The following is a 56,874-nucleotide window of genomic DNA, read 5'->3' as shown; positions in this document are numbered from 1 at the left end:
AAAATTATCAAATTAACTTTCACTTGGATGATTTATCACTCGGTCGATTAGACCATAATTTTTTGCTTCTTCTGCGCTCAAAAAGTAATCACGATCAGTATCTTTTTCTATCTTTTCATATGTTTGACCCGTCATTTCTGCCATGGATTTATTGAGCATTTCTTTTATTCTAAGAATTTCACGTGCTTCTATTTCTATATCACTAGCTTGTCTTTGAGCAGTGCCTCCCAGAGGCTGGTGAATCATTATTCTGCTGTGAGGTAATGCAAGTCTTTTCCCTTTCGTTCCTGCCGATAATAAAAAAGCACCCATTGAGGCCGCTAACCCCACACAAATTGTTACTAGGTCACTTTTTACATATTTCATCGTGTCATATATGGCTAAACCCGCGGTGACTGAGCCCCCAGGACTATTGATGTACAAATAGATTGGTTTACTGCTGTCCTCAGAATCAAGATAAAGCATTTGCGCTACGAGGCTATTTGCGATGCCGTCGTTTACCTCTTGGCCCAGAAATAGAATTCTCTCCGCACCAAGTCTTGTATAAATATCGACCCATCTTTCAAATTGACTTCCTGGAAGACGGTATGGAACGCTTGGAGTACCTATTGGCATGGCTAGTTAAAGTTTGGTAGTTGAGGTAATGATTTTTAAAATATTTTGGGAAAAATTATTTAGTTATGTGGGCAAGACCTTCTCTCCTGGTAAATCTTTTCTACTAGAAAGAACGCGATCTATGATCCCATAATCAACTGCTTCATGAGGGTTGAGGTAACTCATTCGATCTGAATCTTTGGACAATTGATCTACTGATCTTCCAGTGTTATGGCTAAGAATTTCTAGCATAGCTCTCTTGTTGTGAATAACTTCCTTAGCTCTGATTTGAATATCAGTTGCTTGGCCTTGTGCGCCACTTCTAGGCTGATGAAGAACAATTGATGCATGGGGTAATGCGGCTCGTTGACCTTTTGTACCTGCCGATAGGATTACTGCTGCAGTTCCCATTGCTTGACCTATACAAATTGTGTGTACGGGGGGCTTCACATATCTAAGCGTGTCGCAAATAGCAAAGGCTTCAGTTTCAAATCCAATTGCATCTCCTGTATACCAACTTGTTCCAGTTGAGTTAATGTAAAAATAAATAGGTTTTTCTGAATTATCAAATTCTAGATAAAGAAGTTGGGCAATAATTAGTTCTGTTACGTCCATTCCTAGTTGCCTTTTTGCATCATCATCGGAAAAAAGCGGCAGGCCTAAATAAACTATCCTCTCTTTTAAAAGAAGGGATGGTAAATCAGGGGGTGGAGTTCTCATTACGGCAGAATCGCCATAATACGGTTGTGATGCAGTCATATGAAGTTTAAGTATCCTTGGACTCGAGCCTAGCTAGATCTAGCCTTGAGATGCTTTTGTTTTTTAAAATTTGTTCGTGGGCTGATCATTGGAAGCTTTACTAAAAACCATTCGCCCTGTCGGTGTTTGTAATGCTCCAGTCACAACTACTTCTATTCTTTTACCTATCCATTGAAAGCCCTCTTCTATAACAACCATTGTGCCATCTTCAAGGTAGGCAATACCTTGTGAATTTTCCTTCCCTTCTCTGACTACTTTTAAATTTAATTTTTCACCAGGTTGAACTTCTGGCCTAACTGCTAGCACTAGATCGCTCAGATTTAGAGCTTTTATTTCTTGTACTTGTGCTACCTGAGATAAGTTGTAATCAACAGTTATTAACATTCCTGAAATGTCTGATGTTAATTTTAAAAGAATTTCATCAGTTCCTTCTCCTTCATATTTTGTACTGTTAATAACTAATCTTCTCCCATAACTTTCTCTCAATTGGTTTAGCAATTTAAGACCTCTCCTTCCTTTACCACGTTTCTCATTGTTACTTGAGTCCGCGAGTTTTTGTAACTCGTCCATAACTGATTGAGCGACAATTATTTGCCCTTCTATGAGCCCAAATTTAAGTAGAGACTGAATTCGACCATCAATTATTACACTTGTATCTAAAACTTTTGCACTCGCTGGGGTTAGAATTCCATCTGCCATCAATAAAGATTCAGTGCTGTTCGGATTGAAAAGACGTAAAACTGTTCGACCATGAACATCAGCAAGGTTATATCCAAGTACTCCAAAAAATATGTTACTTAGAACAGCAAAAATTGGCTTTACAAAAAATAATTCAGCGGGTAAAGGTAAAAGTAATACAGGTACCAACAAAAGTGTTGCTATGAGAAGTCCAAGAACAATGCCAACAGATCTACTGACAAGTAGATCTGTTGGCATTGTTCTAATTCTTTTTGTTAATTTATTTCTAAATTGCTGAAAAAGAAACGCAATTAAAAGACCTACAAAAGCCGTTAATCCTGATAGAGCAATTTTAAAATTCTTTAGATTAGTAATATGATCTAAAGTCTCTTCAGGTAACCAATTCACCCCAATCCATCCGGTGATTGCACCTGATATAAGAAATAAAACCAGAATAACTATGTCTGCCATATATTCAGGTTATGCTTGCTTCTCATTTTTTACTAAAGCTTTATTTATTTTCAAAGATTTGGGCTGCAAAAGTGACCATTTATTTGGGTTTGTATATCTAGAGCTCAAATGGTAGCCCCACCAAGAAGTGCATATTTGCATATACCCTTTTGCCATAAAAGATGTTTTTACTGTGATTTTTCCATTATCCCTTTAGGTGATAGCGCCCAAGTTACTGGTAGTCCAGGGATAACTTCTATTACCGCATATTTGGATTTACTTCATAGAGAAATTTCAATTAACCCTCCAGGTCCTGCTTTATCAACAATCTATATAGGTGGTGGAACCCCTTCTTTATTGAAAAAAGATGAGTTAGGTGATTTGTTGAAAAATCTTCAAAGAAAATTTGGATTTCAAGATGGTGCAGAGATAACTATGGAGATTGATCCAGCAACATTTGTTGAAAATGATCTGAACGGATACATAGAAATTGGAATCAATAGATTTAGCTTGGGAGGTCAGTCATTTGATGACAGTACTTTGGCTTCAATTGGAAGAAAACATAATGGTTCTCAATTAATAGAGGCTTGTAATTGGGTAAATGATTTATTTAAAAAAGGGCTGTTAAGAAGCTGGAGTCTTGATTTGATTCAAAATCTTCCAGGATTAAATTTGTCTAAGTGGATAAAAGAGCTTGAACAAGCAGTAAAAATTGAAGCCCCTCATTTGTCAATTTATGATTTAACTATTGAACCAGATACTGTTTTTGGAAGAAGACATAAAAAAGGTGAGTTGAAAATCCCAATTGAAACTGAAGCTCAAAAAATAGATTTCGTAACTAATAAATTCCTGAAAAGTAAGGGTTTTTCTAGATACGAAATTTCAAGTTACGCATTGCCTGGGCATGCATCTAGACATAATCGTATGTATTGGAGTGGTTCTGGTTGGTGGGGTTTTGGCATGGGAGCAACAAGTGCACCTTGGGGGGAGAGATTTTCTAGACCCAGAACAATTGCCAGTTATAAAAAATGGCTTGATCAGCAAGGGAGTCAATTATTAGAGCAAACTTTGTCTAGAGATAAGTCAAAACCAATGCCATTGGATGAACTACTGATGATTGGTCTCAGAAGGCGTGAGGGTGTTCATTTGGAGGAGCTTGCTAAAAATGTGGGATGGACTCAGAAAGAATGCGATAAGAATTTGAAATTATTGCAAAAATTCTGGCTAAATTCTTTAAATGAAGGATCTCTAGTAAGAAAACATGGAAGGTATTTTTTAAGTGATCCTGAAGGAATGCAAATTAGCAATCAGGTTTTAATTCAAATGTTTTTGTGGTGGGATTCACTTGATTTAGATTAGTAGAATTAATCCATTTTTTTAAGGCATCGATGCAAAGTTCGCGTCCTGCAATTAAAGGCTTCGCAAACGGGGGCTGTGCAATCGAAAGGCCAAGAATATCAGCAGTAACTCTTACCTGACCATCACAATCACTCCCCGCACCGATGCCAATTATTGGAATGTCTAAATGTTTTTTTAATCGGCTGGCAATTTCTCCTGGTATGTGTTCTAGAACTATTGCAAAACAACCTGATTCTTGAAGCATTTCTGAATCGTTGAAAATTTTTTCTTGACTATGTTTATCTTTAGCTTGTGTTTTATATCCAAGTTGATGAACTGATTGTGGAGTTAGGCCAAGATGCCCCATTACTGGGATTCCCATTCTAATAAGTCTTTTAATAACTAATAAAGTCTCAGGTTCCGCTCCTTCAAGTTTCACTGCTGAAGCAGTGGAGTTTTTCAGGAGAGTTCCGGCAGCTTCAACAGCCTTGTCTTCTCCACATTGATAACTTAAAAAAGGCAGATCACATACTACTAAAGGTTGCTGGGAAAGGGGTTTAGAAAAACCTCTGCAAACTGCTTGTGTATGGTGAAGCATTTGATCAAGTGTTACCGGAAGTGTCGTTGCATGACCCAAGACAACCATTCCAAGTGAATCCCCAACCAGAACAACATGAGCTCCTGCTGCCTCCACTATTGAAGATGAGATAGCATCCCAAGCTGTTAATACAGTTATCTGTTTGCCCACCTTTTTAAAGTTAACTAATTCTGTGGTTTGCATGTAATTCTTAATAACGAGTTTAGCTGTTGCTAGGATATTATTGACTCGGCCCCATGCGGCTGTGACGCCTAAACCTGGTCAGGACCGGAAGGTAGCAGCCATAATGGATGCTCAAAGCAGGCGTGGACTCCGGGTCACCTTAATTAAAGCAAGTTGATAATTCTCAACGATTTTGTCTCAGACGTAAAAATTCCGGTATTGAGGCTCCTGATTCTCTAACTTCTGGCTGTTCGTAAAGTGATTGAGGCGATAATCTTGCTCTATTTCTCTCGTTTGAGTAAATCTGATTACTGTCGAATCCAGTTGCAATAACGGTTACTTGGATTTCTCCTTCAAGTTTTTCATCAACAACTGTACCTACAATGATGTTGGCTTCTGGGTCTACCACATCAGATATAACTTCAGAAGCTGAAGTCATGTCCTCTAGAGTCATATCTTTCCCACCAGTGATGTTTATTACACATCCTTTTGCTCCATCTATTCGAGCTGCTTCCAAAAGTGGGCTATTAATTGCCGCTTGAGCTGCTTCTAGTGCTCTAGATCTTCCAGAGCCTAAACCAATTCCTAAAAGTGCACTACCAGCTTCTGTCATCACAGAACGCACATCAGCAAAATCTACGTTAACCAACCCAGGGCAAGTGATTATGTCGCTTATTCCTTGAACTCCTTTCATCAGAACATCATCAGCACTTCTAAAGGCCTCTTGCAAAGGTGCTCCGGAAATTACGTCTTTTAATCTGTCGTTTGGAATAACAATTAATGTATCAACATTCTCTGCAAGCCTCGCGATACCCTCATCTGCTTGTCTTAAACGACGTTTCCCTTCAAAGCTAAATGGTTTAGTAACTATCCCTACTGTTAAAGCACCACTTTCTTTGGCAACCTGAGCGACAACAGGGGCAGCACCTGTTCCAGTTCCTCCGCCCATACCAGCAGCTATAAATACCAGGTCTACACCTTCTAAGGCTTGTTGGAGGTCAGCTCTAGATTCTTCTGCAGCCTTTTGACCAATGCTAGGATTACCGCCTGCACCAAGTCCTCTAGTTAAGCTTTGACCAAGCTGAACTCTATGAGTCGCAGATGATTGGATAAGAGCTTGAGCGTCTGTATTGAGAACACGATATGTGACTCCATCAAGATCACTATTAATCATCCTGTTGACGGCATTACTTCCGCCACCTCCAACGCCAATAACCTCAATACGTGCAGATTGACTGGGTAGGATTCCTTCATCCATGTTGAAACTAGATTTGTTTCCCATTCCCATCACCATATTCAGGATTAGAACTCGTTTTGGGCATTATGAACATCATCCATGAATTCTGTTGGCTTATAAGTTCAAATTGATTAACAAATTAATTTCCCTGATTGCCCCTGAATTATTACAAATATGCTAAGGATTTTTGAAAAGTCGTGTCGTAGTAAGGCTTTTACCTTCTGTTCTCTGGTTTTTTTTCTATTTTTAATTCTGGTTTGAGTGGATCTTTAAGATTCACGATTTTTACTTTTGTGTTGATTAAAAGATTTGGTAATGATTTTTGTAGTTGGTTAAGCTTATTAATTTGCTCGATTAAGCGATCAGTTCCCGACCCTATAAGGACTGAATCGAAGTGCTCGGTTCTTAGGCTTATTTCTTCAAGGGAATTTATTTTGATTTTTTGAAGAGGGCTTTGGAAGTTAAATCTGTTTTTTATTATCAGGAGAATTTCTTTTTTTTTATTTGGATTCCAATTTTCGATAGATAATTTGATTTTATTTTTTTTTGACTGATTTACAAACTGAAGTGGTATCCAAGATCCCTCCATATCAATCATTCCTTTTTCTGTGGTATTTGATAAAACTCGACTCGCTAAAGCAACTGGTTCTCTTTCTAAAAAATTTAAATGAATTTCGGGAGGGAAAATTTTTCGGCTTACGGAAACTGCTTTAATAGGTAGATTTCTTATTAAATAAGATTCAATTTCTTTTGGATTTAATTCCAACAAATTTTTTGGATAAAAAATACTGGTGGTTTTTTTAATTTCGTTTTTTGTTATTCCAGATAGACCTGTGATTCTAGTTTGATCAAAACCAATTGGTTTCCAAGCCTGGTTTAAAAATGTAATGATCAGACAAATTGAAGTGCTTGAGAAAAAAAGTAATTGCCAAAGTTCAATAAGAAAATTCTTATTTTGAAAAATAAGCGAAACTTTTCTAGTTGATTTTCGATTATTTTTACATGAGGTTCTGCTTTTTCTTTTGTAAGATTTCAAAGGTCGCATCTTGCTCTGGACATGAGTTTGTCCATCCATTGACGAGCACGCTCAGCATCTGAAAAAGGCACATCTATTTCTTTACCTGAACCAATAAGCCTAAGTCGGCAGCGTCCTTCAGATTCTTTTGTTAGAGGAGCTTCCCCTGAACTCAGAGCCATTAGCTCAACCATTTCTAATTTCTTAACTTCAAAAGTTGCTTCCTCCTTGAAGCTACCAGCCTCAAAGCTGCTCCAGCATAAAATCCCAGCTTTTAATCGAGCAGCTCCTGTTCCATCAAGTTTTGCCAGCTCTGAACCTTTAGCCCAAATCAAGTAGAGATTCTGTCGTCTTCTCTCGATCCAACCAAGAGAAGCAATTAGAATAAAAGCCATAAGCAATGGCAACCAAAGAAGACCGTGAATCATTTTTTGAAATAGAGGTCTAAAAATGTCATGGTTAATTCATTCTCTAGCTGTTTCTATGAGATTAGCAACAAGTTTTTCTAGTTTTATTCCTGAAGCTTCCCACAACATGGGATACATGCTTGTTCTAGTAAAGCCCGGCAAGGTATTGACTTCATTTATGTAAATCTGTTGCGAACTCTCTTGATAAAAGAAATCGACTCTAGCTAAGCCACAAGCATTGATAGCTTTACATGCCTCGATAGCTAACTTTTGTATTTTATTAGATATGTCTACGTTCAAGTCAGCTGGGATGATTGCATTGCTTAAGTAATCATTATATTTTGATTCATATGTATACCAATCAGTTTCAAATTTAACTTCGCCAATAACTGAGGATTTCATTTTGGACTTTCCTAATACGCCACATTCAAGTTCTCTACCTTCGATATTTTTTTCTACTATTATCCTGTCATCGTATTTTGCTGCAATTTCTATCCCATGAATGAGTTCTTGCTTTGACTTTGCTTTGGTTATGCCAATAGAGGAACCCAAATTAGCTGGCTTTACAAAACATGGATAATGTATTGTTGTTTCTATTTCATAAAAAATATTTTTCATTAATAATTTATTTAATAAATCCTCTTTATGTAAAAAAACATACGGAGTTTGAGGAAGGTTGAATGATTTAAAAATTGATTTCATTGCTATTTTATCCATCCCTAATGATGAACCGAGCGTTCCTGATCCAACAAAAGATTTTCCTGTTAATTTAAATAGTCCCTGAATAACGCCATCTTCCCCATTTGGTCCATGCAGTGCAGGGAACCATACATCAATGTTGTTGCTTAATATTGAAAAGTTACTGAGATTATTAATGGAAACTTTATTGGTTTTTGTTGTGATAATTGTTTTTTTTTCTTCCAATAAAATTGACTTTGAGTATTCTGTATTCTCCCAAACCCCATTCTTGTTTATATAAATTGGATTTACAATAAAGTTTTTACTATTGTAAGGATGAGATAGAGCATTATAAATTGTCTTAGCTGATTCTATGGAAACTTCGTGTTCGCTTGATTCACCACCGAAAACCAGTCCGATAATTAGCTTTGAATTTGACATATTTATTTAGCTCTCAATATTCTTTAAGCGTGGGTTATTGAATTAATTAACATTTATAACAAACTTCCAGTTAATGAGAATGGACGTATCTCATTGATTTTTATATTCACTATTTCTCCAGGTTGAGGTGATTCTCTATCAATTGAAGACTTTGGGAAAAATGTTAATCGATTTGTTCTAGTCCTTCCTAGTAATTGGGAACTATCTTTAGAATTTATGCTCTCAACGAGTATTTCCTGTAAGGAGTTTTTATACCTTAAGTTTCTATTCTTTGCAGTCCTTTCTACTAAGTTATTAATTTCTCTTAGTCGATCGATTTTTATTGTTTCAGATAATTGATTAGGCCATAAGGCAGCTGGGGTATTTGGTCTGGGAGAATAGGCTGCAGTATTTACCAAGTCAAATTGAACATCCTCAATAAGTGATAGGGTCTCTTCGAATTCTTCTCTCGTTTCTCCAGGAAAAGCTACGATTGCATCAGAAGTAATTGAGGACTCAGGCATTATTTGTTTTATATAATTTACAATTTCTTTATAGGTTTGAACAGTATATCCTCGACCCATATTTTTGAGTATTTTATTACTTCCACTTTGGACTGGTATATGAAAGTGTTCACAAACCTTAGGAAGTTTTGCACATATGTCTATTAATTCTTTCGTGAAATACCTAGGGTGACTTGTGGCAAACCTTATGCGCTCTATTCCCTCAATATCATGAATATATTCTAGTAAATATGAAAGTGTTAATTGCCCAGAATTATTGAATTCATAAGCTTTAAAGTCTCTGCCATAAGCATCTATATTTTGCCCTAAGAGGGTTATTTCTTTATACCCAATTCTCGCTAACTCTTCTATTTCATGTTTAATAGCTTGCGGTGTTCGTGATTGTTCTTTACCTCTGACCGATGGAACTACGCAATACGTGCATCTCTCATTGCACCCGTAAATAATGTTAACCCAGCCACATATGGCGCTCTCTCTTCTCGCTGTCGCAATGTCTTCGTAAATGTGCTGCTCATCAGTCGCTAATACTTGATGTCCGTTATCAACTTGATTAAGAAGAGTCTCCAGTCGATTTGCATGCTGAGGTCCCATCACAAGATCTACTTCAGGAACTCTTCTTAAAAGTGTTTCTCCTTCTTGTTGAGCTAAACATCCTGCAATAATAATTTTTAAATTAGGATCTAATTTTTTCCTTCTAGCTTGCCTTCCTAAATAGCTGTAAACTTTCTGCTCAGCATTATCACGAATAGTGCATGTGTTGTAGAGAACTAAATCTGCCTTAAGTTCCTCCTCTGCAAGCTCATATCCCATTGTTTGCAAAATGCCTGACATTCTCTCTGAATCAGCTTTATTCATTTGACAACCGAAAGTGGTAATCCAGTAGCTTCCTCTATGGCTTCTAAAAGACTTGCTTTGTTTGGTAGGAGCTATGGATGTAGTCATCGCAGATTAATTTTTTCCTAGGGAAAAAAGATTTTTGAGATTGTCCTAAAAATTTTTAAGGGCGAGCGAGGGGATTCGAACCCCCGTATAGCGGCGCCACAAGCCGCTGCCTTAACCACTTGGCGACGCCCGCCTTGTGCTTTTAATCTACCAATGATTTGTCATTTTGAAATTCCAAAATGATTTTGGTAAAATATTTAGCTTGTTAGTATTGTAGATAGTACGAATTAAAAATATCACTTTTTATATCTTGATCAAAACGCAATTGACAGGTATAGAAGTTACTGTGTAAGTAAAACCCACAATAATAAAAGCTCGGGATTGAAATCTGTTAACAAGTGAATTTCGCAAATGATGTTGAATTTATTGCAAGTCCTCCAAAGTCTGGGCGAGTTGATGTTCTTGTTCCAAGATGTTTAATTGGTAATGGACATGATGTGTTGGGAACCTCAGTTGATAAAGAAGGATTGTTGTCTGTTCGGCTTGAGTGGCGAGATGGAACAATTACATCAATTAGGGGCTTAGAAAAAACTTCAAAAGTCTCTGAGGAAATCCTTTTGCCAAGATTTGCAGAGCCGCATGCACATATAGATAAAGCATTTTCATGGTCACGTTCACCTAACTTGAGGGGTAGTTATCAAGAAGCATTAGCAGCAAATCTCCGTGAATATGAATTGAGGTCCGAAGAAGAATTAATTTTCAGAGTTGAAAAGTGTCTCAACCTAGCTCTTTTTAATGGGATTAGGGCAATTAGATCTCATATAGATAGTTTTGGAAAAACAGCAATGAGAGATTGGGATCAGATAGAAAGTATTAGAACAAAATGGCAAGAGAAATTTTTTTTACAGTTTGTGGCTTTGGTCCCATTAGATTTTTGGCAAAGTGATGAAGGCGAGCTTTTAGCTCAAAGAGTTGCTCTAAATGGAGATCTCTTGGGTGGGGTGATAGCGCCACCTTTCAATAAAAGGAACACTTTTAAGTCCTTACTTCACCTAGTGAAACTAGCAAATAGACTTAATTGTGATATCGATCTTCATATTGATGAGTCTCAATTTTGCCCGGCCGGGGGCTTGAAATTACTTCTAGAAGTATTAGGCCAAGTTAAAAATGAGATATCAATAACTTGTAGTCATCTAAGCAGTATGGGATTGTTAAGAGAAAAGGAGATTTCATTTTTAGCGAACAAAATTGCTAAGAACAGATTAAAAGTAGTTTCTTTACCATTAACAAATTCTTGGCTTTTAGGAAGAAAAGATCGATCCACCTTAACGAAAAGACCATTAGCACCGATTTTTCAACTTCAAAAAGCGGGAGTCGATGTATCTGTAGGAGGTGACAATATAAATGATTCATGGTTCCCTTTGTCTAATTTTGATCCTATAAATTTAATGTCATTCTCCATGACAATTGCTCATTTATCTCCCTGGGACAGATTGGGCCTTTCTCCATTTACTTGGTCTCCAGCAGATTTACTTAACCTTAAATGGGATGGCATTTTTCAAAAGGGAAGTCCTGCGGATTTTATTTTGTTAGATTCAACTAGTTGGGTGAAAGCATTGTCTGAGAGACCTAAAAGAAGAGTAGTAGTTAATGGTGAATTCTTGAATGAATTGCCTAAAAACAAAAAAACAACATTCACAAATCATGAGTCATGACTAGTAAAGAGAAAATAGAGTTGCTATTAAGTGAACTAAAGCAAGTATCTCATCTAGAGATCTATCAAAAAACTAGTGATTTAAAAAGGTTCTCTAAAGATTTCTTTGATTATTCACCAATATTGATTAATGAATTGAAAGATTGCTTGGCTGACATAGTTGTAAGACCACTTTCGGTAGATGCCATTATTGATGTTGCTCGAATTTGTAATAAGTACTCAACTCCGCTAACACTTAGAGGGTCAGGGACAGGGAACTATGGGCAAAGTGTTCCCCTCGATGGTGGAGTAGTCATGGTTATGTCTGGTCTAAGGAAAATTAGAAATTTCGATTCAAAATCAGGTGAAATTACAGTTGAATCTGGTTGTTTGCTTAGAGATATCAATGATGAGTTGATTAAACATGGCCGACAATTACGGTTGCTTCCAAGCACATGGAGAAGCGCCTCTATTGGCGGCTTCATCGCTGGTGGTTCAGGTGGAATCGGATCCGTTCGTTGGGGCTTCCTGCGAGATCCTGGCCATTTGCAATCCTTAGAAATAATAACGACTGAGGATTCCCCAAGAAAAATAGAATTGAATGCAAACAAGTCTGAGGCATTGAACCATGCTTATGGAACCAACGGAATTATTACTGCGCTGACATTAACGACTGCTCCATCTGTTGAATGGCAACAAATAGTTGTCGACTGTTTTGATTGGGATCAGGCTGTTGACTTGTTAGGCAAATTTAATTGTGCTGCACTTGAGCTTTATTTGGGAACCTTATTAGAGAAAGAAATTCTTAACTGTCTTCCGCATTGGTCTGGCAAACCTTCAAGTAAACATAGGATTTTATTGCTGGTCGCGCCTGATGGTGTTAGTACAGTTGAGCGACTTGCAAAGTCGGCTGGTGCGGATTTTGATGACTTGGGCCCGGAGAATCTGAAGGCTGGGACAGGCCTTCGAGAGCTTTCTTGGAACCACACAACTTTACATATGCGTGGCATTGACCCTGATTGGACTTATTTGCAAATGCTTCTTCCTCAGCCTGAATCTGAAATGATGAGAAAATTGAAATCTGAGTGGGGATCCAATCTTCTATGGCATTTGGAATGTGTTCGTCAAAATGGAGTTCAAAGAATAGCTTCACTCCCACTTGTTAAATGGCAAGGTGAAGAGGCTATGAATCAATTAATCAGTCAATGCAGAGACCTTGGCGCCGTGATTTTTAATCCGCATACAATCACTGTTGAAGATGGAGGTCTAGGTGTAATTGATTCTGATCAAGTGCAAGCTAAGAGTGACTTTGATCCAAAAGGGATTCTCAATCCAGGTAAACTCAAAGGATGGACTCTAAAAGGCAATTGATTTATCAATCTATTAAATAATTTAAATTGTCAATATTTTCCTTTGAAAAAGATCTCCTATTAAATAGAGTGATCCTGTAATTACAGGTGGTGGAGATGGCCATCTATGTTGCTTCTTATGTGCTGATAAAACATCTTCCACACTGAGCGCTTCTTTGATATGGTCTTTAAATTCAGGGCAAAAACTTAAAATTTGATCTTTGGACCAGCTTTGTTGACCAGGAACAGGAACTAGCCATACTAAATCATTTTCTCTGATTAGCTTCTGTAAAATGCCTATCATGTCTTTTCTTTCTTGAATTCCTAGTATCCAAATAATTCCATTTTCTTGATTAGTCCATGTGTCTCGTTCAATGGATAATTGGTTTGCCGCATGAGGATTATGTGCACCATCAACAACTATTGGCAATCCTTTCCATTTTGTTGATTGAAGTCTTCCAGGCCATTTGGCAAGAGAGAAACCCTCTCGAATTTGTTCTTTAGAAATAGACCATCCAATATTTTTTAAGGATTCAATAACTCCTTTAGCTACAGCTGCATTTTCTTTTTGTATCGCACCTGATAGACCGAGTTCCCAGTCTGATGGAAGTGGGTCTACCCAATGAATGACTGCTTGTTGCTTTAGGGCAGTTTCTTCGAAAACTTTTTTTACAATATTGTGTTGAGCAGCTGAAATGACAACACTCTTTGAAGTTATTACAGCTGCTTTTTCAGTAGCTATTTTTTCTAGATTATCACCCAGGTATTCACAATGATCAAGACCAATAGCTCCAAATGCAATAATAGGTCTATACTTATGTGCGGTTGTTGCATCAAGTCTACCTCCGAGCCCTACTTCAAGGATAAGAAGTTCAACTTCTTTTAAAGTAAAATATTTAAGTGCTATTGCAATAACAAATTCAAAAGGAGTTAATCTGTATTTTTCTGCAATTGGAGTAAGAGCGAGACTTAATGATTGAAATTCTTCTTTAGGTATATGAGTTTTGTTGATACATATTCTTTCCACCCAATCAACTAAATGGGGCGAAGTGGTAACTCCAGTTTTGATATTGACTAAGCTTAGAACACTATTAATGAAAGCTGAAATAGAGCCTTTCCCATTCGTTCCGGCAATATGAATGGCAGGTGTTTTTTTGCAGGGCTCTCCCATGGCTTTAATAGCCGATAACATACGATCTAATCCCAGATTCATTTCTTTATATTCTGCGATCTTGGTTTTAAAAATGAAGTTCGATTTTGTTATGAAAGTTTCATCAGACATATGTCTAGTCTCGCTATGAGCTCTTTGACTTCTTTTTTTGTAATAGTTAAAGGTGGAACTATCCTTACTACCTTTGTGCCAGCTGATACTAGAAGAAGTTTTTCTTCTAAGGCGGATTTGACAATATCAAGAGATGTTATTTTGATATCGTCTTTTATTACGAGACCTTGAATAAGACCAACGCCTCTTGTGGAGATAAATATATCTGAATATTTTTCTGATAGTCTAATTAATCCCTCTTTTAACTGATCACCTCTGTCGTTGACTTTATTTAGGAGGTCTCTTTTTTGAATTTCTTTCCCAACGGTCAGAGCTGCTCTACAAGCGAAAGGATTCCCTCCAAAAGTGCTTGCATGATCACCTGGCTGAAAGACATCAGCCAGCTTATTAACTAATAAGGCTCCTATTGCATGACCTCCTCCAAGGCCTTTGGCTAATGTGAAAACATCAGGTTCAATTCCTAGTTGTTCATATCCCCAAAGAGTACCTGTCCTTCCCATTCCAGTTTGGACTTCGTCAAATATCAATAAAACATTGTTGTTCGTACATTTTTTCCTTAAAAGCTCAAAGAATGATTTTTTCCCAATATTTATTCCTCCCTCACCTTGTATGGGTTCAATTAAAACAGCTGCAATTGTTGGGCCTGTTTTTTCTAAATCATCAAATAAATTTTCAAAAGATTTACTATCGTTATAAACAAAGTACTTAAATCCCTGAACAATTGGCTCGAAGCCTTTGTGATATTTCGGTTGCCCAGTAGCACTCACTGCTGCAAGAGTTCTTCCGTGAAAGCTTTCCTTTGAGCAAAGAATAACTGGATTGTCGATGTTGCGTTCAATATGCCCATATTTTCTTGCCAATTTAATTGCAGCTTCGTTTGCTTCTGCACCGCTATTACAGAAAAATACACTCTTAGCAAAACTATTAGAAGTTAACCAATGAGCTAATTCTTCTTGCTCTGGGATACCGTAAAGATTAGATACATGTTGAAGTTTTCTTAATTGCTTTGATAAGGATTTATTTAGAGCTTTATCACTGTGGCCTAACGAACAAGTGGCAATGCCAGCTACCGCATCAAGATATTTTCCACCTTCTTTGTCCCATACCCACGCGCCTTTACCTTTAACGAGGTCTAAAGGAAAACGATTGTAAGTGTTCATTATTGAAGTGGGAGCGGTCGGACTTGAACCGACAAACCCGAAGGTGCCGCATTTTGAGTGCGGTGCGTCTACCAATTCCACCACGCTCCCATAGATCTATTTTATGTCAAAAATAGCAAAAATATGAAACTAAGCCGCATTTTTTTGAGTATTAATATTATCTTCACTAACTGAGTTGCTGGTTAGGGGATTTTGAGGTGTTATTTTTTCAAACTTTCTAGAAATAATAGAACCTGCATTAGTTAATTTTTCTTCAAATTTTTCATAACCTCTATCTAAGTGCTCGAGGCCCGTGAAAATACTAGTCCCTTTAGCAGAGAGACATGCAAGGATAATGGCAGCTGAAGACCGTAAATCTCCTCCCATCACATTTGAACCTAAAAGTTCTTTTACTCCTTTTATATGAGCAGTATTATTTTCAAGATAAATACACGCGCCCATTTTATTTAGCTCCAAAACATGTTGCATTCTCTTCTCGAAAACGCTTTCTTTGATTTTGCTTGAACCTTTAGCTGTGGCCATCAATGACATAAATGGAGCCTGAAGATCAGTTGGGAAACCAGGGAAAGGACTTGTGGTTATTTCAACTCCTGAAATGTCTCTTGGAATGATTTTTAAATAATGATTCCCATGAGGAGATATTGAACAGCCACATTCTTGTAGTTTTGAAATAACAGCACCCAAATGATTTGGGATTACCGGACCAATTGTTAGTGGTGATCGTGTTATTGCTGCCGCAATAAGAAAAGTTCCTGCCTCTATTCTGTCGGGGATAACACAATGAGAAGTTCCTCTTAAAGATTCCACTCCGATGATGGTGATTTTTTTCGTTCCGGCACCAAAAACCTTTGCTCCCATTGAATTAAGCATTTTTGCTAAATCCTGTATCTCTGGTTCTCTAGCGGCGTTCGATATTGTTGTTTTGCCCAAAGCTAAGCAAGAAGCCATTACAATGGTTTCTGTTGCTCCAACGCTTGGATATTTAAGAGTAATATTTGCACCATGTAACCTTTTGTTTTTGGATGAAACTTGAGCTTTTACAACATCATCCTTAACTTCAACTTCCGCTCCTAAAGCTTTAAGACCATTAATGTGTTCATCAACAGGTCTTGCTCCAATATTGCAACCACCTGGTAAAGGAATTTTTGCTTTTCCAAGTCTTGTCAGTAATGGCCCAACACAGAAAAAACTTGCTCTTAAGCTATGAACCAGTTGATAAGGTAATTCTGCGTTATGAATGAATTCTGAATGAATCTCAATTGAATTATTCGTTTTAGTTAACTTTGCACCCAAATTAATGAGAATCTCTGACATTACTTCAATGTCCGTAAGTTGTGGGAGATTCTCAATAAGGAGCTTTTCTTTGGTAAGAAGAGCCGCAGCCATAAGAACTAGCGAAGAATTCTTCGCCCCACTAACCTTTAAAACCCCACTAAGTGGACGCCCCCCTCTTATCGCTAGATGTGGCGGAATAACATTCCTTTTAATTGTCGCCACACTAGTCATATTGGAGCGAACTGCTTACTCAGCTATAATGCCAAGTGGATTTAAAATAGTCCAGTCAACCTTATTGAAAATTGATGGGTTCAAATTAAATATTGATAATGTTGAAAGATTGAATAAAATTTTTAATATATTTTTATCTTCTTTTAAATTTAAGAAAAAAATCAGCGGTTATTTCAATGCAAGAAACTTTTCTGCTTTTTAAAAATTAAATAATTTGAGGTTGGAAAATTAATAATTCATATTCTCCATTGATTACAAGTAAAAGGAACCCTTTGGTTAGAAAATTAAGGGGCCTTTTGAAAAAAAATGGACGTGAAGAGCACGCTTCTCTTTTGCTTGAGGGGTCGCATTTGCTAGAAGAGGCTTTGAAAACAAATTTTTTGCCCACAGAAGTTATTGCAACTCCTGAATGGTGTGATGAACATCAGGAAGTCTTAAGAAAAATAGCGTCAAGATCTGTATTAACCCTAGTAACTAAAAACGTTTTAGAAGCATCTTTATCAACAGTGACACCTGATGGCGTCGCTGCGGTATTCCCAATACCAGGGTTACCAAAAGTGGAACAAGACCCAAAACACATATTAGCTTTAGATAGGATTCAAGACCCTGGCAATTTGGGAAATTTATTCCGATCAGCTCTTGCTGGTGAGTATGAAGTTATTTGGTTAGCTTCCGGAGCAGATCCTCTAAATCAAAAGGTTTTAAGATCGTCAGCTGGCTCAGTTCTACATTTGCCTTTTGAACGGATAGGAGATTCATCTTCCTCGAGTATTGAAATGCTTGTTTCAAAACTCAATAAAGCAATTACTTGTAATTTCCAGGTAGTGGGAACAATTTCACCTAATAAAATTACTGATAAGAAAGTGAAACCTTATTGGGAATTAGACTGGGATCTCCCTACTGTATTGGTTCTTGGTAATGAAGGATCGGGTGTTCACGCTTCAATTGAAGCCTGTTGTACAGACTTTGTAACGTTGCCTCATAGCCCACTAGTTGATTCATTAAATGTGGCATCTGCTGCAGTTCCTCTCTTGTTGGAGCGAAAAAGAGTAAAAATGGTTAAGGGTATCCAATAAAAACCGTGAGTGAAATTTCTTTTGACTTTGATTTAATTGTTGTCGGAGCTGGATATGGAGGTTTTGATGCGGCCAAGCATGCAGCCGAGGCTGGTTTGAAAGTGGCGATTGTCGAGTCAAGAGATATGGGGGGGACCTGTGTCAACAGAGGATGTGTCCCCTCTAAAGCATTATTAGCAGCTAGTGGTAAGGTTCGTGAACTTGCAAATGTTCCTCACCTTGCTGAATTTGGAATACATTCCGCTCCGGTTAGATTTGAACGTAAAAAGATTGCAGAACATGCAAAAAACTTAGTTGAGACAATTCGGAAAAATCTAACTAAAACATTGGAAAGATCTGGAGTTGAGATACTTAGAGGAGAAGGACGTTTAGAAGGCAATCAAAAGGTCGGTTTAAGAGAAACTAATGGAGTTGATAGAATCTTTTCCGCTAAAGATATTATCTTGGCTACAGGATCAGACCCTTTTGTACCGCCCGGAATTGAAATTGATGGACGAACTGTTTTTACAAGTGATGAGGCTATTAATTTAGAATGGTTGCCAAAATGGATTGCAATAATTGGTAGTGGTTATATAGGTTTGGAATTTGCCGATATTTATACAGCTTTAGGTTGTGAAGTCACCATGATTGAAGCTCTTGAGAAAGTAATGCCTACTTTTGATCCTGATATCACGAAAATTGCTTCAAGAAATCTTATTGATAAAAGAGATATTGAAACTCGAGCTGGAGTGTTCGCTACTAAAATAAAGCCAGGTTGTCCAGTTGAGGTCGAACTTACAGATGCAAAGAGCCGAGAAGTGATTGAGGAGTTACAAGTTGACGCAGTTCTCGTTGCAACAGGCCGAGTACCGTCTACTAAAAATTTAAATCTACAATCTGTTGGCGTTGAAACAACTAGAGGTTTTATCCCAATTGATGATCAGATGAGAGTATTAGTAGATGAAAAACCAGTTTCTAATCTATGGGCAGTGGGAGATGTTACCGGTAAGTTGATGTTAGCTCATACTGCTGCAGCTCAAGGGAGCATAGCCGTAGAAAATATCTTAGGAAAAGCAATAGAAATTGACTACAGAAGTATTCCTGCAGCGACCTTTACGCATCCTGAGATAAGTTCTGTTGGACTTTCGGAAGAAGAAGCAAAAGTTTTAGCAAAAAATGAAAACTTTGATCTTGGAATAGTTAGAAGTTACTTTAAAGCTAACTCTAAGGCTTTGGCTGAACTGGAAAGTGATGGAATTATGAAGTTGATTTTTAATAAAGAGACGGGGGAGGTCCTTGGTGCTCATATTTATGGCTTACATGCGGCTGATCTTATACAAGAGGTTTCTAATGCAATTTCTAGAAGACAACGAGTTAATGATTTAGCAAAAGAAGTTCATACTCATCCAACTTTAAGCGAAGTTGTAGAGGTTGCCTATAAACAGGCGTCTTTACAAATAAAGAAGTAGTTAAATCAAATTTTATTTTTACAGATCATTACTCATTTAAATTATGGAAATCAGAAGAAGGCCTCCTAATCCAAGTATAAAAGTAGCTAATTTAGAGTATGCAATCCCTCACCCTGATTCAAAACCTAAAAATATTTTGGAGGAAATTGTTTGGGAAAAGCATCTAGAAGTTGAGATTGCAAGAAAAAAAGTTTCACTTGAAGATTTAAAAAAAAAGATCAAGGTTTTACCAAAAACAAAAAATTTTATAGAAGCATTAAAGAATAGTGAATCGAAACCAGCACTAATCTCAGAAATAAAAAAAGCCAGTCCAAGTAGAGGGGTAATTAAAGCGGACTTTGACGCGAGAATGATAGGTAAAATGTATGAAGAGGGAGGTGCTAACTGCATATCAGTCTTAACAGATAAGAAATTCTTTCAAGGTGGTTTTGATGTCTTGGTTGAAGTTAGAAAAGAAACCACAATCCCAATCCTATGCAAGGATTTTATTCTTTACCCCTATCAGCTTTACCAAGCCAGAGCTGCTGGTGCTGATGCTGCACTTTTGATAGCTGCAATCTTGACTGATGCAGATTTAAAGTACTTGTCTAAGGTCGCTGAACATTTGGGACTGACAATATTAGTAGAGGTTCATGACTCAGAAGAACTTGAAAGAGTACTAGGCATAAATTCATTTGATTTAATAGGTATCAATAATAGAAATTTGAAGAGTTTTAAAACTAATCTTGAAGTTACAAAGGAATTGGCTAAGAATTATGCTAACCAAATCAAGAAAAATTCTATTACTTTAGTAAGCGAGTCAGGTTTGTTTACTAGCGAGGATTTGGCCCTAGTAAAGAGTTATGGGGCTGATGCTGTTTTAGTTGGTGAATCTCTTATGTCACAGGAAGATATATTAGTTGGAGTGAAAAAGTTAATTGGTAAATTATAAATTTAGGAAAAGATATATACCAATAACTTAAATCTATTTAGAGAAAATTCTGTCTACTTTCCCAATGATTAAATCTAATTCAATTAAACCCAACTCTCTACTATCAGTGCTTGCTAGGGAGTTGTCTCCCCTTAAATCAAATTTGTTTTGATAAATCCTATGAATTCTTTTAATAATTAATTTGTTTTTTAATTTTGGATGAGCGGCAACAACGATATCGCCAATCTTTAAGTCAATATTTTTTTGGTTTAACTTTTTATAAGTTACTAAATCTCCTTCTTTCAAAGTTCTTTCCATAGAGATACCGACAACACGTAAATGTTGTCGGTATCCGATTATTAAAGTCAATAAAGTAAATAAGTCTGGCTTGTGGAAAAGACTTTTATCAGCTTGCAGTAACCCAGCTATCACTTCTCCCTTTTGAAGACCAAAACATGGAGTGAATCTTTTGCACGGCCGCTAATAATTCTTCTGCTTTGTTTTGATCAATATTTACCTTGCATGCACTACAAAGCTTTGCTGCTTTCCAAAAAGTGTCATGAAGATCAGGATATGTAGCTAAGTGCTCAGGCTTGAAGTAATCAGTCCAGAGAATTAGAAGTTCTTTTTTGGCCTTTTGTGACTCTTCTTCTTTAATCGCAACGAAGCGAGAAAAAGTATTGTTATATGCTGAAATCGAAGCTTGATCGTTACCAGCTGGAGCTAGAGCAATAAGTTTTTTTGTCATAGACAAGACTGCCTCTGCGGCAACTCTTGCAGAAGCTGGGTCGTATACTCCGCAAGGTCCGTCACAGTGAGCGTGAACAGATTTTGCTGGAAGCTTGTTAAAGATTGATGTAAGTGTTTCGCTCAACATCTGAGAAATGATTTGTGAACATTTTTTTTTACATTAATGGCGTTTGTCAACAAACGCCATAATTTTTTATGGGCTTTCTGAATATTTCTGAATAATTTAAGAAATTTATTTTACACCCAATAATTCCACTTCAAAAGTTAAAACTGAATTAGGGGGGATTGGACCTATTCCTCTGCTGCCATAACCCAATTCTGGTGGAATGACTAATCTTCTTTTGCCTCCAACTTTCATCCCTGCGACTCCCTCATCCCAACCCTTTATCACCATCCCGGCACCCAAAGAAAATTCAAAAGGACCTCTCCCGTAACTGCTGTCAAATTCTTTCCCATCAACAAGAGTACCCTTGTAATTTACAGAGACACTTGTTCCTGGGGTGGCTTCTTGACCATCACCTAAAACTAATTCTGTAATTTCAAGCCCACTTGAAGTTACTTGAGATGATCCTATTTCAGCTCCTCCTAGAGGGGTTTTGCTTGAACTGGTGTTATCTGAAGCCATAGTAAAAAGTGATGGATTTGAGTCTTCTGGGTCTAATTCAAATGGATTAGTTACAGACTCGCTTGTAGTTGTGGATTGCCTCACATTTGCTTGGATTGGTTGGTCAATTTGTGTGGCATTCGTTGGAGTTGGTGAGATGATTTGGCTGATCACTGCAATCATCAAGCAGCTAAGGCAAACAGAAAAGCTAATTAAAATTTCTCTCACAGTAATATTAAGTGGTGGAAAATATTCTTACAGATTAATACCCAAATTACATCTATTTAAAAGATAACTAACCAGAGGGTATGAATTTTGTCGGTACATATTTTATTAAATTAGATTTATGAATGATATCTACCTTCTTTTTGTTAAAGCTTTTGCTGGTGGAGCTCTAGCAGGAATCTCTCTTAGTGAAGGCAATTATGTATGCATGCTTTTGGGAATATCTTTACTTTGGCCTGCTAGCAAGAATCCATGGGGGGGTTTTTGTTGGGGTGGGGTGGCTATTTTATGGAGTCATAAGTGGTTGTTATCTTTGCATCCACTCAATTGGTTAGGGATAAACTCAAGTTTTAGCTTGCTCATTACCATTGCTATATGGCTTTTGTGTGGAGCCTATGGAGGGACTCTGGTTTTTTGTTGGTCAGCTTTAAGTGGTTTTTTGGCTCCTGGAAGACAGCAGTTTTCTAAATTAGAAAATGAGTTTATTTATGCTGTCTTATTGTCAACAATATGGGGCCTAACTGAAGAAATCCTATCTAGAGGCCCTTTGTTTTGGATGGGCGTAGGGCCAAGTTCATTACCACAAGATAGATACTTGGCAGGATTAGCAAGATGGATAGGTTCGGGAGGCTTAGCCACCATCCATCTTTTGGCTGGATGGTGGCTTTGGCAACTTTCAATGGCTTTTCAATACAGGAAAAAACTCAAGAAATTGATTTTTGTTGGATTTGCTTATTTTCCCTTGGCTCATTTAATTGGATTTATCTTGTTGTTGGACTCTCCAACTGGTACGGCAGAACATGTTGCGATGTGGCAAACAAATATTCCAATAAGACAAAAATTTAGTCAGGAAGAAATAAATGCCTTGCCCTCAAAAGTAGATAGAGCATTAACTGATGCTGTTGAAATGAATGCATCTTTTTTAATTGCTCCAGAGGGAACGTTGCCACTTGATAGATCAAAGATTCCAGATTTTCCTGTTAAATTTCTCTCTGGAGGTTTTAGGAAAATCAATGGTTCTCTACGAAGTTCAATATTAGTTTTTAATCCAGGAGAAGATTCTTTTTCGAGTGTATTGGATAAATCTAGATTAGTTCCTCTGGGAGAATGGATACCTGCATTGCCCAATTTCTTGAAAAATGGTCTTTCTGCCGTAGGTGGAATTGAAGGTGGTAATCCATCAAGACTTCTTTCTTGGGATGGGCCATCTTTTGCAGGAGCTATTTGTTATGAATTGAGTAATGGAAAAGCCATAGCTAAAGCAGTCAATCAAGGGGCTAAATGGATTTTAGTGATTGCCAATTTAGATCCCTATCCGATTTCTTTGCAGAGACAATTTTTATCTATTGCTCAATTAAGGAGTATTGAAACAGCAAAAAATTTAATCTCTGTTTCCAATACGGGACCAACATCTTTGATTAAAAGTAATGGAAAAATTGATACTCTTCTTGACCCAAGTAAAGAACTTGTAAGTGTCGTTGACCTGGAATTAAATGGAAAGAAAACGTTGTATACATTAATATCTGACTTACCGCTATTTACAGTTATTTTGATCAGCTTAATAGTTATATTGCGTTTACGTAAGTATAATTTATATTAACTCTCTTTCGAAATAATTCCTCCTCCTAATACATAATCACCTTTGTAAAATACTGCTGCTTGTCCAGGAGTAATTGAAAATTGATTATCTTCGAAATGAATATGGCATTTATCACAATAGTTTTCTTTCTTACTTTCAATAATTGGTAATAATTTCGCTTTTACTGCTCTGCTTCTGTATCTGATTTGCACCTCAACTTCTATTGGTTCCTGGGGTGCTTCAATTGATACCCAATTTATATTTTTGACAATACACTCTGACTTGCCAGAATCTTCTCTTGGGGCAACAATTACTCTGTTGAAAGAGGCATCAATTTCAACAACATGTAGAGGAACTTCCCATGCAATACCTAATCCCTTTCGTTGTCCTATGGTGAAATGTTGAATTCCATTATGGGAACCTATAACTTTCCCGTTTTTAAGGACAATCTCTCCTTCCTTTTTTGGGAGATACTTGTCAATAAAAGCATTCATTGATCCGTAATGTTCAGCTAGACATAGGTCTTGACTTTCTGGTTTTTCTGCAGTTTTTAATGAATGTTTAAAAGCTTCGATTCGCGTTATCTCTTTGGTTAATTCTCCAAGAGGAAAAATTGTTTTTCCTAGGATTTCTTGTGGGAGATCATATAGAAAATAGCTTTGATCTTTGTTGAGATCTTTACCTCTTAAAAGCTTATGCCTTTTGATCCCAGCACTCGGAAGGTCATTTCCGTCGAAAGATTCGTTTGAATATCTAATCCTTGCATAATGCCCTGTGGCGAGCTTTTCGACATTTTTATTTTCTTTAACCCATTTCAGCATTTCTGAGAATTTGACTGATTTATTGCAGCGAGAGCAGGGTAAAGGAGTAATTCCCTCTTCATATCCTTTTACGACATTATTGATGATTTCTTTTTGGAAAATTTCTTTTGAATCGACTATGTGATGCTTAATTCCAAGTTGTTCGCATATCCCTGCTGCATCAATTAATCCATCTGAGCAACAAGACCCTTTCCCTTTCATTAGCCACAAAGTTAAGCCCACAACATCCCAACCAGCTTGACAGAGGAGAGCAGCCGTTAATGAGCTATCAACGCCTCCTGAAAGCCCCACTACAACCGAATGATTCCCAGAAAATGCTTGCAGTCTTTTTAATGTTTTCGAGACTGTTTCTTCTGAAGTCAAATGATTTAAAATTTTTTTTGTTTCTCTTGTTTCCACATTCATTGGCATTGATAGTAGCTTCTATTAATAATGGTTTGGTTGTTTTTGATTTTGAATTGGCCTCAATCTGATTCGGAACATGTGTTGGTTACTTCAGAGCAGATGCAAACCATAGAAAAAGAAATGTTTTCTATGGGTATGCCTGTTGAAGCTCTGATGGAAAAAGTAGGGATTGGTATCTCTTCATGGATATTAGACAGACAAGGATTGATTGAAAATGGTGCAATCGTTTTAGTAGGCCCAGGGCACAATGGAGGAGATGGACTTGTTGTAGCAAGAGAACTTTATATGGCAGGCGTTGATATCTCTATTTGGTGTCCATTCCCATTGAAAAAAGAATTAACACAAAAACATTTCGACTATGCACTTCGAATAGGTATTAAAAACTTGGATCATAAACCTGATTCGAATTCTGATTCATTATGGATTGAGGCATTATTTGGATTAGGTCAATCAAGAATTATTTCTGATGAAATAGTTCACTTATTGAATAGGAAGAAGAAATCTAGTCCTGATAAACTTATTAGTATTGATGTTCCCGCTGGATTAGACTCAGATAACGGGAATCTAGTATCAAATACATCATTTAAAGCATCTTCTACAATATCTTTAGGCCTCTTTAAGACTGGGTTGATTCAAGATTCAGCTATTGATTTTGTCGGCGATTTAGAGAGAGTAGATATAGGGATCCCAGGTAAGATTTTGGCTGATCTTCCTGAAACACAGCCTCTACGGATTTCGTTTTCAGATTTATCTGATTTTGTTTGGCCTAAGCCAAGTAAAAGTAAAAGTAAATATCAAAGAGGAAGAGTTCTAGTAATTGCAGGAAGCGAAAAATATAGAGGAGCAGCTTACCTTGCTTTGAAGGGGGCTTTAGCAAGTGGAACTGGTAGTGTGAGCGCTTTATTGCCTCATTCAGTTTCATCTGCTCTTTGGAGTACTCATCCTGAAGTTTTATTGCTTGGAGATCTAAATACTTTTCAGGATGGTTCTTCAGATTTTTCCAAAGTTTTAAATGAAGTTGATTTGAATAGGTTTGACTCGATTTTGCTTGGACCAGGATTGGGGTTTGCAAAAGAAAAAGATTGTTTTGGCTATGACTTACAGGATTTCAAAGGCTTACTTGTTCTTGATGCTGATGCAATAAATAGGCTGTCGATAACTTCGAAAGGTTGGGAATGGCTAAATGATAGAAAAGGTCCTACTTGGCTTACCCCTCATCTTGAAGAATTTAAAAGGCTATTTCCTTTAGTTGATTGCTCGAATACCTTGAAGGCTGCGATAGCAGCTGCAAAAATTTGCAATTCTTCTGTCCTATTGAAATCTGCTCATAGTGTTATTTCTGATCCAGAGGGGAAAACCTGGCAAATAGGTCAAGTGAATTCAAGTGTTGCAAGAACTGGCTTTGGCGATGTTTTGGCTGGGTTTGTCTCAGGGATGGGTGCTTCTGGGCTCGCAAGTGCTGAAAAATTAGATACGAGTTTGCTTGCTGCGTCAGCTTTGATGCATGCATATGCTGGTGCTTTTTGCGTAAAAGGGAGCACAGCTAGCACTGTTTGCACTTTTCTTAGTGAATTAATAAAAAAAGAAAGCACCTGAAATGTTTTGAAACAACCATTTACAAGGCAATAAATGGTGGATTTGGTGCCATTTGTTAACTAATCATCAACAGAATCTGAAGCCTTCATGAAACCCAGGCATCTTTTGCGATTTCTATAGGAAAGTCTTATCACTTTGAAAAACGGGTCTAGAAACAATGGTTTCAACTGCACCCAAGCCTGCTGAATCTCAAAAACGACGCAGCAGTGATCCAATTAGTTGGTACCTTTCTTCTATAGGAAGAGTTCCTCTTTTAACACCAGCCGAAGAAATTGAACTTGGTAATCAGGTTCAAACAATGATGAGCCTTACCGAGGATGGTCAGATTAAGGAGGAAAGCAAAGAATTTAATTCACATCAAAGAAGACTGATTCGAATTGGAAGGAGGGCAAAGGAAAGAATGATGAAAGCCAATCTTCGGCTTGTTGTAAGCGTTGCAAAGAAATATCAAGGGAAGGGTCTTGAACTATTAGATTTAGTCCAAGAAGGTTCTCTTGGATTAGAAAGAGCAGTAGAAAAATTTGATCCAACTCGTGGTTATAAGTTCTCTACTTATGCTTTTTGGTGGATAAGGCAAAGCATGACAAGAGCGATTGCTTGTCAGTCAAGAACAATTCGATTACCTGTTCATTTAAGCGAGAGATTAGCGACCATTAGAAAAGTCAGCTTAGACTTGGCTCATAAGCTCGGAGCAATGCCTAGTCGTATTGAAATAGCTGAGGCGATGGAAATTGAGTTAGAAGAACTTGATTCGATTTTGAGACAAGCTCTTACTACTAGCAGTCTTGATGCACCCGTTAATGGTGATGAAGGCCGTAGTTTTTTAGGTGATCTAATAGCTGATGGCTCTGGTGAAGAACCGCTAGATAAAGTTGAACAAAAAATTCATCAAGAGCAACTTGGAAGATGGCTAAGTCATCTAAGCGAACAAGAACAGCACGTTATTAGGCTTAGATTTGGATTAGAGGGTAATGAAAGACATACTCTTGCAGAGATAGGAAGATTGTTACAGGTTTCTCGTGAGAGGGTTAGGCAAGTTGAGTTGAAAGCTTTAAGAAAATTGAGAAATCTTACGAGAAAGCTTCCAAGTGGAATTTGATTTTTATCTACTTTAGTTTTAGTTCTCTGCCCAGATATATTTTGTTAACTCGCTTGGATCAGGTTCTGGAGCGTTTAGAGCAAATTCAACAGCCTCATTAACTTCCAGATCAATTTCTTTCTCAATATTTTTTAACTCTTCATCAGAGACGAATCCAGAACTAGTTAAGTCATTTTTTAGCTTTTTAATTGGATCTTTTTCAGCCCAGAATTCCTTCTCTTTTTCAGACCTAAGTTCGTCTGGATCAGCAAGCGAATGGCCTCTAAATCTGTAAGTAAGACACTCTATTAAAGTAGGCCCTTCCCCGGCTCTTGCTCGTTCAATGGCTCTTTGAGCGGCCCCTCTTACAGCTAGCACGTCCATTCCATCAACCTCTTCTCCTGACATTCCAAATGCAGAAGCTTTTCTCCATATCTCTGTTTCACTAGTTGCTCTGTCATGGGCCATTCCAATTGCCCATTTATTATTTTCGACAACAAATATGATCGGTAATTTCCATAATTGGGCCATGTTTAAACATTCATAAAACTGACCAATATTGCATGTTCCATCCCCGAAAAAAGCTGCAGTTACAGAATCACTCTTCTCTTTAAGAGCCTCCCTTCTGTATTTGCTGGTGAAAGCAGCACCAAGTGCGACTGGAATACCTTCACCAATAAAAGCATAACCCCCAAGAAGATGATGTTCTTTTGAAAATAGGTGCATAGACCCCCCTCTCCCCTTGCTGCAGCCAGTCTCCTTGCCAAACAGCTCGCTCATTACCTCTTTTGCAGGAACTCCAGCACTCAAAGCATGAACATGATCTCTATATGTGCTGCAAAACCAGTCGTGTTTGCGTTTCATTGCACCAATTACACCTGTACTTATTGCTTCCTGCCCGTTGTAAAGATGAACAAAACCAAACATCTTTCCTCTGTAATACATTTCTGCACATTTATCTTCAAATCGTCTTCCCAAAGTCATATCTTTGAAAAGATTTAAACCAATTTCTCTGTTGATTTTGGCGGGTTTGGTGTTAGCTAAATGGCTTAGTCTATCTGCGTGTTCCCTGTTCTGAATAGGGTCTTGGCTGCTTTTGTCCTTGTTGTGAGTCATGACTTTGTTCATATTCACGTATCAATCCTTTTTAGACTTTAAGCGTCAATGGATGCAAAATGGATAAAACCCCTTACGATGCCTAGAGGTTTTTTACTAATTACCAAGCAGCGATTGGAATTACCTATTGATCATTTTCGCTTATTGGGGGTTAGCCCTTCCGCAAATGCTGAAGAAGTCCTCAGGGCTTTTCAGCTAAGGCTAGATCGTCCTCCCAAGCAAGGCTTTACTTATGAAGTTTTAGCTCAAAGAGCTGAGCTTCTAAGGCTTTCTGCTGATCTTTTGTCCAATCCTGCTGAACGACAATCTTACGAACTTGCCTTGATTCAGGGCTCGTCAGGACTTGAATTGTCTTCAAGTCGTGAAGTAGCAGGCTTGCTTCTTTTGTGGGAATCAAATTCCTCTTTGCAAGCTTTTAAACTTGCAAAGAAAGCACTCCAGCCACCACAAGCCCCTGCCTTGGGTAGTGGCAGAGAGTCTGATTTAACATTAATAGCAGCTTTGTCTTGTAGAGACGCCTCTATTGATGAGCAGGCATGCAGAAGATATGCCTCAGGGGCTGATTTACTCCAAGAGGGGATTCAGTTGCTTCAAAGGATGGGGAAGCTTGTTGAGGAAAGAAAAACCCTTGAGTCTGATCTGGAGACATTGCTTCCGTACAGAATACTTGATTTGTTAAGTAGAGAGAGTGAAGGAGAAAAATCTCATCAGGAAGGCCTGACTTTGTTGGAAGAATTTGTTAACAAAAGGGGCGGACTTGAAGGGAAAAGAAATTCGGAAAAAATAGCAGGATTAAATCAAAATGATTTTGAGCTATTTTTCCTCCAAATTAGAAGATTTTTAACTGCAAAAGAGCAATCAAAACTTTACTTGAATTGGTACCGAAGGGGATCAGAAGATGCTGGTTTTCTTGCTGCTTTTGCATTAATTGCTTCCGGCTTTTCTTATCGAAAACCAGAACTTTTGCAAGAGGCACGTAAATACCTTCGAAATATAAACATTAATGGTTTTGACCCTATGCCATTAATTGGATGTATCGATCTTTTATTGGGAGATGTGAAGCAAGCAGAGTCTCGTTTTAGAAGTAGTTCAGATGAGAAATTAAAAGATTGGCTGGATAATTATCCAGGTGAAACATTGGCTGCCCTTTGTGACTATTGCAGAAATTGGTTAAATAAAGATGTGTTGGTAGGTTTTAGTGATATTCAAATACAGGTAGTGAATCTTGATGATTGGTTCTCTAATCAAGAAGTACAGCTTTATGTGGAACAGTTAGAAACAAAAGGTGCATTAGCAATAGCAAAAGCAGGCTTTTCTTTCCTATCTTCTTTGTCCCCTGAACAAGAAATTGAGAATAAGTCATTATTAAACTTTGATGAAGAAGAAGCCGATTTGCCAATGCCAGGTGGGTCTTTGGATGACGTTTTGAAAGAAAAGTCTTTTAAATCACGATTGCAAAGCAAAGAAGCTTTATTGGGGACCGATATTTTTAAAAATATAGTTTCAAAATATTATTTAACTATTGAATTGATCAAAAGATTAGATTTCAAATCCTTCTTATCAAAACGACCAATTTTTACGAGTGCTTTTGCATTTATCGGTTTATTTATTATAGGGATAAGCTTTGGAACACTCACACAGAGAAGACTATCAGGAACTACTAATCTCAAAAACATTTCGACCTCTGAAGTTTTTAAAACAGAGGATATTAAAAACAATGATAGTGTCTCAAATAAAATAGGAAACGAAAAAGAAAAGTTTGATTTTGAAAAATCTGTTCCACTTACTTCGCCCTCTCCTACAGATCAAGAAATTAAATTTCTTATTGAATCATGGTTAAAGGGAAAAGCAGACATTTTGAGTGGTTTGGAAAGTCAACTTTTATCTTCTGTCGCATCTCCTAACCTATACAATATAGAAATTGAAAGAAGGAATAAATATAATAATCTAGGCCAAAAAATTATTATTGATGCGAGAATAACTTCAATTGATATTGTTAAAAAAACAAATAAAAGAGTAGAAGCAGATGTTGAAATGAAATATGAAGATAAAAAGATCAACTCTTCTGGGGATATTATTGAGTCAAGTGTTTATCCATCTCTAAAAGTAAAGTATATAATAGGTAAGAATAAAAATAACTGGCAATTAGTTGATTATATTAGTGGTAATTAAAAAATAAATTTTCAAATTAATTCTGAAACTCTAAGAAAATGTTTGAGGAACTATCCAACCAGTTTGAAGATGCAGTAAAAGCATTTAAGGGTGAAGCTAAGATTTCGGAGGAAAACGTTGATGAAGCCCTCAAGCAAGTAAGGCGAGCGCTCTTAGAAGCAGACGTCAGTTTATCTGTTGTAAAAGAATTTATCGAAGAAGTTAGAGTAAAGGCAGTTGGTACGGAAGTCGTAAGAGGTATAAATCCTGGCCAGAAATTTATTCAAGTTGTTCATGAGCAACTTGTAAATGTCATGGGGGGAGAGAATGATCCTTTGGCTAATTCAGATGAAAAACCAACTGTAATTTTAATGGCTGGGCTTCAGGGAGCTGGAAAAACTACAGCCACAGCGAAACTTGGATTGCTGCTGAAAGAAAAAAATCTAAAGCCATTGCTAGTGGCTGCTGATACATATAGACCAGCAGCTATTGATCAATTAGTAACTCTGGGAAATCAAATTGATGTAGAGGTTTTTAATTTAAGTTCCAATCTAAAGCCAGAAGAGATTGCAAGAAAAGGCTTGGAGAAAGCCAAAGAAGAAGGTTTTGATACTTTGCTTGTTGATACTGCCGGTCGGCTTCAAATTGACACAGAAATGATGGGTGAGATGGTTCGAATTAAAGAGGCTGTTCAACCAGATGAAGTTTTGTTGGTGGTTGATTCAATGATCGGCCAAGAGGCCGCGGACATTACCAGAAGCTTTCATGAGAAAGTTGGAATAACAGGAGCTGTTCTCACAAAACTTGATGGGGATTCGAGAGGTGGTGCTGCTCTTTCTATTAGGAAAATCAGTGGGAAACCGATCAAATTTATAGGTACTGGAGAAAAGGTTGAGGCATTGCAACCTTTTTATCCCGAGAGGATGGCTAGCAGAATCTTAGGGATGGGTGATGTTTTAACTCTTGTTGAAAAAGCACAGAAAGAAGTTGAAATTGCAGATGCAGAAATTATGCAAAAGAAGCTTCAAGAAGCAACTTTTGATTTCTCAGATTTCGTAAAGCAGATGAGGATGATAAAGCGAATGGGCTCATTAGGTGGCTTGCTGAAAATGATTCCTGGAATGAATAAAATTGATGATGGAATGATTAAAAGTGGAGAAGATCAATTAAAAAAAATTGAGGCAATGATTGGTTCAATGTCAGAAGAGGAAAGAAATAAACCTGAATTGTTAGCAGCACAACCTTCTAGACGTCGAAGAGTTGCTAGTGGTAGTGGTCATCAACCTGCAGACGTAGACAAGGTCCTCTCAGATTTTCAGAGGATGAGAGGCTTGATGAAGCAGATGTCTTCAGGAGGTGGACTCCCTGGAATGGAAGGAGGCCTCCCCGGGATGGGAGGACTTTCTGGTATGACCTCCTCAGGTGGTAATCAATATCAATCGAGGAAAGGAAGAGGAGGCCCTGGTTCGGCGCCCCGAAGACAGAGACCATTAAAGAAAAAGAAAGGCTTTGGTGATCTTTAGAGAAAACAAAAGGCTAAATTAATCATCTGTGGAGTATTATTAAGTTGAAGAACCTTTGAGTTCAATCCACTTACAAATAAATAAAAGATGATCAAGCTCCGCCTTAAGCGGTTTGGAAAAAAGCGTGAATCCAGTTTTCGTCTAGTTGCATGTAATAGCACATCAAGGCGAGATGGTCGCCCACTGCAAGAACTAGGCTTTTACAATCCAAGAACCAAAGAAACCCGATTAGATACTGAGGCTTTGAGAACTCGACTAGGACAAGGTGCACAGCCTACTGATGCTGTGAGAACTCTATTAGAAAAAGGAGGCCTTCTTGAGAAGAAAGTCCGACCAGCCGAGGTTATAGGTAAGCAAAAACAAGAAAAAGAGAGACTAGAAAAGAAAAAAGATGCAGCTGCATCGGAAACTTCTGAATAAGAAGTTTGGATGAGTATAAATAACTTCAAGAAAATTTATGTCTGAAGCAACCACTGAAGGTCGCTTTTGTATAGATCTTCCTGATTCCGAAGCTGCTACCGCTTTATCAGGGATTGGTCAGTCAACACTTCACAGACTGGAAACTCTAACTGGGGCAACTTTTTCTTTAAGGGGATTACAACTTGAAATAAAAGGAAATTCTTATCAATTAGAGAGAGCAGCAGCAATTGTTGAATTGGTGAGACCAATATGGCAAGAAGGACAAATTGTTTCGACCGTTGATTTACATGCTGCAGCTGGGGCCTTGGATATTGGAAAAAGCAATGATCACGCCAAATCAACAAATAAAGTTTTAGCAAGAAGTCAAAGAGGAAATCTTTTAAGGCCAAGAACAATTAGACAGAAAATTTATGTAGAAGCTATGGAAAAAAATGATCTTACTTTTGCTTTAGGTCCAGCAGGAACAGGAAAGACATTCTTAGCAACTTTACTTGCTGTGCGAATGCTTACAGAGAGAAAAATCGAGAAAATTATTTTGACAAGACCTGCAGTTGAAGCTGGAGAAAGATTGGGTTTTTTGCCAGGTGACCTACAGCAAAAAGTAGATCCTTATCTAAGACCTTTATATGATTCACTTCACTCGTTACTCGGACAAGAAAAAACTAATTTGCTTTTAGAAAAAAACGTTATTGAAGTTGCCCCACTGGCCTATATGCGAGGCAGGACTTTAGAACAATCTTTTGTAATACTTGATGAAGCCCAGAATACTACTCCAGCACAAATGAGAATGGTGCTTACAAGGCTTGGTGAAAGATCAAGAATGGTCGTAACAGGAGATATAACCCAAGTGGACTTACCATTCGGACAGATGAGTGGACTAACTGAAGCAGCAGATTTGCTAAAAAATGTTGATGGGATTTCAGTTTGCAGGCTTACCTCAGCAGATGTAGTAAGACATCCTCTTGTTCAAAGTGTTGTTGATGCTTATGCAGAACTTGATAAAAAAAAGACAATAGGGTGATCCGCATTCACATTTGTGAAGACTAATTTTTTTTGTGCCAGAATAGGTATAAATAAATATCTGGTGCGTTATGCCAGCAAACAGCAATTTTCAACAAGCTATTCGTGAAGCACAAACAAGTGCACTTATTGGCCCGAATGTAGTTAATAAAGCCTTGCCTTATGTAGGAGGAGGAATGGCTTTAACTGGATTAGGTGTTCTAGGAGGATTATCTTTGCAAGCCACTAACAATCCGCTATTTGGGCCTTTATTTATAGTCGCATTTATCGCAGAAATAGTTCTGTTTTTTATGGCCAGCAGCGCTGCCAACAACGCAAATAACTCTAAAGCACTTCCACTATTGACCGGATTCAGTTTATTAACTGGTTTTACTTTAAGCGGAATAGTTGGCTTGGCAATTCAAGTAGCAGGAATGGGCGCAATAGGAACAGCTGTATTTGCAACTGGAATTACTTTCGTTATTGCATCTTCTGTAGGTAGAAAAATGAGTGATAACGTCGGTCAAGCTTTGCAAGGCGCTGTTGGTCTTGGATTGCTAGGTTTAATTATCGCAATGGTTTTCCAGTTTATTGGTGGTTTGTTTGCTCCAGGGATGTTTGGAGGAAGTGGATTTGAATTAATGATTGCTGGCTTTGGAACTGTACTTTTTGTTGCGATGTCTTTTGTGGATTTCTACACAATGCCAAGAAGATACAACGATGAACAGTACTTAGCAGGAGCATTAGGGATGTATCTAACTTATATAAATTTGTTTGTTTTTGTTCTTCGTTTGATTATTGCTCTACAGGGTGGTGGAAGGAGAGATTGAGTCTGAGAAATTAAACATAAAAAAAGAGCCGAAAGGCTCTTTTTTTATGTTGCAACTTGATAAATACTTTCTGATATTGCCTTGATTTGTGCATCGTTGTAACACCATTTATTTAGGAACTTCAAGTCCGATCCATTCCCTTTTGTTGCTTCAAGTAATACATCTAAACGTTTTTTTACCTGAGAAGAATCTAAGAGTCTAAGCAATTCAATACACCGAATTTTTATTCTTTTTGATTGAATTTCCTGTGGATCTTTATTATTTTGATGTGTAATTATCATCGCTGAACTCATAGCAAGATTCTTCACGGTTAAGTCAACAACAATTTCTCCAGAACTTCTTAATTGAAAAATTAACGCATCAGGACATCTATCCATTAATGGGCAATCTATTGAGAGACTTACAACAAAAAAACCTCTTGCGCCCTCAACTGTTTTAATAAGCTCGCCAATTCGATCAGAAATCACTTCGTCACTTATTTCATCATTTTCCCAGCTTTTGCACCAAAGCATTGATGCTTGCATTGCCTCTTTAAAAGTTGGTTTCTTTTCATTCATGGTTTTATTGCTCTTTTAGAGTAAGGCTATAGATAATCGTAGAGAGAAAAAATGTCTTTAGGAGATTTAAATCAAGAGGATTTTAAGTCAGGATTTGTTGCATTAATAGGTCGACCCAATGTTGGGAAATCAACTTTTATAAACAAATTTATTGGTGAAAAAATAGCAATTACATCACCTATTGCTCAAACCACCAGAAATCGATTAAAAGCAATACTTACCAATGAAAAGTCGCAGATTATTTTTGTAGATACTCCTGGTATTCACAAACCCCATCATTTGTTAGGTGAAAGACTTGTTCAGAGTGCCAAAAGGTCTATAGGTGAGGTGGATGCAGTTTTACTTATTTTTGAAGCCAATCATTCTCCAGGTAAGGGGGATGCATTTATTTTAAATTTGATAAGAAATTTACAAATCCCAGTGATTGTTGCCTTGAATAAATGGGATCTAGTTCAGTTGAGTCAATTTAAAGAACGAAAGAAAGAATATTTAGACTTTTTTGAGGGGACAAATTGGCCAGTTTATTGTTGTAGCGCTCTTAAAGGAAGGGGATGTAATGATTTAATTTGTGAAATAGAAGAAAAACTGCCTCTTGGACCTCAGCTATATCCAAGTGATATGACTTGCGACCATCCTGAGAAGTTTTTGATGGCTGAATTTATTAGAGAACAAGTTTTAATCAATACACGCGAAGAAGTACCACATAGTGTTGCAGTCTCTATTGATAAAATTGTAGATATACCATCGAAAAAAAAATCTGAACAGAAATCAAGAACGGGAATTCTTGCAACTATTTGTGTTGAGAAAAAAAGCCAAAAAAGCATCTTAATTGGCAAAGGGGGGGGCATGTTGAAGAAAATTGGTAGGGAATCAAGAATGCAAATTCAAAATTTAATTAACGGAAATGTCTACTTAGAATTGTTTGTTAAAGTTGTTCCTGAATGGAGAAGTAAATCTTCTCGGCTTGATGAGTTTGGTTATGAAGGGAGCTAATTCATATGAGTAAATTGAGGTTTGATGTAGTAAGCCTTTTCCCAGAAGCATTTAAAAATTTTTTTAATCATGGGCTTATAAAAAAGGCTTTTGAGGAGAAGATCGCATCAATTTATCTACACAATCCTCGTGATCATGCAATAGATAATTATCGAAAAGTTGATGATGAACCCTACGGCGGAGGCGCTGGAATGGTCTTGAAGCCCGAACCTTATTTTTCGATATTGGATCAGATCCCAAAGCTTAATAAAAAAAGGATACTTTTGATGACTCCACAAGGTAGAAAAATATCTCAATCTGATTTTTCTAGATGGTCAAAAGAAGATCAACTCATATTGATATGTGGTAGCTACGAGGGGTTTGATGAAAGGATTCGGTCTATTGCTGATGAAGAAATTTCAATTGGAGACTTTGTTCTTACCGGTGGAGAAATTCCTGCAATAACTGTTATTAATGGAGTAGTACGTCTTTTGCCTGGAACTTTAGGCAGTGCCGAATCATTAAAAGAAGAAAGTCATAATGATTTTCTTTTAGAACACCCGCAATACACACGACCTTCAGAATTCAAAGGTATCAAAGTTCCTGAGGTCCTTCTAAGTGGTAACCATAAATTAATTAAAGAATGGAGGCAGAAGCAAAGAGAACTTAGGACACAGTCCCGTAGACCCGATTTGTTCGAACTTTGGAAGCACGACCAATTATCATTCAATAAGAGAAGTTCATTATTGAGAACTGAAGTGAGCTTACGAATAGGCAACGGTTATGACATGCACCGATTGGTTCCTGGTCGACCTTTAATACTTGGAGGTGTCAAGTTAAACCATCCTGAGGGCTTAGGCCTTGATGGGCATAGTGATGCAGATGTTCTTACTCATGCAATTATGGATGCCATACTAGGGGCGTTATCATTGGGTGATATTGGAAAGTATTTCCCTCCAGATGACCCTAAATGGAAAAATGCAGATAGTTTGATTCTTCTTGAACAAGTAATGGATTTAATTGAGAAGAAAGGTTGGCAAATTCAAAATATTGATTCAGTTATTGTTGCTGAAAGGCCAAAATTAAAACCTTATATTGACTTAATGAAGGAGAAAATATCTAAGAAAATAGGAGTTAACATTGATGATGTAGGAGTCAAAGCAACTACAAATGAGAAATTAGGTGCTGAGGGAAGAGAAGAAGGTATATGTTGCCATGCAGTTGTTTTGATGCAAAGAAATGAAAAAAAATAGAAAGAAAAATTTTATTGAAGAAATATTTAGGTTCCTTTTTCTGAGTTTGATTTTTCTATCTACTATTTTTGGAAACGTGAAAAATATTCAAGCTGAGTCTTTCTTGAAAGTGAATTTCCCAAAGGAATCTATTGTCGAGCACCTCAAGCTTGATGTCCCAAAAAAATTTAAATATGCTTGGTTAAAAGCTGAGGAAGGAAGTTGGGAGCCATGGTTGTTGAAACAAGATGGTTTTTTAGGACGCCAGCTTTTTTGGGATCCTAAGGTTGAAGAAGCAACTTTATTGATTGGTTGGGAATCAAGAGAAGTTTGGAAAAACATCTCTCAGACAGAGATAAATCTTGTCCAGCAGGATTTCGAAAAGATTGCCAGAGAGGAAACAGGTGTAAGCAGTGGAAATCCTTTCCCATTGATTTTTGAAGGAGAATTAAATCCTGAGTAAAGATGAGTGAATCAATTATTGATTTTCAGAGGCAAAGTCGACTGGGTGTAATTGAGGCCATATGGGGGGAGCATAAAACAATTGAACAAATTTCTAAAATATTGAATAAATATCAACTTGAGTCTGAAACTGCTTTGGTCACAAGACTTTCCAAAGAGAAAGCAGAAAAACTTTTAGTTGAATTTCCTTCTGCAGAATTTCATGAAATATCGGGTTGTTTGACTATGGGAGAGTTTAAGAAATCTAGTTCCTCTAGGGAAGAAGTAATAATTTTGACCGGAGGAACAAGTGATATTGGAGTGGCGTCAGAGGCTGAAATAGCTTTGAACGTGCATGGTATAAAAACTAAATTATTGATTGATGTTGGTGTCGCAGGACTTCACAGGCTGCTAAATAGGCTTGAAGAAATAAAATTAGCAAAAGTAGTGATTGCATGTGCCGGGATGGAGGGGGCTTTGCCTACGGTGCTCGCAGGATTAATACCTCAGCCAATTATCGGACTTCCTGTCTCAGTAGGCTATGGGATCAGTGGTGGTGGTAAAACCGCTATGGAGGGGATGCTTGCAAGTTGTGCTCCAGGATTATTGGTGGTGAATATTGATAATGGTTATGGCGCTGCGATGGCTGCGATTAGAATCTTGCAATCTTAATCTTTTTGTGAATCTATTTCTAGGACTTGTTCTAACCATAATTTCATTGAATTAGGCAGTAAACCCTTCTCATATCGAAAGATTGCTTCAGTAATAACTGGTGTGTTTATCCATTGAATAGTCTTAGCTCTCATCAAATTCTTTTCTTTTTCCTAAGTTGTGCCATTAACTCAAGGAGCGCAAGAGCAAACAAGTAGTTTTAAGGTTCTTCGTCATATTTGCTACCGAGCCTTGTTAACTCATCACTGTTGTTACTCGATTCAACATCGAGTAGACGAGTTACTAATTCTGATAAATCTCTTTGAGCAAGCTCTCCAGAGCTTTCCCATTTCATTGAGCGAGGTTCTGGTTGGGAAGAAGCCGACACTTCTAATTCTATTAAAAACTGTCATGGAATGCTAACCGTTATTTGTATTTTTTTGACCCTTGTTTACGTAAATAAAATGAAAAAAATATAAAGAAATCAGGTTTTTGGTTATTTTGCTTACTGACTTTATAAATGTTTAAGATTTGGATATTGAGTGATTAGCTCTTCTTCTCTCAAAGTTTCTCCTTCTCCGTCGGGTTGCCAGATAACTTCTAAGGCGATTAGCTCATTTGATGATATTGACCCCAGGATTCTCAAAGCCTCCGTAATTTTTTCGTTGTTTGCAGAGTTATTTAGTTTTAAGTTCTTTTTGGTCGCCACAAGAATAGTAATTGCGATGTATTCATTTGTTGAATCAGAATCACCAGGATTGGATTCATTATTTGTTGATTTACTTATTTGTCCTGAGACGTTTGAAGTGAGTTCTGCTTTTAACTTGCTTCTTTCAGTTATTGATATCCTATTAAATGTTGATTCTGCTGAGGCAAATGGAACGGAGCCTGTTTCTATATTTGAGTAGACCCATAGTTCAGGCTTCCTCAGTAATGCCAGAGTTGTATCCTGAAGAACTCTTTGAAGACCAGATGATGTTGAGGTGTTGGCCTGGGAAGCTAGATCTCTAAGCTTTATTTGAATTTCTTTTGCACTTGCTAATAAGCCAATTTGGAATTGTATCAAAGATACTTCGGATGGGTTTACTGATTGAGAAACAATTGATCTATTGCCTGAGTTTAAAAAACTTGAAGTATTTTTAACTGAATTAACAATCACGCCAACGATTGACATAAGTATTAAAAAACCAAAAATGCCACCACCACCAAAGCCAAATATGGGTAGTAAGAAAGGGAAACCAATCCCCCCGCCTCTATAGCCACTTCCATAGCCCCGAAAGTTGTTTCCTCCATAACCTCCGTAGTTTTGGCTTCTTGGTGCAGTAGGTGCCTGAAAACTTCCTCCACCGATTCGTCCTCCACTGGCCGCTGACGCCGATATGGGATTGATCAATAAAAAAGAGACAATTAATGATGAACTAACCAGAAAAGAGCAGAATCTTTTTCTTTTAAACCAGTTAAAGCGAGTAAAATTGAACACTTATTTTTATCGGAATTAATTAACTGTAGGAACCTCCGCCAACAATTGTCACAACCTCTAGGCAATCGCCATTTTTTATTTTTGTACTTATCCAATCTTTTGGGTTGATAATCAAACCATTTAACTCAACAACAACCAATTGGGTTTTATAACCTAAGTTTTCAAGTAAACCTTCTAGTAGAAAGTTTTCTTCAGAGTTTTCAATGGTTTTATTTTCCCCATTAATTTTTAAGTTCATTTTAAGAATTTAAGAAGCTCCTCAGTTTTAGAAAAGGCATTTGAATTAATGATTGCATCTGAAACTGCGATACGTAGATTGTTGACCCGGTTTAATTTTTTTATGTTTGAGCTATTGATTCCACCAATAGCAAATGCCGGAAGAACAGTCATCGCTAACCCCCTCTTAAGTTGATCAATTCCGATTGGATTTAGTTGTTTCTTTGTCTCAGAGGGAAAAATTGGCCCAATGCCAATATAATCACAGCCTTCCTCTTCGGCATTATGTATGTCTTCAAGGCAGTGCGTGCTTCGGCCAATAATCCTTTCTTCGCCTAGAAGCTTTCTCGCTATTTTTGTTGGCATATCTTCTTGGCCTAAATGAACACCATCAGCATCAACAGCAAGTGCGATATCGATTCGGTCATTGACTATAAAAAGTGAATTGTATTTTTTACAAAGAGAGGCTAAGCATTTCGCTTGAGAAATTTTTTCAAAATCATGTAAAAACTTTTCTCTGTATTGAACTATTTTTACACCGGCTTTAAGAGCTTCAAGAACTATCTCTTCGAGGTTTTTCCTGTTTGCGGTAATTAAATATAAGGAACAATCTTTTAAGGCTTTTCTTTTATCTATACCTTCAGCGGTATTAATCACTTTTATCTCGATCTCATAAGTTTCATATCTAATTTTAGTGGCTACTTCACAAAGCTTCGGATCTGTTAACCGAGTAAATTCTTCTATTACCCTTAAGGCTTCTTGAACTCTGGATGAGTTTGCAATAAATACAGCCTTAGGGGTAGTTCTGACTTTTTGTAAGGGATGTGAAACCCCCATCGCTGGGTCGCTTGAGGTAAGTCTTGCTTTCCTATAGATATTGTGATGATGGACTCCTAGTTGTTGCCTCCAGCCTTTGATTTGAATAGAAAAATCACTTCTTTTTAGACCAAATCTGCACCAATCTTCCATGACTCGAAGCCCTTCTCTAGCTCGATCAAGGTTCGCGTCAATCAATTGAGCAATACGATTATCAGATGGAGGGGTGACAGACATTGATTTCATGTCATCCTTTATTAGATGATATGTATCTAAATTTTATTGTGGAAAATGATTCTGAGAACAATATGACCGTGCTTATTTGGGGTGTTTTTTTATTGGGTGGCATAGGTTTATTTGTTGTGTGGGGATTATCTAACGCTTATCCCGCAATTAGTTAAATTTAGAGATTGCTTGTCAAAATTTTTTTTGCCAATATGGCATCTAAACTTATTTGTTCGCTGAGCGCTTTAATATTCTCAAACTTTTTTTGAAGCCGAATTCTTTGTACTGGTTCAATAGTTAATTCTTGTCCTAAAAGGTTGATTTCTTTATCTAGAATGTGAACTTCGACTGCTGATAATGAGCTTGAATCAATAGTTGGTTGAGGTCCCATATTCATAACAGCTGAAAAACGTTCTTTTTCGTTTTTTATGGAGGCCCAAGCTGCGTAAACCCCCAATGATGGAAGAAATTTACGCCCATCTATTTTTAAATTTGCAGTTGGCCATCCAATTTTTTTACCTAAACCCTTACCTTTCTCCACCGTTCCGGTGAAACTATATGGGCGGTTCAATAAATATTTAGCATGTTTTAAATCACCTTCTTTAAGTGCTTTGCGAATCCTGCTACTGCTCAGTCTTCCATCATGATCTTCGAGTATAGGAGTGATAGATATTTTTATTCCCAGAGATTCACCAATTCTCTTCAAAGTAGAAACGTCACCTTCTCTATTGCGACCAAACCTAAAATTTTCTCCAACCGATACGTGTTTGGCTTGAAGTGTTTTTACAAGAATTTCATATACAAATGTTTCAGCACTTTTAGAAGCAAGTATTTTATTAAATGGAACTAAAACTAATTGCTCTATTCCAAGTGGCTCTAGTAATGAAGTTTTCTCATTTGGTAAATCTAATCTTAATCTTGATTCTCCAAAGAGTACTTCGCGTGGGTGAGGCCAGAAGCTGACAACAGTTGGTATGCCAATAGGCTCTTTTAAGATAGCTTTTATTACTTTTTTATGACCTAAATGTAGGCCATCGAAACTGCCTAAAGCCAGTGCAGTGGGTAGTTTCGCGTTTTCAGGAGCACAGAGAGGGATCAAGATAAATGTGCAATTTTTGTGCTTAGATGGCAAATTTGAATTATCTCCTTATTCATAGTGATGGCAGCTCAACGTGACTTCCAATTGCTCTCTTTGGGAATGAGAAGAATTGGTTGGATTCGATTTTGGATTCAAACAATTTTGGGTGTAGTAGTAGTGGGGGTTTTGTTGTTTAACAATGTTGGAAGTAGTTTAGCCAGAAACTCAGAGAGAGCATTGGGACTAGGTCCAGGTTTGTCTCTTACCACTTTGGCCTTTATCCTATTGCTTTTTAGCCTTTGGCAAGGGTGGTTAATTGTCAAGACTGGCAGATCCCTCGATAGTGATGCAAGACCGGGAAGAGGTGAAACCAGCCGATTACTTAAGAGAGGTTTAATCATCGATTTGGTGGGATTAGTTTTTTCGTCGGTTGGATATCAATCCTTGGCAGGTGCTTTGTTTGTTCAAGCCTCTATGCAAGCTCCTGGAATATCAATAGGTGCAGGAATGAGGGCAATGGAAAATTATCCAATAACCTCTTTAGAAATGCTCTCTGTTTTAAGTAATACGCAGGTTTTATTTGCGCACTTAATTGGTTTGATTTTTTCTTTGTGGCTGTTGCAGAGGATTTATAGGAAAAACTGAGTTTTATATAAGTTTTGGTAAATCATCTAAATCACCTCTCCAAAAAAGATCAGGTTGAATAGGTGTCAAAGAAGGAGAACTTAAGGCTATTTGAGATACATCACTTGGCCATGCTCGAGGCCCCTCTCCAGCTGATTGAAGATCTTTTACAGCCTCTCCTGCCATCCAAAAATAGGTGTTACCTCTTGGATCTATCCGCCGAATGAATTGCTCCTCGTATTGTCTGATTGAAAGTCTTGTCCAAACTAAATTCCGCATCTCTTTTTCCTCACAAGGGGGAATATTTAAATTAAGGAGTAAGTTTTTTGGCCAACTTTGTTCAAGTGCTTTCTCAGCGATATCAATAGCAAGTTTTCCAGCAAAACCAAAATTTTTCCATTGAAAACTTGCTATGCTCACTGCAATAGAGGGGATTCCATCTAAAGTCCCTTCAAGTGCTGCTGCCACAGTCCCTGAGCAAAAAATATCTGTACCAAGATTTGGTCCATGATTTATTCCTGAAAGGATTAAATCTGGCTTTTGATCAAGAATTTCATTAAGAGCAAGTTTCACACAATCAGCGGGAGTTCCACTACATCCCCAAGCTTTAATACCTTCCCCAAACAATTCGTCTGCTTTTTCAGCTCGTATTGGCGAATGTAAAGTTAATCCATGTCCAGTTGCTGATCTTTCTTGATCGGGACAAACAACAGTAACTTTATGACCTCTGCTCGCAGCAGATGAGGCAAGTGTTCTTATCCCTTCTGCAAAAACTCCATCATCGTTACTAATTAAAATTCTTAATGGTTTCATTTTTTAGCTATTGGTTTTTAGAACATGGACTGGTTGCCGATTAAACTAATAACCGAGATTGGAATTCATTGAGTTCAACATTATCCCTGAAACAGCTCACTAGGGAGCTTGATATTTTAGAAAAAGAGGCTGCAAAAGAGATTACTGCAGCTGAAAGTTCTGAATCAATTGAAAAATTGAGGTTGGGTTTTCTCGGAAAGAAAGGGAAGCTTTCACTTCTATTAGGAGGGATGAAAAATCTTTCAAATGAAGAAAGACCTTTAATTGGTCAAAGAGCGAACGTGTTAAAAACACAATTGCAAGAATTAATAAAGGAAAAGCTTGAAATTATAAAAGCTCAAGCTCTAAATCAGATACTAATAAAAGAAACTATAGATGTTACAGCCCCTCCAAATGGTATTTCTCAAGGACATCGGCACCCCTTGATAACAACTACTGAGCAAATAATTGACCTTTTTTTGGGTCTTGGATATCAAGTTTCAGAAGGTCCTGAGATAGAAAATGATTTCTACAATTTTGAGGCACTAAATATACCGCTCGACCATCCTGCTAGAGATATGCAAGATACTTTTTATTTGGGAGGTAAGTATCTTTTAAGAACGCATACTTCTCCTGTACAGATTCGTTGTCTTGAAAGTAAGAAACCCCCAGTAAGGATCGTTTCTCCTGGTCGGGTGTATCGAAGAGATGCAGTTGATGCAACTCATTCTCCTGTTTTTCATCAAATAGAGGTATTGGCAATTGATGAAGATATCAATTTTAGCCATTTGAGAGGAACAGTAATGGCATTTTTAAAAGCATTTTTTGGAGACTTACCTATTCGTTTCAGAGCCAGTTATTTCCCATTTACTGAACCATCCGCGGAAGTTGATGTTCAATGGAGAGGAAAATGGTTAGAGGTAATGGGTTGTGGGATGGTTGATCCAGCCGTTTTAGAAGGATTAGGGATTGATCCAGAAAAATATAGTGGGTTTGCTGCTGGACTTGGAGTTGAGAGATTCTGTATGGTTAGGCATGGAATAGACGATATTCGAAAGTTATATACAAGCGACATGAGATTTTTAGAACAATTTTAAATTTAAATTTTTTTTGGAATTAATTTTTATTGTATTAAATAAATATTATTCACAATTTAATTGCTAATATCCAAAAATTCTTTGTAAGTATGATCGGTGCCCCGTGTCGGACTGATCGTTAATGATGGGAAAGAGCTTGCTGTTAAGACAGCAAAAACTTTTCAAAAAAGATTGGAGGATTGCGGCTTTGAAGTTATCAGAGTTAGCAGTTCGGGTGGCTTATTAGGTTTTACTAATCCTGATCAATATATGAGTTCACAAGGATACAACTCTTGTATACCTGAGGACTTTGATTCTTCAATTTTGCTTGCGATTGTGTTGGGTGGTGATGGCACTGTCTTGTCTGCAGCAAGACAAACTGCACCAATGGGAATTCCTATTCTCACCATAAATACAGGACATTTAGGCTTTTTGGCGGAGGCCTACCTTTCAGATATAGATAAAATTTTTAAACATCTTGCTTCAAGGCAGTGGAATATAGAAGCAAGAACCAGTCTAGTTATAAGTGTTATGAGAGGAGATCAATGTCGATGGGAAGCCCTATGTCTAAATGAAATGGCATTGCACAGAGAACCTATGACAAGCATGTGTCATTTTGAGATTTCTGTTGGTCGACATGCTCCCGTAGATATTTCTGCAGATGGTGTCATCCTTTCAACTCCTACTGGCTCAACTGCCTACTCGCTAAGCGCAGGGGGACCAGTAATTACTCCGGATTGTCCAGTTTTGCAACTTACCCCGATATCTCCACACTCGCTTGCCTCAAGAGCTCTTGTTTTTAGTGATGCAGAGCCAGTGACAGTTTTCCCTGCTACACCAGAAAGATTGATGATGGTTGTTGATGGGAGTGCAGGTTGTTATGTGTGGCCAGAGGATCGAGTTTTGATTAGAAAAAGTGATCATCCAGTTAAATTTATTAGACTTTCAGATCATGAGTTCTTTGAAGTTCTTAGAAATAAACTAGGTTGGGGTCTACCACATGTTGCAAAACCTGATAAGAGATAAGAATTATTGGATTTCGCCTTTCAAAATAAAAACAGGGTTTAAGGGAGATAATCTTATATCTTCTCCAATACTTACACCTCTATATGATTGATGTTGACTAATAGATAATTTGTGAACTTTAGGTTTCAAAATCGACTCTAACTTTGATATAGATTTTAAAGATATCAAAGGTATTATTACGATACAATAACTATTTATTAGCTTCAACACTTCTTCAACAATTAAATCTAAGCTTGATCCACCACCTCCTATAATAACTCTGTCTGGATGTAGAAGATTAGGTGATATCTTCTTTCCTTTGAATACATTTAATATTTCATCTTCGATTATTAAAGATGGACTTACGCCTGTCCTTTTTGCGTTCTCCTGAATTATATTTTTACTTCCAACCCTTTTATCAATTGATACTAATTTTAGATTGGGAGATATCCTTAATGCTTCCAATCCGATACTTCCGACGCCACTACCAATGTCCCAAAGCACACCTTGCTTTGGGACATTGAGTTCAGAAAGAAGTTGAACTCTAATTTCTCTTTTTGTCATTAACCCAGGACAATCTGGATTTTGAAGAAAAACTGAATCTTCAATTCCAAATAAAGGTAAATTATTTGAATGTATTGCCGGCTCTTCTTTTTTAAATAGAATAACTAGATGCAATGGATCTAAATCCTTTGGGAAATCCTCAATTGCATTAATTTTTATGATTCTTTCATTTTGATAGCCAAGCCTTTCAAAAGTCCAAAATTCATATTTTTCCATAAGATTTAATGAATCAAGTAATTTATAAACCTCCTGGGCACCTCCCCTGCTTGCGTCAATTAAAACCACAAGTGAAGAAGGAAGCTTTTTAATTGCTTTCTCAAATGGAAGAGGGTCTCTACCGTGCAGGCTGACCCATTTTGTATTTTGCCAAGGTTTACCAAGTCGGGAAAAAGCCAATTGAAAACTTGTAGCAGCTGGTTCAAAATAAAGTTTTGATAAAGGAAAGTTTTGTATTAGTAATCTACCAATTCCAAACCAAAGAGGATCACCACCAGAAAACACAATTGTTTTTCTTTCTTCCTTTTTTAATGCTTCTATAAATTCTTTTAGCTTATCAGTCGCAATGAATTCAAAATTATGATGTTTTATATTTTTTTCCTCCAACCAAGTTTTGAATGAATCTAGGATTCTTTTTGGACCAGTGATTCTCTCAGCTTGAAAAATTGTTTTTTTTTTGGCTTCAAAAAAACTTTCAACATTTGAAGTATCAACTCCTATTACGTGTATCTGAATTGACTCATTAGCCATGGTTTAAATAAATGGACGTAGAAAAATTTCTTTTTTTTATAGCTTCACTATTTTTTAGAGGAAAATCAACTAAAACTTCAATAGTAAGTCTAAAAAGATTTGTGAATCTTAAAAAAAATGAAGCTGAGGAGCACCTAAACAGAAGATCCCGTCTGCATGAAATTTTGATAGCTCTGATTAAGCAGCAAAAAGATTTAGAACTAATGGACGACGGTGTCCAAGTCTTTGAAAATTCTATTCAGCAATCAGAAAAATATGATCCATCCAAAATAGTTGAACGCAATCAACGTATCATGAAGAAATATCAGTCACTCGTTCGTTCAGCAATAGCATTAGATGCATTACTTGAATCAGAAGATTACAACATTAGTAATGGAAGGATTTCATGATTTAGTTCGTCTGATAATTTCTTGTCTTTTAATTAGTTGCTTTTTGTTTACGAATGCAAATACAAGTTTGGCAGATTCAAAAGTTTTTTTAAATGATCAGAAAAAAGAAATTAAAAGAAGCTTAGAGAGCCTCAAAGACTTGGATTACCAAAATTGGCAGATTATTGTCTATCCAAATTCAAATGATTCCAAGAAATTGATTTTAAGAATTGTAGGCTATCCAGGCTCATTAAGGATTGATCATCCAACTAATTTGATTGTTAATTCAGGTAGGAAGACTTGGTATTTAAAAGACACATCAAAAAATAGTAAAATTAACGAACAAATTTTGAATGATTCTGCTGCAGAATTCGATATCAGTCCTCTGATTTCAGACTTGGATAAAAACAGACCACTAAGAATCAAATTGCCTGGATTGATAAATGAATTACCAATACCGCCATACTTGGTGAGTGAATGGAGATCATTAGAAAAACAAAATGATTAATTTGCCTGAGAATCAAAAAACATGGGTTCCTTGGATGAGACGTGCAATTCAATTAGCTTTGTTGGCAGAAGGTAGAACAAGCCCAAACCCTCTTGTGGGGGCAATTGTATTGGACTCCAGCGGAAGACTTGTTGGAGAAGGATTTCATACAGGAGCAGGTAACCCTCATGCTGAAATTGAAGCACTTACTCAAGCTGGAAAGAAATCGATAAATGGAACGATCGTTGTAACTTTAGAACCCTGTTGCCATTATGGTTTGACCCCTCCCTGTACAGAAGCAATATTAAATGCGGGGTTGAAAAAAGTTGTTATTGGGATGGTTGATCCAGACCCACGAGTTTCTGGTGATGGGATTCGAAGATTAAAAGACTCGGGACTTGAAGTGATTCAGGGCGTTTTAAATCAAGAATGTGAATCTATCAATCGCGAATTTAGTTTTCGAGTGCGTCATGGTCGCCCTTGGGGAATTCTTAAATGGGCAATGAGCTTGGATGGAAGAATTGGTTTGCCAAATGGATGTAGTAAGTGGATTTCAGGCAGACAGTCTAGGAATTCCGTTCATCAAATAAGATCAAAATGTGATGCAGTAATTGTTGGAGGAGGAACAGTACGCACTGATAATCCTCTTTTGACTTCAAGAGGAAAATCAAATTTTGAACCTATAAGGGTTGTTTTTTCTAGAACTTTGGATTTGCCAAATTCTGCAAAACTTTGGGATACGAAAATTGCTAAAACCATAATTGCTTATGGGCCAGAGGGGGATGAAGCTTTTTTTTCTGATTTACCAGACGGTCCAGAAAAATTAAGACTCAATTCTGATGATCCATCCGAATTGATGACCGCACTTTCTCACCAGGGTTGTAACAAAATTCTTTGGGAATGTGGTCCTCTTCTAGCTACTAGTGCAATAGAGTCTAACTGTGTTCAGGAATTAGTAGTTTTTATGGCACCAAAACTCATAGGGGGCAATTCTGCAATGAGTCCTCTCAACAGTTTTGGATTTGAATCAATAGATTCCACCTACAAATTGCAACATTCTCATTTAGAACGAAAAGGAGAAGATCTTTGTTGGAGTCTACTTATTTAGAGCTTTAATTTTGTTTAAATAGATATTCGTTCGGATCTCCCTCCAGTTAAAGATTTTGATTTGGTATGAAAGTTGTTTAACTTGGTACCAATCAAGTTTTTGCCAATGCCTATACGACAGGATGAAAATCAACCTAATAGACGTTTTGGAATAATTAATTTAGTTCTAATAGGATTTGGAGCACTTCTCCTTTTCAGTAGCTTTTTCCCAAGCTCAAACACACAAGTTCCGAGAGTTCCATACTCCCTTTTTATCAACCAAGTCGATGATGGTGAAGTAAAGCGTGCCTACATAACTCAAGATCAAATCAGATACGAACTTTCTACAGCAGAGGAAGGAGCTCCATCAGTTCTTGCTACGACTCCCATCTTTGATATGGATCTCCCTCAAAGGCTAGAAAGTAAAGGAGTTGAGTTCGCAGCCGCGCCCCCAAAAAAGCCAAACATCTTTACCACTATTCTAAGTTGGGTAGTCCCGCCGCTGATTTTCATCCTTGTATTGCAGTTTTTTGCTCGTAGAAGTATGGGAGGTGGAGGAGCTCAAGGTGCTCTAAGTTTTACCAAAAGTAAGGCAAAAGTATATGTTCCAGATGATGAGTCGAAAGTGACTTTCGAAGACGTTGCTGGTGTAGATGAAGCTAAAGATGAGCTAACCGAAATAGTTGATTTTCTCAAAAGGCCACAGAGATATACAGATATTGGTGCAAGAATTCCCAAAGGTGTTTTGTTAGTTGGACCTCCTGGAACTGGAAAAACACTTTTATCAAAAGCAGTAGCAGGCGAAGCTGAAGTACCTTTCTTTATCATTTCTGGTTCCGAATTTGTAGAGTTATTTGTTGGTGCTGGTGCAGCAAGAGTTAGAGATTTGTTTGAGCAAGCAAAGAAAAAAGCACCGTGCATAATTTTTATAGATGAACTTGATGCTATTGGTAAAAGTAGATCGGGTTCAATGGGAGTTGTAGGGGGCAATGATGAGAGAGAACAGACTCTTAATCAACTCTTAACTGAAATGGATGGTTTCGCTTCAACTGACAAGCCTGTCATTGTGTTGGCTGCTACTAACCAACCTGAAGTTTTAGATGCGGCCCTTCTTCGTCCCGGCAGGTTTGATAGGCAAGTACTGGTAGACAGACCAGATTTATCTGGGAGAAAAACAATTCTAGAAATTTATACCAAGAAAGTTAAACTCTCAAACGAAATAGATCTAGATCGTATTGCGCAAGCTACAAGTGGATTTGCTGGTGCTGATTTGGCCAATATGGTAAATGAAGCTGCTCTATTGGCTGCAAGAGGTAAAAGAAAATCAGTTGAACAACAAGATTTAAATGAAGCAATCGAAAGAGTTGTTGCCGGATTAGAGAAAAAAAGCCGCGTTTTGCAGGACGATGAGAAAAAAATCGTTGCATATCATGAGGTCGGTCATGCAATAGTTGGTCATTTAATGCCAGGAGGTAGCAAAGTTGCAAAAATATCTATTGTTCCAAGAGGTATGAGTGCTCTCGGATACACTTTGCAACTTCCAACTGAAGAAAGATTTTTAAATTCTAAAGAAGAACTTCAAGGCCAAATAGCTACTCTCTTGGGTGGAAGATCTGCAGAGGAAATAATTTTTGGAAAAGTTACAACCGGAGCTTCCAATGATCTTCAAAGGGCTACAGATATTGCTGAGCAAATGGTAGGTATGTATGGGATGAGCGATATACTTGGTCCATTAGCATATGACAAGCAGGGAGGTGGTCAATTCCTAGGAGGAAACAGTAATCCCAGAAGAGAATTGAGTGATGCTACTGCCCAAGCAATTGATAAAGAAGTTAGAAGCCTGGTGGATGATGCACATGAAAAAGCCTTAAACATTCTTAAAAACAATCTTTCTTTATTGGAAGATATTTCTCAGAAAATACTTGAGAAAGAAGTTATAGAGGGAGATGATCTTATCAAAATGCTTTCAAATAGTGTGATGCCAGAAAAAGTTTCTAGTTAGACCACTTGACTTTATTTCCTTTTTCCTAGATAAAGGAAGTTTGAGACTCCCAAGCAATGGCATCAGTCTCCTCTGGATTAGCATCTGAACTTTCCTCTTTTGGTAAAAGCGATTTTCTCTCTTCATCTGACTTGAAATCAAGTCAGATTTTTTCATTGTTTGAATTATCAAAACAATTAAAAGCAGAAGATAGAAGAATTGATCTGGGAAATAGAGTCCTAGGTTTAATATTCAAAAAGGCATCCACTAGGACACGAGTTAGTTTTCAAGCTGCAATGGCCAGGCTTGGGGGTCAAACTATTGATTTAAACCCTCAAGTTAGCCAACTTGGAAGGGGAGAACCCATTAAAGATACAGCCAGGGTTTTGAGCCGCTATTGTGATGTTCTTGCAGTTAGAACTTTTTCGCAGAATGAATTAGAGGAATACGCAGAGTGGTCGACGATTCCTGTGATTAATGCCTTAACTGACCTTGAGCATCCTTGTCAAGCACTAGCTGATTACTTAACTATACAAGAGAAATTTGGGAGTCTGAAGGGTATAAATCTTTCTTACATCGGAGATGGCAACAACGTAGCTAATTCATTAATGTTATGTGGAGCATTGTTGGGAGTTAATGTGAAAATTTGCTCTCCAAAAGGATTTGATGCAGACCCAAAAATTGTAGACAAAGCTAATTCTCTATCTGAGTTTGGAGCAAAAATATCTATTTCTAATAACCCTTTAAAGGCAGTAAAGGGAGCTCAGGTGATTTATACAGATGTTTGGTCTTCTATGGGGCAAGAAGAAGAGCAAGCAAGGAGAAAAAAATTTTTTGAAAATTATAAAGTTGATCTAAAATTAATGGATCTTGCTGATGAGGACGTGATTCTTTTGCACTGTTTGCCTGCTCATAGAGGAGAAGAAATTACAGAAGAGGCTTTGGAGAGTCAAAGAAGTTTTGTTTTTGATCAAGCAGAGAATCGTCTTCATGTTCAACAAGCTTTGCTTGCTGTTCAACTTGGAGGTCTTTAGGGTTGCAATTTCAGAATAAATTAGGTACATATGTATTGGAGCACATATGTACTTAATTTGTTTAGATGCCTGGTGAAGCTTTAACTACTGCTCAGCAAGAACTATATGACTGGCTTGTAGATTTTATTGAAGACCAGCACCATAGTCCTTCCATAAGGGAAATGATGCAAGCGATGGGGCTAAGATCTCCAGCACCCATTCAAAGTCGTTTAAGACATTTACAAGAAAAAGGTTGGATAAAATGGCAAGAGGGTCAGGCAAGAACACTGCAATTGATAGAAGAAAGTATTGCTGGCGTTCCTGTCTTAGGTTCAATAGCCGCTGGTGGATTAGTTGAGACTTTTGATGATGTACAAGAAACTTTGGACTTAAATTCAGTTCTTCAACTAAAAGGACTTTTTGCTTTGACTGTAAATGGAGATTCAATGATTGATTCTTTTATTGCAGATGGAGATATGGTCTTAATGGAACCTGTTAATGACCCTTCTGGATTGAGAAATGGAACTGTAGTGAGTGCAATGGTCCCAGGTTTGGGAACTACTTTGAAGCATTTTTTTCGTGATGGAAGTTTAGTTCGTTTAGAAGCTGCTAATACAGCTTATGAACCTATAGAAATTGATGCTGAAAAAGTACATGTTCAAGGAAAGTTAGCTGCTGTGTGGAGGAAAACTTAATTTTATTTTTGATAACAAATTAATTTGTTTAACTTCGATTTTTTAATAGGGATCTTCTATTTTTATCTTCACTTTAGACACTGAGATATACTGCTTTTATCGATTTTCTTTTATTAAAAAAGCTTTCTTATTTAAATTCTTACTCCTTTCTTCAAAATAAATCCCCTCTCCATATTGACTAGTTGATATGTCTAATCTTGATTCCAATGCGTGAGAAAGGATTTTTAAAAAATATACTCTGACCCTAATGAAAGTTCTATAGGAGTAAGTCAATAAAAGAAATCAAATAATTTAGAATTAAAAAATTATTTGATATGCAAGGTTAATTTAAGATAAGCAATTGCAATATGTATTTAATTGATTTTGTTTAATAAAAATATGTTGAGAAAAAGAATTTCTTAAAACTCTTTATGCGATTAAACCAATAAACTCGTTGAAGTTAAAATTTTGATACTTTATAAACCATTAGAAGCATTAACAAATGACGTTGACGAGAGAAAAAAATTTTTACCTAGAAGTACTAGAATAGCAATTTAAGTGAGACTATTTCTTTGAATGAATAGAAGGTCATTTTGGCTTGAAGAAATGCTTGAAATAAATTGATCTTTTAAATTGAAATGCAGATATCAGCATGAATGATTATTGAGTCTTTTTAATGAGTTTTCCACTTTTCCACAAATTCACATATTTTAAATATTATCAATCGTGTTAATGGCAATTCTATAAGTGGATAAATTACAAAAAAAATGTATTCACTCAAACTCATTCTGCTGCAACAGGTTACGAGCGATAAGTATCTCTTGATACATAACCAGGTTCCTGTTAAAACTTCAAGACAAAATATTCAGCAATGTTTGGAAACGAAAAAATGTGGAAAAGTTCAGGTTGTACTTATCTTGCCCGAAGTGGTTCCATTGGCTTACTTATAGATGGGTTTCTTGGGTTTTTTAGAGAAAAAATCGTTGCCCTTAAAAAAATTCACTAATTATTTTGATTTGTGCAAAAGGAAATTTTTATAAATCTTCATTTTTAAGTTCTTATAAGCATTTGTCGGAGTTATCTAATTTTTTAGACAGAAGTAATGACTATTAAATTATTAGTAAAACCCAGATATTTTTTATTAAATTAGTTTGCTCCTATACCTCTTGCCATTAATGTTGCGAAAAACGGTATTAATGAAAAACCAAATAATTCGATATTTATTATTAATTTTAATCTTGCTTCTAGATTAACAGAAACGTCTGGTAATTTGCCTTTACTTAAAGGAATTGCCCATAAAATATAAGTAAATGTTGGATATAAAGATAATGAACCCACTAAACCGAATATCACAATTTTTGTCCAAAAAAGAGGGTTTTGAGTATAAAAATCAGGACCTTGGCCGAATTTTATTACACGATAAATTCCGCTGATTAATAGAGCTACACCCGCAATTCCGTATACAATATCGGCTGAAATCATAGAAATAGCTTCTTCTCTATTGGGAGCGGATTTCAGACGCATTCTTTCAAATACCAAAGCTCCAAAACAAAGCATAAAACTTAAGTAATGGATGTAGGCAACCGAGGCGCTTTTGATTGCATGCATATTTGTGACTTTGATTTTATACATAATATACAATAGCGAAAAACATAAAGCACCTTTGCTGAAAGCTTTTTGGTTTACGAAGAGGAGAAAATGCAATTAAGAAAAAATTAAAATTAGCAATTTTCTCATTAGTAGTTATTTGTTTCTTTCTTTACTTGTATTAAGAATCTATTATTTTTATATTTAATAGAGTGCTTTTGATAGACCTAGTTTTAAAATTAATATATAGATATTTAAGATAGAAAAATGACAAAACTCCGATCTCGAAGTTTTTCAGTCTTTTGTATAGTTGTGTGTTCTTTATTTTTTACTCTTTGTTTATTTGATTTAGAAGTAAATGCATCAACTATTAAGCAAAATGATGAATTGATTAACAGAATAGCTAAAGATTTTTCGAAGAAATTTTGCAATGGAGTTGGTTTCGGTCTGTCTCAGGAAAGCGCCGTGAATTTTGCGATCAAGGAAAATATAGCTATCTTTAAGAAGAAGAAAGGGATTGAAAATATTGATACTAAAGCCATAGCAGAAAAAGCTTTTAATTCAGTTAGTGATAATTGTGGTTACTCTTTAAACCTTTCAGGAGATGAGTGGTATATAGCTTTTAAAAAAGGTGGCTTAAATTAAGTTGATATAATTAATTAATAATTTACATAATATAAAAAAAATTAAAAACAACTTTACTATTATATAAATTGTTTTTAATTAATAATAAAAAATCAACTATTCATTCTTAAATGCCTGAAATTATAAAATTTTTAAATTAAATAATCTTTTATAATATAGTACATAAGTGAATTTATCAATTTTATCTTATATATGAGGATTTTAGTCCCAGGGGGAGCAGGTTTTATAGGAAGCCACACATGTCTTGCTCTGCTTGAAAAAGGTTATGAGATAACTGTAATTGATTCCTATATAAATAGTCATAAGAAATCTCTTCAGCGTGTTGTTGAGATATTGAAAAAAAATAATAGAGTGAAAAATATTGATATTGAGATAGCAGATATTAGAGATGAAAAGGTTTTAGATAAATTATTTTTAAGATATAAAGATTTGGGTAATCCTATCAAAGCTGTTATTCACTTTGCAGGATACAAATCAGTTAAAGATTCTGTGCTTAATCCTTTACTTTATTGGGATGTAAATGTTCATGGTTCAATTAATCTACTAAGAGTTATGGATAAATACAATTGTCGAACAATTGTATTTAGTAGTAGTGCCACTATCTATGGAATGTCAAATCATTTACCTCTTAAAGAGACTACAGAAATCAAACCAATAAACCCCTATGGAAGAACTAAAGCGGCAATAGAGCAAATACTAAATGATATATATTATAGACGCAAAGATAAATGGAAAATAGGAATACTTCGATATTTTAATCCTATTGGTGCTCATTCATCTGGGATGATAGGAGAATCCCCTAAAGGATTACCTAGTAATATTTTTCCTTATATCACTCAAGTAGCTGTAGGTAATTTGGATGAATTGACTATTTTCGGTAAAGATTGGCCTACTTTAGATGGAACTTGCATACGAGATTACATTCATGTTATGGATTTAGCTGAGGGGCATATTGCTACTTTGGAGTATTTAAATAATTATGAACAAAAAATAATTAATCTTAATCTAGGCACAGGCCTAGGAACAACTGTTCTAGAACTTGTAGATACATTTGAGAAAGTAAACAATGTAAAAATATCTATAAAATTTTCTACCAGAAGAGTTGGTGATTCTTGTACAGTAATAGCCGATAATTCTTTAGCTCTCTCGTGTTTAAATTGGTCCCCAAAAAGAGATTTAGTGAAAATGTGTTTAGATGGATGGAACTGGCAATCAAACAATCCAAAAGGCTATTTATAGTTAATATTTAAATTGAACAATTAATTTAAATATTTATTCATATATAATTTAATTGTTTCTGAAATTCCATCTTCAAGATCTATAGCAGGCTTCCATCCAAGATCTAAAATTTTAGATATGTCAAGTTGTTTTTTTGGGGTTCCGTCCGGTTTGCTTGAATCCCAAAGTGTTTCCCCTTTAAAACCTGTTAAGGTAGCAATTTTTTTAGATAAGCCCTTGATCGAGATATCTTTTCCAGTACCCACATTTAAATATGTAAGTGGTTCTGATTGATTATTCATAGGAGCATTAACAGAATTGGGATCCCATTTTTCAAGAGCGAACACAACTGCTTCTCCTAGATCATCAACATGTAAAAATTCTCTTAATGGAGAGCCTGTTCCCCAGCAAGTTACGGAAGTTAAATTATTTTTTTTTGCTTCAGAAAATTTTCTTATTAAACTAGCCATGACATGACTAGTGTCTGGATTATAATTATCTCCAGGTCCATAAAGATTTGTTGGCATTAATGAAATCGCATCAAATCCGTATTGCTTGCGCAAAGACTCGCAAAGCTTAATACCTGCTATCTTTGCAATTGCATAGCATTCATTTGTTGGTTCTAATTCACTTTCCAATAAATATTCTTCTCTTATTGGTTGCTTTGCATATTTAGGATAAATGCAACTACTACCTAAGAAAAGTAACCTTTTAACACCAAATGACCATGCAGTTTCAATTACATTTGTTTGTATCTTTAAGTTATTTAATATGAAATCAGCGGGCTGATTATTATTTGCGAGTATTCCTCCTACTTTTGCTGCAGCTAAAATAACAATAGTTGGTTTGTGAGCCTTAAACCAATTTCTTATTTCGATGATATTTTCAAGATCTAATTCCTTATGTGTAGGAGTGAATAATGCTTGCTCATATCCTTTCTTTTTTAAACTTCTTACAATGGCACTCCCGCACATTCCTGTTGATCCAGCAATAAGAATTCTGTCTTTATGATTAAGCAAGTTTGTCATGAAAGTTTAACAATCGTTTGAAGATTAGTTGATGGGTTATGCAGAGTG

General features: G+C 36.8%; 58 protein-coding genes, 2 tRNA genes and 1 other RNA gene. 31 read left to right on the top strand and 30 right to left on the bottom strand.

Annotated features, from left to right (window positions below; genetic code table 11):
• Positions 1-12 precede the first annotated feature (12 nt).
• The 3 genes from AC6EIY_RS05400 to AC6EIY_RS05390 all read right to left on the bottom strand — a co-directional run bounded on the left by AC6EIY_RS05400 (position 13) and on the right by AC6EIY_RS05390 (position 2,502).
• Entirely contained in the window at positions 13-615 is a 603-nt protein-coding gene (locus AC6EIY_RS05400; protein ID WP_498463368.1) for an ATP-dependent Clp protease proteolytic subunit, read from the bottom strand.
• A 63-nt stretch (positions 616-678) separates the two neighbouring features.
• Positions 679-1,353 (bottom strand): ATP-dependent Clp protease proteolytic subunit, encoded by a 675-nt coding sequence (locus AC6EIY_RS05395; protein ID WP_498508028.1) that lies wholly within the window; start codon positions 1,351-1,353, stop codon positions 679-681.
• 63 nt (positions 1,354-1,416) lie between these two features.
• A complete protein-coding gene (locus AC6EIY_RS05390) occupies positions 1,417-2,502 on the bottom strand; it encodes a PIN/TRAM domain-containing protein (RefSeq protein ID WP_498508027.1) in 1,086 nt (361 codons plus the stop codon).
• A 108-nt stretch (positions 2,503-2,610) separates the two neighbouring features.
• Between AC6EIY_RS05390 and hemW the strand changes: the two genes are divergently transcribed.
• Positions 2,611-3,840 (top strand): radical SAM family heme chaperone HemW, encoded by a 1,230-nt coding sequence (hemW, locus tag AC6EIY_RS05385; protein WP_498508026.1) that lies wholly within the window; start codon positions 2,611-2,613, stop codon positions 3,838-3,840.
• Here the strand turns inward: hemW and panB are convergent.
• Complete coding sequence (panB, locus tag AC6EIY_RS05380) at positions 3,782-4,600, bottom strand: 3-methyl-2-oxobutanoate hydroxymethyltransferase (protein ID WP_498508024.1); 819 nt, start codon at positions 4,598-4,600, stop codon at positions 3,782-3,784. The two genes, hemW and panB, sit on opposite strands and share 59 nt — an antisense overlap.
• Positions 4,601-4,642: 42 nt before the next feature.
• On the opposite strand from panB, the gene ffs reads away from it, so the two are divergent.
• Positions 4,643-4,739: signal recognition particle sRNA small type (gene ffs, locus AC6EIY_RS05375), an RNA gene on the top strand.
• Positions 4,740-4,763: 24 nt separating this feature from the next.
• Here ffs and ftsZ read toward each other — a convergent pair.
• The 6 genes from ftsZ to AC6EIY_RS05345 all read right to left on the bottom strand — a co-directional run bounded on the left by ftsZ (position 4,764) and on the right by AC6EIY_RS05345 (position 9,935).
• Positions 4,764-5,861, bottom strand: coding sequence for a cell division protein FtsZ (gene ftsZ, locus AC6EIY_RS05370; protein WP_498508022.1), 1,098 nt, complete (start codon positions 5,859-5,861; stop codon positions 4,764-4,766).
• A 169-nt stretch (positions 5,862-6,030) separates the two neighbouring features.
• Positions 6,031-6,861 carry a cell division protein FtsQ/DivIB gene (locus AC6EIY_RS05365; protein WP_498508156.1) on the bottom strand — a complete coding sequence of 277 codons (831 nt, stop codon included), beginning with the start codon at positions 6,859-6,861 and terminating at the stop codon, positions 6,031-6,033.
• Complete coding sequence (locus tag AC6EIY_RS05360) at positions 6,849-7,259, bottom strand: hypothetical protein (protein ID WP_498508021.1); 411 nt, start codon at positions 7,257-7,259, stop codon at positions 6,849-6,851. The genes AC6EIY_RS05365 and AC6EIY_RS05360 overlap by 13 nt, the downstream gene beginning before the upstream one ends.
• A gap of 36 nt (positions 7,260-7,295) precedes the next feature.
• The gene (locus AC6EIY_RS05355; RefSeq protein WP_498508020.1) at positions 7,296-8,357 is read right to left on the bottom strand and encodes a D-alanine--D-alanine ligase family protein; all 1,062 of its coding nucleotides are present in this window, start codon (positions 8,355-8,357) and stop codon (positions 7,296-7,298) included.
• Positions 8,358-8,410: 53 nt separating this feature from the next.
• Positions 8,411-9,802 (bottom strand): tRNA (N6-isopentenyl adenosine(37)-C2)-methylthiotransferase MiaB, encoded by a 1,392-nt coding sequence (gene miaB, locus AC6EIY_RS05350; RefSeq protein WP_498508019.1) that lies wholly within the window; start codon positions 9,800-9,802, stop codon positions 8,411-8,413.
• A 60-nt stretch (positions 9,803-9,862) separates the two neighbouring features.
• Positions 9,863-9,935: transfer RNA gene (locus AC6EIY_RS05345), tRNA-His, on the bottom strand.
• A gap of 205 nt (positions 9,936-10,140) precedes the next feature.
• Between AC6EIY_RS05345 and AC6EIY_RS05340 the strand changes: the two genes are divergently transcribed.
• Positions 10,141-11,457 (top strand): amidohydrolase family protein, encoded by a 1,317-nt coding sequence (locus AC6EIY_RS05340; RefSeq protein WP_498508018.1) that lies wholly within the window; start codon positions 10,141-10,143, stop codon positions 11,455-11,457.
• The gene (locus AC6EIY_RS05335) at positions 11,454-12,806 is read left to right on the top strand and encodes an FAD-binding oxidoreductase (protein ID WP_498508016.1); all 1,353 of its coding nucleotides are present in this window, start codon (positions 11,454-11,456) and stop codon (positions 12,804-12,806) included. The genes AC6EIY_RS05340 and AC6EIY_RS05335 overlap by 4 nt, the downstream gene beginning before the upstream one ends.
• Positions 12,807-12,827: 21 nt before the next feature.
• Here the strand turns inward: AC6EIY_RS05335 and AC6EIY_RS05330 are convergent, their stop codons facing one another.
• The 4 genes from AC6EIY_RS05330 to murA all read right to left on the bottom strand — a co-directional run bounded on the left by AC6EIY_RS05330 (position 12,828) and on the right by murA (position 16,732).
• Complete coding sequence (locus AC6EIY_RS05330) at positions 12,828-14,066, bottom strand: bifunctional folylpolyglutamate synthase/dihydrofolate synthase (RefSeq protein WP_498508015.1); 1,239 nt, start codon at positions 14,064-14,066, stop codon at positions 12,828-12,830.
• Positions 14,045-15,226 (bottom strand): aspartate aminotransferase family protein, encoded by a 1,182-nt coding sequence (locus AC6EIY_RS05325; RefSeq protein WP_498508013.1) that lies wholly within the window; start codon positions 15,224-15,226, stop codon positions 14,045-14,047. Before AC6EIY_RS05325 ends, AC6EIY_RS05330 begins: the two co-directional genes overlap by 22 nt.
• Before the next feature lie 8 nt (positions 15,227-15,234).
• Positions 15,235-15,316 (bottom strand) — tRNA-Leu (locus AC6EIY_RS05320).
• Positions 15,317-15,355: 39 nt separating this feature from the next.
• A complete protein-coding gene (murA, locus tag AC6EIY_RS05315) occupies positions 15,356-16,732 on the bottom strand; it encodes a UDP-N-acetylglucosamine 1-carboxyvinyltransferase (RefSeq protein WP_498508012.1) in 1,377 nt (458 codons plus the stop codon).
• Positions 16,733-16,980: 248 nt separating this feature from the next.
• Between murA and AC6EIY_RS05310 the strand changes: the two genes are divergently transcribed.
• Genes AC6EIY_RS05310 through trpC form a run of 3 tightly spaced genes read left to right on the top strand, consistent with a single transcriptional unit; the run spans position 16,981 to position 20,187 of the window.
• Positions 16,981-17,808, top strand: a complete 828-nt coding sequence (locus tag AC6EIY_RS05310; protein ID WP_498508011.1) for a TrmH family RNA methyltransferase — start codon at positions 16,981-16,983, stop codon at positions 17,806-17,808.
• A 5-nt stretch (positions 17,809-17,813) separates the two neighbouring features.
• On the top strand, positions 17,814-19,256 hold the full coding sequence (gene lpdA, locus AC6EIY_RS05305; RefSeq protein ID WP_498508010.1) for a dihydrolipoyl dehydrogenase: 1,443 nt from the start codon (positions 17,814-17,816) through the stop codon (positions 19,254-19,256).
• Positions 19,257-19,299: 43 nt separating this feature from the next.
• Positions 19,300-20,187 (top strand): indole-3-glycerol phosphate synthase TrpC, encoded by an 888-nt coding sequence (trpC, locus tag AC6EIY_RS05300; protein WP_498508009.1) that lies wholly within the window; start codon positions 19,300-19,302, stop codon positions 20,185-20,187.
• A 33-nt stretch (positions 20,188-20,220) separates the two neighbouring features.
• Here trpC and sodX read toward each other — a convergent pair whose 3' ends face one another.
• From sodX to AC6EIY_RS05285, 3 genes are all read right to left on the bottom strand, one after another.
• The gene (gene sodX, locus AC6EIY_RS05295) at positions 20,221-20,535 is read right to left on the bottom strand and encodes a nickel-type superoxide dismutase maturation protease (protein ID WP_498508008.1); all 315 of its coding nucleotides are present in this window, start codon (positions 20,533-20,535) and stop codon (positions 20,221-20,223) included.
• A gap of 37 nt (positions 20,536-20,572) precedes the next feature.
• The gene (gene sodN, locus AC6EIY_RS05290; RefSeq protein ID WP_498508007.1) at positions 20,573-21,043 is read right to left on the bottom strand and encodes a superoxide dismutase, Ni; all 471 of its coding nucleotides are present in this window, start codon (positions 21,041-21,043) and stop codon (positions 20,573-20,575) included.
• A 105-nt stretch (positions 21,044-21,148) separates the two neighbouring features.
• The gene (locus AC6EIY_RS05285; RefSeq protein WP_498508155.1) at positions 21,149-21,703 is read right to left on the bottom strand and encodes an FKBP-type peptidyl-prolyl cis-trans isomerase; all 555 of its coding nucleotides are present in this window, start codon (positions 21,701-21,703) and stop codon (positions 21,149-21,151) included.
• Between the two features lie 163 nt (positions 21,704-21,866).
• Here AC6EIY_RS05285 and AC6EIY_RS05280 point away from each other — a divergent pair, with 163 nt between their 5' ends.
• A complete protein-coding gene (locus AC6EIY_RS05280; RefSeq protein WP_498508004.1) occupies positions 21,867-23,345 on the top strand; it encodes an apolipoprotein N-acyltransferase in 1,479 nt (492 codons plus the stop codon).
• On the opposite strand, the gene mnmA is transcribed toward AC6EIY_RS05280, so the two are convergent.
• On the bottom strand, positions 23,342-24,556 hold the full coding sequence (gene mnmA / locus AC6EIY_RS05275; RefSeq protein ID WP_498508003.1) for a tRNA 2-thiouridine(34) synthase MnmA: 1,215 nt from the start codon (positions 24,554-24,556) through the stop codon (positions 23,342-23,344). The two genes, AC6EIY_RS05280 and mnmA, sit on opposite strands and share 4 nt — an antisense overlap.
• A gap of 21 nt (positions 24,557-24,577) precedes the next feature.
• Here mnmA and AC6EIY_RS05270 point away from each other — a divergent pair, with 21 nt between their 5' ends.
• Positions 24,578-26,146, top strand: a complete 1,569-nt coding sequence (locus AC6EIY_RS05270) for an NAD(P)H-hydrate dehydratase (RefSeq protein WP_498508001.1) — start codon at positions 24,578-24,580, stop codon at positions 26,144-26,146.
• 157 nt (positions 26,147-26,303) lie between these two features.
• On the top strand, positions 26,304-27,245 hold the full coding sequence (locus tag AC6EIY_RS05265; protein WP_498507999.1) for an RpoD/SigA family RNA polymerase sigma factor: 942 nt from the start codon (positions 26,304-26,306) through the stop codon (positions 27,243-27,245).
• 18 nt (positions 27,246-27,263) lie between these two features.
• On the opposite strand, the gene pdhA is transcribed toward AC6EIY_RS05265, so the two are convergent.
• Positions 27,264-28,340 carry a pyruvate dehydrogenase (acetyl-transferring) E1 component subunit alpha gene (pdhA, locus tag AC6EIY_RS05260; RefSeq protein ID WP_498507998.1) on the bottom strand — a complete coding sequence of 359 codons (1,077 nt, stop codon included), beginning with the start codon at positions 28,338-28,340 and terminating at the stop codon, positions 27,264-27,266.
• Between the two features lie 114 nt (positions 28,341-28,454).
• Here pdhA and AC6EIY_RS05255 point away from each other — a divergent pair, with 114 nt between their 5' ends.
• From AC6EIY_RS05255 to AC6EIY_RS05235, 5 genes are all read left to right on the top strand, one after another.
• Positions 28,455-30,512: an IMS domain-containing protein gene (locus tag AC6EIY_RS05255; protein ID WP_498508154.1), complete on the top strand. Its 2,058-nt coding sequence runs from the start codon at positions 28,455-28,457 to the stop codon at positions 30,510-30,512.
• A 38-nt stretch (positions 30,513-30,550) separates the two neighbouring features.
• On the top strand, positions 30,551-32,014 hold the full coding sequence (ffh, locus tag AC6EIY_RS05250; RefSeq protein ID WP_498507997.1) for a signal recognition particle protein: 1,464 nt from the start codon (positions 30,551-30,553) through the stop codon (positions 32,012-32,014).
• 87 nt (positions 32,015-32,101) lie between these two features.
• The gene (rpsP, locus tag AC6EIY_RS05245; RefSeq protein WP_498507995.1) at positions 32,102-32,434 is read left to right on the top strand and encodes a 30S ribosomal protein S16; all 333 of its coding nucleotides are present in this window, start codon (positions 32,102-32,104) and stop codon (positions 32,432-32,434) included.
• Between the two features lie 37 nt (positions 32,435-32,471).
• Positions 32,472-33,455: a PhoH family protein gene (locus tag AC6EIY_RS05240; protein WP_498507994.1), complete on the top strand. Its 984-nt coding sequence runs from the start codon at positions 32,472-32,474 to the stop codon at positions 33,453-33,455.
• Positions 33,456-33,525: 70 nt separating this feature from the next.
• Positions 33,526-34,263, top strand: coding sequence for a Bax inhibitor-1/YccA family protein (locus AC6EIY_RS05235; RefSeq protein ID WP_498507993.1), 738 nt, complete (start codon positions 33,526-33,528; stop codon positions 34,261-34,263).
• A 44-nt stretch (positions 34,264-34,307) separates the two neighbouring features.
• Here AC6EIY_RS05235 and AC6EIY_RS05230 read toward each other — a convergent pair whose 3' ends face one another.
• A complete protein-coding gene (locus AC6EIY_RS05230; RefSeq protein ID WP_498507992.1) occupies positions 34,308-34,820 on the bottom strand; it encodes a sll1618 family protein in 513 nt (170 codons plus the stop codon).
• A gap of 51 nt (positions 34,821-34,871) precedes the next feature.
• Here AC6EIY_RS05230 and era point away from each other — a divergent pair, with 51 nt between their 5' ends.
• The 4 genes from era to larB are packed head-to-tail and all read left to right on the top strand — an operon-like array spanning position 34,872 to position 38,137.
• Positions 34,872-35,813, top strand: coding sequence for a GTPase Era (gene era / locus AC6EIY_RS05225; protein WP_498507991.1), 942 nt, complete (start codon positions 34,872-34,874; stop codon positions 35,811-35,813).
• Between the two features lie 5 nt (positions 35,814-35,818).
• The gene (gene trmD / locus AC6EIY_RS05220; protein WP_498507990.1) at positions 35,819-37,045 is read left to right on the top strand and encodes a tRNA (guanosine(37)-N1)-methyltransferase TrmD; all 1,227 of its coding nucleotides are present in this window, start codon (positions 35,819-35,821) and stop codon (positions 37,043-37,045) included.
• Complete coding sequence (locus tag AC6EIY_RS05215; protein WP_498507988.1) at positions 37,032-37,487, top strand: TIGR03792 family protein; 456 nt, start codon at positions 37,032-37,034, stop codon at positions 37,485-37,487. Before trmD ends, AC6EIY_RS05215 begins: the two co-directional genes overlap by 14 nt.
• 2 nt (positions 37,488-37,489) lie before the next feature.
• Entirely contained in the window at positions 37,490-38,137 is a 648-nt protein-coding gene (gene larB, locus AC6EIY_RS05210) for a nickel pincer cofactor biosynthesis protein LarB (protein ID WP_498507987.1), read from the top strand.
• Here larB and AC6EIY_RS05205 read toward each other — a convergent pair.
• The 5 genes from AC6EIY_RS05205 to AC6EIY_RS05185 all read right to left on the bottom strand — a co-directional run bounded on the left by AC6EIY_RS05205 (position 38,134) and on the right by AC6EIY_RS05185 (position 40,874).
• A complete protein-coding gene (locus AC6EIY_RS05205; protein WP_498507986.1) occupies positions 38,134-38,271 on the bottom strand; it encodes a hypothetical protein in 138 nt (45 codons plus the stop codon). The genes larB and AC6EIY_RS05205 overlap by 4 nt on opposite strands.
• Positions 38,272-38,336: 65 nt before the next feature.
• A complete protein-coding gene (locus AC6EIY_RS05200) occupies positions 38,337-38,504 on the bottom strand; it encodes a DUF8633 family putative protein (RefSeq protein WP_498507985.1) in 168 nt (55 codons plus the stop codon).
• A 126-nt stretch (positions 38,505-38,630) separates the two neighbouring features.
• Positions 38,631-39,596 (bottom strand): DUF1517 domain-containing protein, encoded by a 966-nt coding sequence (locus tag AC6EIY_RS05195; protein ID WP_498507983.1) that lies wholly within the window; start codon positions 39,594-39,596, stop codon positions 38,631-38,633.
• Between the two features lie 19 nt (positions 39,597-39,615).
• Entirely contained in the window at positions 39,616-39,834 is a 219-nt protein-coding gene (gene thiS / locus AC6EIY_RS05190; RefSeq protein WP_498507982.1) for a sulfur carrier protein ThiS, read from the bottom strand.
• Entirely contained in the window at positions 39,831-40,874 is a 1,044-nt protein-coding gene (locus AC6EIY_RS05185; RefSeq protein WP_498507981.1) for a thiamine phosphate synthase, read from the bottom strand. The genes thiS and AC6EIY_RS05185 overlap by 4 nt, the downstream gene beginning before the upstream one ends.
• A gap of 20 nt (positions 40,875-40,894) precedes the next feature.
• On the opposite strand from AC6EIY_RS05185, the gene AC6EIY_RS05180 reads away from it, so the two are divergent.
• A complete protein-coding gene (locus tag AC6EIY_RS05180; protein ID WP_498507980.1) occupies positions 40,895-41,029 on the top strand; it encodes a hypothetical protein in 135 nt (44 codons plus the stop codon).
• Positions 41,030-41,031: 2 nt separating this feature from the next.
• Here the strand turns inward: AC6EIY_RS05180 and AC6EIY_RS05175 are convergent, their stop codons facing one another.
• Positions 41,032-41,952: a bifunctional riboflavin kinase/FAD synthetase gene (locus AC6EIY_RS05175; protein WP_498507979.1), complete on the bottom strand. Its 921-nt coding sequence runs from the start codon at positions 41,950-41,952 to the stop codon at positions 41,032-41,034.
• A gap of 60 nt (positions 41,953-42,012) precedes the next feature.
• Here AC6EIY_RS05175 and AC6EIY_RS05170 point away from each other — a divergent pair, with 60 nt between their 5' ends.
• Positions 42,013-42,576 carry a DUF3611 family protein gene (locus AC6EIY_RS05170; protein ID WP_498508153.1) on the top strand — a complete coding sequence of 188 codons (564 nt, stop codon included), beginning with the start codon at positions 42,013-42,015 and terminating at the stop codon, positions 42,574-42,576.
• A gap of 3 nt (positions 42,577-42,579) precedes the next feature.
• On the opposite strand, the gene surE is transcribed toward AC6EIY_RS05170, so the two are convergent.
• Positions 42,580-43,368, bottom strand: coding sequence for a 5'/3'-nucleotidase SurE (gene surE, locus AC6EIY_RS05165; RefSeq protein WP_498507978.1), 789 nt, complete (start codon positions 43,366-43,368; stop codon positions 42,580-42,582).
• A gap of 68 nt (positions 43,369-43,436) precedes the next feature.
• On the opposite strand from surE, the gene pheS reads away from it, so the two are divergent.
• Together pheS and AC6EIY_RS05155 are read left to right on the top strand one after the other, a co-directional pair.
• Entirely contained in the window at positions 43,437-44,444 is a 1,008-nt protein-coding gene (pheS, locus tag AC6EIY_RS05160; RefSeq protein WP_498507976.1) for a phenylalanine--tRNA ligase subunit alpha, read from the top strand.
• 96 nt (positions 44,445-44,540) lie between these two features.
• A complete protein-coding gene (locus tag AC6EIY_RS05155; RefSeq protein WP_498507975.1) occupies positions 44,541-45,449 on the top strand; it encodes an NAD(+) kinase in 909 nt (302 codons plus the stop codon).
• Between the two features lie 3 nt (positions 45,450-45,452).
• On the opposite strand, the gene cbiE is transcribed toward AC6EIY_RS05155, so the two are convergent.
• The gene (gene cbiE, locus AC6EIY_RS05150; protein ID WP_498507974.1) at positions 45,453-46,739 is read right to left on the bottom strand and encodes a precorrin-6y C5,15-methyltransferase (decarboxylating) subunit CbiE; all 1,287 of its coding nucleotides are present in this window, start codon (positions 46,737-46,739) and stop codon (positions 45,453-45,455) included.
• A 101-nt stretch (positions 46,740-46,840) separates the two neighbouring features.
• On the opposite strand from cbiE, the gene AC6EIY_RS05145 reads away from it, so the two are divergent.
• The 6 genes from AC6EIY_RS05145 to lexA all read left to right on the top strand — a co-directional run bounded on the left by AC6EIY_RS05145 (position 46,841) and on the right by lexA (position 52,369).
• The gene (locus AC6EIY_RS05145; RefSeq protein WP_498507973.1) at positions 46,841-47,128 is read left to right on the top strand and encodes a DUF8678 family protein; all 288 of its coding nucleotides are present in this window, start codon (positions 46,841-46,843) and stop codon (positions 47,126-47,128) included.
• On the top strand, positions 47,112-47,615 hold the full coding sequence (locus AC6EIY_RS05140; RefSeq protein ID WP_498507972.1) for a DUF3122 domain-containing protein: 504 nt from the start codon (positions 47,112-47,114) through the stop codon (positions 47,613-47,615). Before AC6EIY_RS05145 ends, AC6EIY_RS05140 begins: the two co-directional genes overlap by 17 nt.
• Positions 47,608-48,702: a bifunctional diaminohydroxyphosphoribosylaminopyrimidine deaminase/5-amino-6-(5-phosphoribosylamino)uracil reductase RibD gene (gene ribD, locus AC6EIY_RS05135; RefSeq protein WP_498507971.1), complete on the top strand. Its 1,095-nt coding sequence runs from the start codon at positions 47,608-47,610 to the stop codon at positions 48,700-48,702. The genes AC6EIY_RS05140 and ribD overlap by 8 nt, the downstream gene beginning before the upstream one ends.
• A gap of 105 nt (positions 48,703-48,807) precedes the next feature.
• The gene (ftsH, locus tag AC6EIY_RS05130; protein ID WP_498507970.1) at positions 48,808-50,682 is read left to right on the top strand and encodes an ATP-dependent zinc metalloprotease FtsH; all 1,875 of its coding nucleotides are present in this window, start codon (positions 48,808-48,810) and stop codon (positions 50,680-50,682) included.
• Between the two features lie 56 nt (positions 50,683-50,738).
• Positions 50,739-51,695, top strand: a complete 957-nt coding sequence (gene argF, locus AC6EIY_RS05125; protein WP_498507969.1) for an ornithine carbamoyltransferase — start codon at positions 50,739-50,741, stop codon at positions 51,693-51,695.
• Positions 51,696-51,760: 65 nt separating this feature from the next.
• A complete protein-coding gene (gene lexA, locus AC6EIY_RS05120) occupies positions 51,761-52,369 on the top strand; it encodes a transcriptional repressor LexA (RefSeq protein ID WP_498507968.1) in 609 nt (202 codons plus the stop codon).
• 1,125 nt (positions 52,370-53,494) lie between these two features.
• On the opposite strand, the gene AC6EIY_RS05115 is transcribed toward lexA, so the two are convergent.
• Positions 53,495-53,980 carry a DUF2214 family protein gene (locus tag AC6EIY_RS05115; protein WP_498507967.1) on the bottom strand — a complete coding sequence of 162 codons (486 nt, stop codon included), beginning with the start codon at positions 53,978-53,980 and terminating at the stop codon, positions 53,495-53,497.
• A gap of 222 nt (positions 53,981-54,202) precedes the next feature.
• Between AC6EIY_RS05115 and AC6EIY_RS05110 the strand changes: the two genes are divergently transcribed.
• Together AC6EIY_RS05110 and galE are read left to right on the top strand one after the other, a co-directional pair.
• The gene (locus tag AC6EIY_RS05110) at positions 54,203-54,580 is read left to right on the top strand and encodes a hypothetical protein (protein ID WP_498507966.1); all 378 of its coding nucleotides are present in this window, start codon (positions 54,203-54,205) and stop codon (positions 54,578-54,580) included.
• Between the two features lie 192 nt (positions 54,581-54,772).
• Positions 54,773-55,819, top strand: coding sequence for a UDP-glucose 4-epimerase GalE (gene galE, locus AC6EIY_RS05105; protein ID WP_498507965.1), 1,047 nt, complete (start codon positions 54,773-54,775; stop codon positions 55,817-55,819).
• A 20-nt stretch (positions 55,820-55,839) separates the two neighbouring features.
• On the opposite strand, the gene AC6EIY_RS05100 is transcribed toward galE, so the two are convergent.
• Positions 55,840-56,826, bottom strand: a complete 987-nt coding sequence (locus AC6EIY_RS05100; protein ID WP_498507964.1) for a GDP-L-fucose synthase family protein — start codon at positions 56,824-56,826, stop codon at positions 55,840-55,842.
• Positions 56,827-56,874: the final 48 nt, after the last annotated feature.

The sequence above is a fragment of the Prochlorococcus sp. MIT2304 genome (assembly GCF_059772405.1).
Note: the sequence above shows the minus strand (reverse complement) of the source record. Positions and strands in the feature narration are given on the sequence as shown.

Bases quoted from the DNA above. Each gene is read 5' to 3' on its own strand.
- rpsP (WP_498507995.1), top strand. From the start codon at position 32,102: ATGATCAAGCTCCGCCTTAAGCGGTTTGGAAAAAAGCGTGAATCCAGT.
- galE (WP_498507965.1), top strand. From the start codon at position 54,773: ATGAGGATTTTAGTCCCAGGGGGAGCAGGTTTTATAGGAAGCCACACA.
- argF (WP_498507969.1), top strand. From the start codon at position 50,739: ATGGCATCAGTCTCCTCTGGATTAGCATCTGAACTTTCCTCTTTTGGT.
- AC6EIY_RS05400 (WP_498463368.1), bottom strand. From the start codon at position 615: ATGCCAATAGGTACTCCAAGCGTTCCATACCGTCTTCCAGGAAGTCAA.
- AC6EIY_RS05355 (WP_498508020.1), bottom strand. From the start codon at position 8,357: ATGTCAAATTCAAAGCTAATTATCGGACTGGTTTTCGGTGGTGAATCA.
- trmD (WP_498507990.1), top strand. From the start codon at position 35,819: ATGAGTAAATTGAGGTTTGATGTAGTAAGCCTTTTCCCAGAAGCATTT.
- larB (WP_498507987.1), top strand. From the start codon at position 37,490: ATGAGTGAATCAATTATTGATTTTCAGAGGCAAAGTCGACTGGGTGTA.
- ffh (WP_498507997.1), top strand. From the start codon at position 30,551: ATGTTTGAGGAACTATCCAACCAGTTTGAAGATGCAGTAAAAGCATTT.
- AC6EIY_RS05390 (WP_498508027.1), bottom strand. From the start codon at position 2,502: ATGGCAGACATAGTTATTCTGGTTTTATTTCTTATATCAGGTGCAATC.
- cbiE (WP_498507974.1), bottom strand. From the start codon at position 46,739: ATGGCTAATGAGTCAATTCAGATACACGTAATAGGAGTTGATACTTCA.
- thiS (WP_498507982.1), bottom strand. From the start codon at position 39,834: ATGAACTTAAAAATTAATGGGGAAAATAAAACCATTGAAAACTCTGAA.
- AC6EIY_RS05360 (WP_498508021.1), bottom strand. From the start codon at position 7,259: ATGATTCACGGTCTTCTTTGGTTGCCATTGCTTATGGCTTTTATTCTA.
- hemW (WP_498508026.1), top strand. From the start codon at position 2,611: ATGGTAGCCCCACCAAGAAGTGCATATTTGCATATACCCTTTTGCCAT.
- AC6EIY_RS05265 (WP_498507999.1), top strand. From the start codon at position 26,304: ATGGTTTCAACTGCACCCAAGCCTGCTGAATCTCAAAAACGACGCAGC.
- surE (WP_498507978.1), bottom strand. From the start codon at position 43,368: ATGAAACCATTAAGAATTTTAATTAGTAACGATGATGGAGTTTTTGCA.
- AC6EIY_RS05240 (WP_498507994.1), top strand. From the start codon at position 32,472: ATGTCTGAAGCAACCACTGAAGGTCGCTTTTGTATAGATCTTCCTGAT.
- AC6EIY_RS05270 (WP_498508001.1), top strand. From the start codon at position 24,578: ATGGTTTGGTTGTTTTTGATTTTGAATTGGCCTCAATCTGATTCGGAA.
- AC6EIY_RS05205 (WP_498507986.1), bottom strand. From the start codon at position 38,271: ATGAGAGCTAAGACTATTCAATGGATAAACACACCAGTTATTACTGAA.
- era (WP_498507991.1), top strand. From the start codon at position 34,872: ATGTCTTTAGGAGATTTAAATCAAGAGGATTTTAAGTCAGGATTTGTT.
- ftsZ (WP_498508022.1), bottom strand. From the start codon at position 5,861: ATGGGAAACAAATCTAGTTTCAACATGGATGAAGGAATCCTACCCAGT.
- mnmA (WP_498508003.1), bottom strand. From the start codon at position 24,556: ATGCCAATGAATGTGGAAACAAGAGAAACAAAAAAAATTTTAAATCAT.
- AC6EIY_RS05230 (WP_498507992.1), bottom strand. From the start codon at position 34,820: ATGAATGAAAAGAAACCAACTTTTAAAGAGGCAATGCAAGCATCAATG.
- AC6EIY_RS05330 (WP_498508015.1), bottom strand. From the start codon at position 14,066: ATGTCTGATGAAACTTTCATAACAAAATCGAACTTCATTTTTAAAACC.
- AC6EIY_RS05110 (WP_498507966.1), top strand. From the start codon at position 54,203: ATGACAAAACTCCGATCTCGAAGTTTTTCAGTCTTTTGTATAGTTGTG.
- panB (WP_498508024.1), bottom strand. From the start codon at position 4,600: ATGCAAACCACAGAATTAGTTAACTTTAAAAAGGTGGGCAAACAGATA.
- murA (WP_498508012.1), bottom strand. From the start codon at position 16,732: ATGACTAGTGTGGCGACAATTAAAAGGAATGTTATTCCGCCACATCTA.
- AC6EIY_RS05100 (WP_498507964.1), bottom strand. From the start codon at position 56,826: ATGACAAACTTGCTTAATCATAAAGACAGAATTCTTATTGCTGGATCA.
- ribD (WP_498507971.1), top strand. From the start codon at position 47,608: ATGATTAATTTGCCTGAGAATCAAAAAACATGGGTTCCTTGGATGAGA.
- ftsH (WP_498507970.1), top strand. From the start codon at position 48,808: ATGCCTATACGACAGGATGAAAATCAACCTAATAGACGTTTTGGAATA.
- AC6EIY_RS05365 (WP_498508156.1), bottom strand. From the start codon at position 6,861: ATGCGACCTTTGAAATCTTACAAAAGAAAAAGCAGAACCTCATGTAAA.
- AC6EIY_RS05180 (WP_498507980.1), top strand. From the start codon at position 40,895: ATGTATCTAAATTTTATTGTGGAAAATGATTCTGAGAACAATATGACC.
- pdhA (WP_498507998.1), bottom strand. From the start codon at position 28,340: ATGACTCACAACAAGGACAAAAGCAGCCAAGACCCTATTCAGAACAGG.
- AC6EIY_RS05115 (WP_498507967.1), bottom strand. From the start codon at position 53,980: ATGTATAAAATCAAAGTCACAAATATGCATGCAATCAAAAGCGCCTCG.
- lexA (WP_498507968.1), top strand. From the start codon at position 51,761: ATGCCTGGTGAAGCTTTAACTACTGCTCAGCAAGAACTATATGACTGG.
- AC6EIY_RS05235 (WP_498507993.1), top strand. From the start codon at position 33,526: ATGCCAGCAAACAGCAATTTTCAACAAGCTATTCGTGAAGCACAAACA.
- AC6EIY_RS05395 (WP_498508028.1), bottom strand. From the start codon at position 1,353: ATGACTGCATCACAACCGTATTATGGCGATTCTGCCGTAATGAGAACT.
- AC6EIY_RS05170 (WP_498508153.1), top strand. From the start codon at position 42,013: ATGGCAGCTCAACGTGACTTCCAATTGCTCTCTTTGGGAATGAGAAGA.
- AC6EIY_RS05280 (WP_498508004.1), top strand. From the start codon at position 21,867: ATGAATGATATCTACCTTCTTTTTGTTAAAGCTTTTGCTGGTGGAGCT.
- AC6EIY_RS05140 (WP_498507972.1), top strand. From the start codon at position 47,112: ATGGAAGGATTTCATGATTTAGTTCGTCTGATAATTTCTTGTCTTTTA.
- AC6EIY_RS05335 (WP_498508016.1), top strand. From the start codon at position 11,454: ATGACTAGTAAAGAGAAAATAGAGTTGCTATTAAGTGAACTAAAGCAA.
- AC6EIY_RS05325 (WP_498508013.1), bottom strand. From the start codon at position 15,226: ATGAACACTTACAATCGTTTTCCTTTAGACCTCGTTAAAGGTAAAGGC.
- miaB (WP_498508019.1), bottom strand. From the start codon at position 9,802: ATGACTACATCCATAGCTCCTACCAAACAAAGCAAGTCTTTTAGAAGC.
- AC6EIY_RS05215 (WP_498507988.1), top strand. From the start codon at position 37,032: ATGAAAAAAAATAGAAAGAAAAATTTTATTGAAGAAATATTTAGGTTC.
- AC6EIY_RS05185 (WP_498507981.1), bottom strand. From the start codon at position 40,874: ATGAAATCAATGTCTGTCACCCCTCCATCTGATAATCGTATTGCTCAA.
- trpC (WP_498508009.1), top strand. From the start codon at position 19,300: ATGGAAATCAGAAGAAGGCCTCCTAATCCAAGTATAAAAGTAGCTAAT.
- sodN (WP_498508007.1), bottom strand. From the start codon at position 21,043: ATGTTGAGCGAAACACTTACATCAATCTTTAACAAGCTTCCAGCAAAA.
- AC6EIY_RS05285 (WP_498508155.1), bottom strand. From the start codon at position 21,703: ATGATTGCAGTGATCAGCCAAATCATCTCACCAACTCCAACGAATGCC.